Annotated in this window: 50 protein-coding genes (2 of these 50 only partly in view); 23 read left to right on the plus strand and 27 right to left on the minus strand. The window is 62.4% G+C overall.

Going from position 1 to position 57,671, the window contains the following annotated elements; genetic code table 11:
• Both purQ and purS read right to left on the minus strand, forming a co-directional pair.
• On the minus strand, positions 1 to 564 hold the 5' portion of the coding sequence (gene purQ, locus QRN54_RS00805; protein ID WP_003945887.1) for a phosphoribosylformylglycinamidine synthase subunit PurQ. It extends 114 nt beyond the left edge of the window; the window shows 564 of its 678 coding nt (coding positions 1–564); the start codon lies at positions 562 to 564; its stop codon lies off the left edge, out of view.
• On the minus strand, positions 561 to 800 hold the full coding sequence (purS, locus tag QRN54_RS00810; RefSeq protein WP_003945817.1) for a phosphoribosylformylglycinamidine synthase subunit PurS: 240 nt from the start codon (positions 798 to 800) through the stop codon (positions 561 to 563). The genes purQ and purS overlap by 4 nt, the downstream gene beginning before the upstream one ends.
• A gap of 165 nt (positions 801 to 965) precedes the next feature.
• Between purS and QRN54_RS00815 the strand changes: the two genes are divergently transcribed.
• A complete protein-coding gene (locus QRN54_RS00815; protein WP_285181442.1) occupies positions 966 to 1,613 on the plus strand; it encodes an MBL fold metallo-hydrolase in 648 nt (215 codons plus the stop codon).
• Between the two features lie 8 nt (positions 1,614 to 1,621).
• Here QRN54_RS00815 and QRN54_RS00820 read toward each other — a convergent pair whose 3' ends face one another.
• The 4 genes from QRN54_RS00820 to QRN54_RS00835 all read right to left on the minus strand — a co-directional run bounded on the left by QRN54_RS00820 (position 1,622) and on the right by QRN54_RS00835 (position 5,493).
• Positions 1,622 to 2,983, minus strand: coding sequence for an Ig-like domain-containing protein (locus QRN54_RS00820; protein WP_285181443.1), 1,362 nt, complete (start codon positions 2,981 to 2,983; stop codon positions 1,622 to 1,624).
• A 227-nt stretch (positions 2,984 to 3,210) separates the two neighbouring features.
• A complete protein-coding gene (locus tag QRN54_RS00825; protein WP_007734443.1) occupies positions 3,211 to 3,915 on the minus strand; it encodes a DUF2334 domain-containing protein in 705 nt (234 codons plus the stop codon).
• 94 nt (positions 3,916 to 4,009) lie between these two features.
• A complete protein-coding gene (locus QRN54_RS00830) occupies positions 4,010 to 4,507 on the minus strand; it encodes a glutathione peroxidase (protein ID WP_003945816.1) in 498 nt (165 codons plus the stop codon).
• Between the two features lie 47 nt (positions 4,508 to 4,554).
• Positions 4,555 to 5,493 (minus strand): ABC transporter substrate-binding protein, encoded by a 939-nt coding sequence (locus tag QRN54_RS00835; RefSeq protein WP_042452648.1) that lies wholly within the window; start codon positions 5,491 to 5,493, stop codon positions 4,555 to 4,557.
• 277 nt (positions 5,494 to 5,770) lie between these two features.
• Between QRN54_RS00835 and QRN54_RS00840 the strand changes: the two genes are divergently transcribed.
• The 3 genes from QRN54_RS00840 (at position 5,771) to QRN54_RS00850 (ending at position 9,218) form a co-directional block, all read left to right on the plus strand.
• On the plus strand, positions 5,771 to 6,595 hold the full coding sequence (locus QRN54_RS00840) for a sucrase ferredoxin (protein ID WP_285181444.1): 825 nt from the start codon (positions 5,771 to 5,773) through the stop codon (positions 6,593 to 6,595).
• A 125-nt stretch (positions 6,596 to 6,720) separates the two neighbouring features.
• Positions 6,721 to 7,998, plus strand: coding sequence for an acyl-CoA dehydrogenase family protein (locus QRN54_RS00845; protein WP_285181445.1), 1,278 nt, complete (start codon positions 6,721 to 6,723; stop codon positions 7,996 to 7,998).
• A complete protein-coding gene (locus QRN54_RS00850) occupies positions 7,995 to 9,218 on the plus strand; it encodes an acyl-CoA dehydrogenase family protein (RefSeq protein ID WP_054188015.1) in 1,224 nt (407 codons plus the stop codon). Before QRN54_RS00845 ends, QRN54_RS00850 begins: the two co-directional genes overlap by 4 nt.
• A gap of 128 nt (positions 9,219 to 9,346) precedes the next feature.
• Here the strand turns inward: QRN54_RS00850 and QRN54_RS00855 are convergent, their stop codons facing one another.
• A complete protein-coding gene (locus QRN54_RS00855; protein WP_007734438.1) occupies positions 9,347 to 10,759 on the minus strand; it encodes a C4-dicarboxylate transporter DctA in 1,413 nt (470 codons plus the stop codon).
• A gap of 119 nt (positions 10,760 to 10,878) precedes the next feature.
• On the opposite strand from QRN54_RS00855, the gene QRN54_RS00860 reads away from it, so the two are divergent.
• Positions 10,879 to 12,465 carry a sensor histidine kinase gene (locus QRN54_RS00860; protein ID WP_285181446.1) on the plus strand — a complete coding sequence of 529 codons (1,587 nt, stop codon included), beginning with the start codon at positions 10,879 to 10,881 and terminating at the stop codon, positions 12,463 to 12,465.
• The gene (locus tag QRN54_RS00865; protein ID WP_003945570.1) at positions 12,462 to 13,151 is read left to right on the plus strand and encodes a response regulator; all 690 of its coding nucleotides are present in this window, start codon (positions 12,462 to 12,464) and stop codon (positions 13,149 to 13,151) included. The genes QRN54_RS00860 and QRN54_RS00865 overlap by 4 nt, the downstream gene beginning before the upstream one ends.
• Before the next feature lie 28 nt (positions 13,152 to 13,179).
• Here QRN54_RS00865 and QRN54_RS00870 read toward each other — a convergent pair whose 3' ends face one another.
• From QRN54_RS00870 to QRN54_RS00880, 3 genes are all read right to left on the minus strand, one after another.
• The gene (locus QRN54_RS00870; protein ID WP_285181447.1) at positions 13,180 to 15,294 is read right to left on the minus strand and encodes a S9 family peptidase; all 2,115 of its coding nucleotides are present in this window, start codon (positions 15,292 to 15,294) and stop codon (positions 13,180 to 13,182) included.
• Positions 15,291 to 16,184: a phosphoribosylaminoimidazolesuccinocarboxamide synthase gene (locus QRN54_RS00875; RefSeq protein WP_003945463.1), complete on the minus strand. Its 894-nt coding sequence runs from the start codon at positions 16,182 to 16,184 to the stop codon at positions 15,291 to 15,293. Before QRN54_RS00875 ends, QRN54_RS00870 begins: the two co-directional genes overlap by 4 nt.
• A gap of 155 nt (positions 16,185 to 16,339) precedes the next feature.
• A complete protein-coding gene (locus tag QRN54_RS00880; protein ID WP_081377449.1) occupies positions 16,340 to 17,374 on the minus strand; it encodes an ABC transporter substrate-binding protein in 1,035 nt (344 codons plus the stop codon).
• A 250-nt stretch (positions 17,375 to 17,624) separates the two neighbouring features.
• On the opposite strand from QRN54_RS00880, the gene QRN54_RS00885 reads away from it, so the two are divergent.
• Positions 17,625 to 18,557: a tyrosine-protein phosphatase gene (locus tag QRN54_RS00885; RefSeq protein ID WP_054188017.1), complete on the plus strand. Its 933-nt coding sequence runs from the start codon at positions 17,625 to 17,627 to the stop codon at positions 18,555 to 18,557.
• Positions 18,558 to 18,653: 96 nt separating this feature from the next.
• Here the strand turns inward: QRN54_RS00885 and QRN54_RS00890 are convergent, their stop codons facing one another.
• The 3 genes from QRN54_RS00890 to fepB form a co-directional block, all read right to left on the minus strand.
• The gene (locus tag QRN54_RS00890) at positions 18,654 to 19,316 is read right to left on the minus strand and encodes a response regulator transcription factor (RefSeq protein ID WP_003945911.1); all 663 of its coding nucleotides are present in this window, start codon (positions 19,314 to 19,316) and stop codon (positions 18,654 to 18,656) included.
• Positions 19,313 to 20,626 carry a sensor histidine kinase gene (locus tag QRN54_RS00895; protein ID WP_003945842.1) on the minus strand — a complete coding sequence of 438 codons (1,314 nt, stop codon included), beginning with the start codon at positions 20,624 to 20,626 and terminating at the stop codon, positions 19,313 to 19,315. Before QRN54_RS00895 ends, QRN54_RS00890 begins: the two co-directional genes overlap by 4 nt.
• Before the next feature lie 111 nt (positions 20,627 to 20,737).
• Complete coding sequence (gene fepB, locus QRN54_RS00900) at positions 20,738 to 21,733, minus strand: Fe2+-enterobactin ABC transporter substrate-binding protein (protein WP_285181448.1); 996 nt, start codon at positions 21,731 to 21,733, stop codon at positions 20,738 to 20,740.
• A 66-nt stretch (positions 21,734 to 21,799) separates the two neighbouring features.
• On the opposite strand from fepB, the gene fes reads away from it, so the two are divergent.
• A complete protein-coding gene (gene fes / locus QRN54_RS00905) occupies positions 21,800 to 23,035 on the plus strand; it encodes an enterochelin esterase (RefSeq protein ID WP_285181449.1) in 1,236 nt (411 codons plus the stop codon).
• A gap of 15 nt (positions 23,036 to 23,050) precedes the next feature.
• Here fes and QRN54_RS00910 read toward each other — a convergent pair whose 3' ends face one another.
• The 4 genes from QRN54_RS00910 to QRN54_RS00925 all read right to left on the minus strand — a co-directional run bounded on the left by QRN54_RS00910 (position 23,051) and on the right by QRN54_RS00925 (position 26,837).
• Positions 23,051 to 23,464: an HIT family protein gene (locus tag QRN54_RS00910; protein WP_285181450.1), complete on the minus strand. Its 414-nt coding sequence runs from the start codon at positions 23,462 to 23,464 to the stop codon at positions 23,051 to 23,053.
• Positions 23,465 to 23,529: 65 nt separating this feature from the next.
• Entirely contained in the window at positions 23,530 to 24,951 is a 1,422-nt protein-coding gene (gene purB / locus QRN54_RS00915; RefSeq protein WP_285181451.1) for an adenylosuccinate lyase, read from the minus strand.
• Positions 24,952 to 25,006: 55 nt separating this feature from the next.
• Entirely contained in the window at positions 25,007 to 25,612 is a 606-nt protein-coding gene (locus QRN54_RS00920; RefSeq protein ID WP_003945736.1) for a TetR/AcrR family transcriptional regulator, read from the minus strand.
• A gap of 64 nt (positions 25,613 to 25,676) precedes the next feature.
• Entirely contained in the window at positions 25,677 to 26,837 is a 1,161-nt protein-coding gene (locus tag QRN54_RS00925) for a pyridoxal phosphate-dependent aminotransferase (RefSeq protein ID WP_037132442.1), read from the minus strand.
• Between the two features lie 162 nt (positions 26,838 to 26,999).
• Here QRN54_RS00925 and QRN54_RS00930 point away from each other — a divergent pair, with 162 nt between their 5' ends.
• From QRN54_RS00930 to QRN54_RS00940, 3 genes are read left to right on the plus strand one after another with little or no spacing between them, the layout of a single operon-like run.
• Positions 27,000 to 28,610 carry an ABC transporter substrate-binding protein gene (locus QRN54_RS00930; RefSeq protein WP_042452661.1) on the plus strand — a complete coding sequence of 537 codons (1,611 nt, stop codon included), beginning with the start codon at positions 27,000 to 27,002 and terminating at the stop codon, positions 28,608 to 28,610.
• A gap of 54 nt (positions 28,611 to 28,664) precedes the next feature.
• The gene (locus QRN54_RS00935) at positions 28,665 to 32,033 is read left to right on the plus strand and encodes a serine hydrolase (RefSeq protein ID WP_285181452.1); all 3,369 of its coding nucleotides are present in this window, start codon (positions 28,665 to 28,667) and stop codon (positions 32,031 to 32,033) included.
• 20 nt (positions 32,034 to 32,053) lie between these two features.
• Entirely contained in the window at positions 32,054 to 33,451 is a 1,398-nt protein-coding gene (locus QRN54_RS00940; RefSeq protein ID WP_042453531.1) for a serine hydrolase domain-containing protein, read from the plus strand.
• A 51-nt stretch (positions 33,452 to 33,502) separates the two neighbouring features.
• Here QRN54_RS00940 and QRN54_RS00945 read toward each other — a convergent pair whose 3' ends face one another.
• Complete coding sequence (locus QRN54_RS00945) at positions 33,503 to 34,312, minus strand: COG4705 family protein (RefSeq protein ID WP_285181453.1); 810 nt, start codon at positions 34,310 to 34,312, stop codon at positions 33,503 to 33,505.
• 82 nt (positions 34,313 to 34,394) lie between these two features.
• Between QRN54_RS00945 and QRN54_RS00950 the strand changes: the two genes are divergently transcribed.
• Positions 34,395 to 35,783, plus strand: coding sequence for a sensor histidine kinase (locus tag QRN54_RS00950; RefSeq protein WP_285181454.1), 1,389 nt, complete (start codon positions 34,395 to 34,397; stop codon positions 35,781 to 35,783).
• Between the two features lie 3 nt (positions 35,784 to 35,786).
• Here QRN54_RS00950 and QRN54_RS00955 read toward each other — a convergent pair whose 3' ends face one another.
• Positions 35,787 to 36,461, minus strand: a complete 675-nt coding sequence (locus QRN54_RS00955; protein ID WP_064111838.1) for a response regulator transcription factor — start codon at positions 36,459 to 36,461, stop codon at positions 35,787 to 35,789.
• Between the two features lie 117 nt (positions 36,462 to 36,578).
• Here QRN54_RS00955 and QRN54_RS00960 point away from each other — a divergent pair, with 117 nt between their 5' ends.
• A complete protein-coding gene (locus QRN54_RS00960) occupies positions 36,579 to 37,412 on the plus strand; it encodes a phosphatase PAP2 family protein (protein ID WP_285181455.1) in 834 nt (277 codons plus the stop codon).
• Here the strand turns inward: QRN54_RS00960 and QRN54_RS00965 are convergent.
• Positions 37,348 to 38,430, minus strand: a complete 1,083-nt coding sequence (locus QRN54_RS00965; protein ID WP_285181456.1) for an ABC transporter substrate-binding protein — start codon at positions 38,428 to 38,430, stop codon at positions 37,348 to 37,350. The two genes, QRN54_RS00960 and QRN54_RS00965, sit on opposite strands and share 65 nt — an antisense overlap.
• A gap of 42 nt (positions 38,431 to 38,472) precedes the next feature.
• Between QRN54_RS00965 and QRN54_RS00970 the strand changes: the two genes are divergently transcribed.
• Positions 38,473 to 38,985 carry a MarR family winged helix-turn-helix transcriptional regulator gene (locus QRN54_RS00970; RefSeq protein ID WP_231917207.1) on the plus strand — a complete coding sequence of 171 codons (513 nt, stop codon included), beginning with the start codon at positions 38,473 to 38,475 and terminating at the stop codon, positions 38,983 to 38,985.
• A gap of 74 nt (positions 38,986 to 39,059) precedes the next feature.
• Here the strand turns inward: QRN54_RS00970 and QRN54_RS00975 are convergent, their stop codons facing one another.
• Both QRN54_RS00975 and purD read right to left on the minus strand, forming a co-directional pair.
• A complete protein-coding gene (locus QRN54_RS00975) occupies positions 39,060 to 40,718 on the minus strand; it encodes a GMC oxidoreductase (RefSeq protein WP_054188022.1) in 1,659 nt (552 codons plus the stop codon).
• A 152-nt stretch (positions 40,719 to 40,870) separates the two neighbouring features.
• A complete protein-coding gene (purD, locus tag QRN54_RS00980; RefSeq protein ID WP_007734401.1) occupies positions 40,871 to 42,127 on the minus strand; it encodes a phosphoribosylamine--glycine ligase in 1,257 nt (418 codons plus the stop codon).
• Between the two features lie 171 nt (positions 42,128 to 42,298).
• On the opposite strand from purD, the gene QRN54_RS00985 reads away from it, so the two are divergent.
• From QRN54_RS00985 to QRN54_RS01010, 6 genes are all read left to right on the plus strand, one after another.
• Complete coding sequence (locus QRN54_RS00985; RefSeq protein WP_285181457.1) at positions 42,299 to 43,921, plus strand: ABC transporter substrate-binding protein; 1,623 nt, start codon at positions 42,299 to 42,301, stop codon at positions 43,919 to 43,921.
• Positions 43,918 to 44,952 carry an ABC transporter permease gene (locus QRN54_RS00990; protein WP_003945754.1) on the plus strand — a complete coding sequence of 345 codons (1,035 nt, stop codon included), beginning with the start codon at positions 43,918 to 43,920 and terminating at the stop codon, positions 44,950 to 44,952. Before QRN54_RS00985 ends, QRN54_RS00990 begins: the two co-directional genes overlap by 4 nt.
• Entirely contained in the window at positions 44,945 to 45,766 is an 822-nt protein-coding gene (locus QRN54_RS00995; protein WP_070162105.1) for an ABC transporter permease, read from the plus strand. The genes QRN54_RS00990 and QRN54_RS00995 overlap by 8 nt, the downstream gene beginning before the upstream one ends.
• Positions 45,763 to 46,680: an oligopeptide/dipeptide ABC transporter ATP-binding protein gene (locus QRN54_RS01000; protein ID WP_285181458.1), complete on the plus strand. Its 918-nt coding sequence runs from the start codon at positions 45,763 to 45,765 to the stop codon at positions 46,678 to 46,680. The genes QRN54_RS00995 and QRN54_RS01000 overlap by 4 nt, the downstream gene beginning before the upstream one ends.
• A gap of 1 nt (position 46,681) precedes the next feature.
• Entirely contained in the window at positions 46,682 to 47,329 is a 648-nt protein-coding gene (locus QRN54_RS01005) for an ABC transporter ATP-binding protein (protein ID WP_003945821.1), read from the plus strand.
• A 70-nt stretch (positions 47,330 to 47,399) separates the two neighbouring features.
• Positions 47,400 to 48,704: an HNH endonuclease signature motif containing protein gene (locus QRN54_RS01010; RefSeq protein ID WP_285181459.1), complete on the plus strand. Its 1,305-nt coding sequence runs from the start codon at positions 47,400 to 47,402 to the stop codon at positions 48,702 to 48,704.
• An 85-nt stretch (positions 48,705 to 48,789) separates the two neighbouring features.
• On the opposite strand, the gene QRN54_RS01015 is transcribed toward QRN54_RS01010, so the two are convergent.
• A complete protein-coding gene (locus QRN54_RS01015; RefSeq protein WP_285181460.1) occupies positions 48,790 to 50,961 on the minus strand; it encodes an ArnT family glycosyltransferase in 2,172 nt (723 codons plus the stop codon).
• Positions 50,958 to 52,199, minus strand: a complete 1,242-nt coding sequence (locus QRN54_RS01020) for a bifunctional glycosyltransferase family 2/GtrA family protein (RefSeq protein ID WP_007734387.1) — start codon at positions 52,197 to 52,199, stop codon at positions 50,958 to 50,960. Before QRN54_RS01020 ends, QRN54_RS01015 begins: the two co-directional genes overlap by 4 nt.
• A gap of 87 nt (positions 52,200 to 52,286) precedes the next feature.
• On the opposite strand from QRN54_RS01020, the gene QRN54_RS01025 reads away from it, so the two are divergent.
• The 3 genes from QRN54_RS01025 (at position 52,287) to QRN54_RS01035 (ending at position 54,642) form a co-directional block, all read left to right on the plus strand.
• Entirely contained in the window at positions 52,287 to 52,715 is a 429-nt protein-coding gene (locus tag QRN54_RS01025; protein WP_042449536.1) for an HIT family protein, read from the plus strand.
• 238 nt (positions 52,716 to 52,953) lie between these two features.
• On the plus strand, positions 52,954 to 53,589 hold the full coding sequence (locus QRN54_RS01030; protein WP_064074149.1) for a ScbR family autoregulator-binding transcription factor: 636 nt from the start codon (positions 52,954 to 52,956) through the stop codon (positions 53,587 to 53,589).
• Between the two features lie 156 nt (positions 53,590 to 53,745).
• Complete coding sequence (locus QRN54_RS01035; RefSeq protein WP_007734380.1) at positions 53,746 to 54,642, plus strand: serine hydrolase; 897 nt, start codon at positions 53,746 to 53,748, stop codon at positions 54,640 to 54,642.
• 71 nt (positions 54,643 to 54,713) lie between these two features.
• Here QRN54_RS01035 and QRN54_RS01040 read toward each other — a convergent pair whose 3' ends face one another.
• The 3 genes in view from QRN54_RS01040 to QRN54_RS01050 are tightly spaced (at most 47 nt apart) and all read right to left on the minus strand, a layout consistent with a single transcriptional unit that may run on beyond the window.
• Complete coding sequence (locus QRN54_RS01040; RefSeq protein ID WP_003945928.1) at positions 54,714 to 56,333, minus strand: PucR family transcriptional regulator; 1,620 nt, start codon at positions 56,331 to 56,333, stop codon at positions 54,714 to 54,716.
• Positions 56,334 to 56,380: 47 nt separating this feature from the next.
• Complete coding sequence (gene menC / locus QRN54_RS01045) at positions 56,381 to 57,496, minus strand: o-succinylbenzoate synthase (protein ID WP_081557395.1); 1,116 nt, start codon at positions 57,494 to 57,496, stop codon at positions 56,381 to 56,383.
• Positions 57,493 to 57,671, minus strand: the end of a protein-coding gene (locus QRN54_RS01050) for a GNAT family N-acetyltransferase (RefSeq protein ID WP_202426978.1). The gene runs 760 nt beyond the window's last position; only the last 179 of its 939 coding nucleotides appear in the window; its start codon lies beyond the right edge, outside the window; it ends in the stop codon at positions 57,493 to 57,495. The genes menC and QRN54_RS01050 overlap by 4 nt, the downstream gene beginning before the upstream one ends.

The raw sequence follows: 57,671 nt of genomic DNA on the forward strand, positions 1-57,671 counted from the left end.
GCCGTTGGCCGAGGAGATGCCGGCGATACGACGCTGCGAGCCGTTGGGGTTCTCCTCCGAGTAACGGAAGACGACGCGGCCTTCGCCCTCGAGTTCGTCGAGAACCTTCTCGGACGCCTGGAAGCGACCTTCACCCGACTTGAGGGGGATGAGGATCTGCGCGCCGGCCTCGTATCGCGAGGACCACGCCGTGTTGTTGGCTTCGACCGTCAACCACTCGTCGCGGCAGATGAAGTGCAGACCCTGGTTACGGGTCAGTGCACCGGGGAGCAAACCTGCTTCGCAGAGGATCTGGAAACCGTTGCAGATGCCCAGGACCGGCATGCCGCCCTTGGCTGCTTCCACAACCTTGCCCATCGCGGGAGCAAAACGTGCGATCGCGCCGCAACGAAGGTAATCGCCGTACGAGAATCCGCCGGGAACGATGACCGCGTCGACACCCTTGAGGTCTGCATCGCCGTGCCAGAGTTCGACAGCTTCACCGCCGGCCAGGTTCACTGCCCGCGCCGCGTCGATGTCGTCGAGCGTGCCGGGGAAAGTGATTACTCCGATACGTGCGCTCATGCCTCGACTCGCCTGACGGTCCAATCCTCGATCACCGTGTTGGCCAGCAGGCCTTCGGCGATCTTCTCGAGTTCGGCGTCTTCGACACTGCCGTCGATCTCCAACTCGAACCGCTTGCCCTGACGGACATCGGATACTCCTGCAAAGCCCAGGCGAGACAGTGCCCCGACAATTGCCTGTCCCTGGGGGTCGAGAATCTCGGCCTTGGGCATGACTTCGACGACGACACGGGCCACGTGCTGCTCCTCGGTACTAGTGCGCGAACCCGGAGTGAAACGCTCGGGTGATGGCCAGTTTACCGGGCGGACCCGAGATGGTTCGCATCGAGTGATCGGGGCGTGACGGCCACCACCTGTGAAACCCGCCTGCGAGTCCCTTCGGGGCGGCGCATACTCGAAATCATGCGACTGACACATTTTGGCCATTCCTGTGTGCTCGTGGAGTTGAACAGCTCGAAGATCCTCTTCGATCCCGGCAACTTCTCGCACGGATTCGAAGGCATCACCGGCCTCGACGCCATCCTCGTGACACATCAACACCCCGATCACGCCGACCCTGCGCGGCTGCCCGAACTGGCCGAAGCGAATCCCGACGCCGTGCTCTACAGCGATCCGCAGACGGCTGAAAAGCTCGGTGGGCGCTGGACCGGCGTCCGGCCGGGCGACCGGTTCAGCATCGGCGACGTCGAGGTGACCGGAACGGGCGGAGAGCACGCAATCATCCATCCGGACCTACCGATGATCGACAACACCGCGTTCCTCCTCGGTGACGCCACCAACCCGGCACGGTTCATGCATCCCGGCGATTCCCTCTACGTCCCCGAACATAAGGTCGACGTTCTCGCCCTCCCCGCCGCCGCACCGTGGCTCAAGATCTCGGAGGCCATCGACTACCTCCGCGCGGTGGCGCCGCGCGTTGCGGTTCCCATTCATCAAGCGATCATCCGCGACGAGGCCGCAGGCATCTTCTACGGTCGCTACTCGGAAATGGCTGCCGACGGCACCGAGTTCCGAGTTCTCGGCGAGGAGTCGAGCGTCGAAGTCGCCTGATTCGGTTCTCACGCACTCACATCGACGATGATCCAGCCGGTGCTCGTGCCACCGGCTGCGTCGGTGAGTGTGTAGAGAATCCTGTCGGTGCCTGCCTTCGTTCCGGCTTCGAACACCACTTCGCCGTTTTCGAGCTTCACGGTGCCACCGAGAAGTGACGTTGCCCCGACGCCGGTCACTTTGATCGAATCTCCGTTGCTGTCATGATCATTCGCGACGGCGTCGACGGTGACTGTGCCGCCTGAGCGGACCCGCGCGGTGTCGAGTGCGGCGTACGGCGGGATCGGGCTTGCCGTGTACCGACCGACGTCGTCGAGTCGAGCCGAGGCAACCTCCGCCGCATCGACGATGGCAGCGAATTCGGTGCCGTCGAAGCGCGAGAGCTCGTTGCCGTTCATGATGGTCGATCCCTCGGCGCCGCCGCCGTGGTAGTCGTCGGCATAGAAGTTGTGGCCCAACTCGTGGCGGAGAACGCGGCTGAAGTTGCCGTCGGACTCGGCACCGACATGCGCGTAGCTGTGGTCGAGTTCGAACTTCGAGTAGTAGGCATTTCCGCCACCGGATGCGCACACGACGGTCGCCTGATCGACACTCGACCCGACCTGATCGGACCACAGATCTTCCAACTGCTCGAGATTTTCACAACTGCTCGAGTACGGATCATCGGCGGAATCTGCCCGCAGGACAACTCGACCGAGGACCGGCCGAATCCCGACGTCTCTGATCCAGATGGCAGCGGTGCGGGCCATTGATTCCTCGGCCCGATCCAGAGCGACGGCGGCACTGCCTGCGCCGTGCGCGGAGTACCACTCGCCACTGAGGTCCAGTCCGACCACGAACTGCTTGACCGTCTTGCCGACCCTTGCGGCCGAGGCCGGCGCAATGGCCGCGGTGGGCCACTTGGGTTTTGCGTCGATCGGCGCCGTGCTGCGACCGACCACCTCGGATCCGACGAACTCTATCGAAACACCACGATCGAAAATCACCTGCCCTCGCAGTGTTCCGGCGGAGTCGACGATGGCCGAGACGATTGCGTCCGGACGCCCTTCCACGCTGCCGATGTACGAACGGGGCGCCGGGATCACCGCGTCGGTCAGCTCTCCGTCGCTGTCTTGCACAGCCATCGAGAACTCGGATCCCCGCAGGTTCATCTTGTGAAGGCGCAGTGTGAGTTGCTCACCTTCATCGTCGACGGTTGCGGTGCGGACGCCATCGCTCGACCCGCCGTCGACACTGCCCGTCGGCAGCGTGTGAACCGCGCCGGTCGGAGCGGCAGACGCGAGCGCCGGAACGAACGCAGCACAGACGACTGCGCCCACAGCCACGGCGACAAGACCCTCGGCCGACTTGGAGAACACTCTCGTGCGCATGGCGAGATCCAAATCCCATCTACTAGCGGCAGATTAACTGCACGCACTCTAGCAGTGGGAGAGTTGGCTGACCCAGCGCTCTAATTAATCGTCCGTTTTATGCGATTTTGACCCACTCTGCACTACTACCAGCAAGGAAGTGGAGAAACGCGAAGAGTCTGCCCGCTCGGACAACCCGGACAGACGACATAGTCTCGTAGCTATCAAATAGTTGCCAACTGCCGAATTCAGGCAGCGCCGAGCTCCTGAGACGGGGAGTTCCACCGATACACCTGCGAGTCGGCTTCGTGGAAGAGGGCAAGGTCGACGGCGTCGAGGACGGCCTGACGTGGGCCCTCGTTTCCCAACTGCTTGGCCGTGATCGACAATCTGACCAGCCCCCCACGTTTGGCGGCACGCCCGGCTCCGAGAACCAATGCGCGACACCACCACGGCTCGGCCTTGAAGCCTTCGCCGATCCCGAAAACCCTTCCCCGTTGCAAGGTTCCGCGGGTCAGATCATGTACTGCCCCGAGGCCTGCCATCGTGCGAAAGCCCGTCTCCGGCAACACCGACATGGCACCGGGCGATGCCACCCAGCGCGGCGGTGCGAACACCCGGGTCCGAAGGCCTGCATGCTCGAGAACGCGGTCCGCAGCGAGTAGTCGCAGTTTCGCTTCGTGCTTCGACAGAGTGGCGAACTCGGCTCGGCGACGCTTGGTCGCGGCCTGGTCGTAGCCGTGCAGAACGATGGCATCGCCGTGCTCGCGACGCTCACGCAGCCAAGCCGTCGTCACCGCGTCGTCGGCCAGTCGGTATTTGTCCTTCAGTCGCGGCGCCACCAGGAGCGACAAGCGGACACCTCGAGTGTCCATCTCGTCTGCGAATCCGGCAGCGAGATAACATGTCTCGTCTCTGATTCCGGATACCGACACGATCAGTTCTGCGGACATACTCCGATAGTGGCAGCTGTGGGTGAACAGCACACTGCCGCCGGATGATCATCCGGCGGCAGTTTTCAGCGCACCTACTGGTTCTTGGAAACCTCTAGTTCTTGGGAAGCGCAGCTTCGATCGCGGCGACAACCTCGGGTGCGTCAGGCTCGGTCCGCGGACGGAAGCGGTTGACGACGGTGCCGTCCGGTCCGATCAGGAACTTCTCGAAGTTCCACTGAATGTCTCCCGCAGCGCCTTCGGCGTCGGCCGCCTTGGTGAGCTCGGCGTACAGCGGATGCTGGTTTTCGCCGTTCACCTCGATCTTCTCGAGAAGCGGGAACGTGACGCCGTAGGTAGTCGAGCAGAACGTCTCGATCTCTTCGGCGGTACCCGGTTCCTGCCCCATGAACTGGTTGCACGGGATACCGATCACGGTCAGACCGCGATCGGCGTACTCGCTGGCCAGCTTCTCGAGCGCCGAGTACTGCGGGGTCAGTCCACACTTGGACGCGACGTTGACCACGAGGACGGCGCGGCCGTCGTATTCACCCAAAGAGGTGGGCACGCCACCGAGGGTGTTGATCGCGATGTTCTGTACTGGAGTTGTCATAGGCTCCAACTTAGCGACTCTCTCGCGCACTGCTCCTTCGCGCACTGCTAATTCGACGCTCCGAGAATGCGATCGAGGTCGTCCAGAACGGTGAGGCCGCCGAGCGGTCCGACGCCGGTGATCCAGTAGGACATGTCGACCAGATGCGGGTTCGGGAAGAATCCGGCGTTGTCTGCGACGGCCTTCGGCATCGTGCCGGCATCGGCCGGTTTCGCGGAGGTGACCAGGATGAGGTCGGCGTTGGCTCCGGAGACGAATTCCGGGGAGAGGTCGACGGAGATCGAGTTCTCCCAGTCGCGTGCGGGAATCGTGAGTCCAGCACATTCGAGAGTGCTTCCGGCAAACGACGTGGGTCCGTACAGCGTCAGAACGTCGTCGCGTGGGCGGATCAGCTGAGCGGTCTTGCCCTCGGTGCTGTGCTTGCTCGCCACTTCCTCGCAGCGTGCCGTGTAGTCACCGAGCAGTTCACCTGCCTGATCGGTCTTGTTCAACGCCTCTGCGACGAACTGGACGTTGTCCTGCCACGGATCGGTCTGAGTTGCCATGTAGACGGTCGGTGCGATGGCAGCGAGCTGCTCGTACAGATCACCGTGCCGCGATTCCGTTCCGATGATCAGGTCCGGGCTCAGTGCGACGATCTTCTCGAGGTTCGGTGCCGCGACGGTTCCGACCATCTCGATCTCCGCCGCCTTCTCACCGAGGTACGCCGGAACGCCGGTCGTCTCGCTGAGTACCGCGGTGCCCACGGGAATCACGCCCAGCGCTACCGACGTGTCGAGCTGAACCGGCTCGAGCACGACAACTCGCTGCGGATCCGTCGGTACGTCGGTAGTTCCGCGGGCGTGGGTGACCGCGTGCACGGTGTCGGCAGACTGACTGCCGGTATCCGTCTTGTCGTCACTGCCACACGCCGTTGTCGTTGCCACTATGGCGGCGAGGACAAAACCACCCAGCATGTACTTCGTCCGCGAGTTACTGCGTTTCATTCACAAACTCCTGTTACCGACTGCTTCCGACCGTCACAGCCACGTGCATTCACCGCGGCTGAGCAAAGGATTCACCATCCAATAGTCTGGTGAGCCTAACCTACGAGACTGGAGCCTCATCATGTCTTCCCTCCCCTGCCACAGCGACGGTGTCCTGGGGAAAGGATCTATGCAGTGCCTTTCGGAATTTGTCGCCAATCCGCAAACCAGTCGACGCCCTCACGCCTGTACACGGCAGTCGTCGACCGCCGGCGAACCTATGGTCGGTCGCGCCGGAATGACACATCTGTGGGTATTGATCGAGCACCCCGGCCCCTGGCCGGCGTCCGCCCCTGACGACGTTCTCCCCGTCGCGCTCACCGAAAAGATCTACGCAGCGCAGGGCCGTATCCGTGTCGTGGTGATCCGGCGGACCCGCAACCGCCGGGTGCTCACCCCGACGTGTGTACTCGCCTGGACGGACGGCACACGCCAATGGATGCGGGAAGGGGCGGTCGACCGATACGAGGACCTGTCGGTACTGCCGTTCGAATCGATGGCCACCGGAGCGGAACCCGACTTCGGCCGCTCCCGCACGGAACCGCTCTTCGCAGTCTGCACGCATGGAAAGAAGGATGCGTGCTGCGCGGAACTCGGCCGCCCGGTCGTTTCGGCGCTGAACGCGGCACAGATCGCAGATGTGTGGGAATGCAGTCACATCGGCGGAGATCGTTTCGCGGCCAACATGATTGCGTGGCCTGCCGCAGTCTATTTCAGCCGACTGGACGGCAACTCCGCAATCGATGCTGCCGAGAAATACCTAGCCGGAGAATTGGAGCTGCTGCACCTGCGCGGCCGGGCGGCACTGTCACAGGCCGCTCAGGCAGCCGAACATGCTGTCCGACGCGCCACCGACATCGTCGCCACGGACGCACTCGAGAGCATCAGGGAGAGTGTCGACGGAGAACACACGACTGTCGATCTTCGGTTGGAGGGGAGAGACTTTCGCGTCGTCGTTCGCTCCGGTCCTCCAGGGCTGCCGTTCCGACATGATTGTGGTGCCGGAGGGACCGTCGAATGGAGCGGATGGACCGTCGAGCACGTTCGCGAGCAACCCCACTGACCACTCGATTTCGACAAGAGTGCCCGGCAGGCCATCGAACCGAGATTTGCGCTGACTGACAACACTTCGAATCAGGTCGCGATGAAGGATCGACGCCCCTGGTGTTTACAGCTTGCATTCTTCCCATGACCACCGCACTGACGCCGAATGCCGTACCCCGGTCTGCTGATCCGATCAAAAGTGAGGTCGACTACGAAACACTGGCAGAGAAATTCCGTCCGATCTTCGCGGACATCGCACAAGGCGTCGTCGAACGCGAACGCGATCACGTGCTTCCCTTCCAACAGATCGACGCACTCAAGAATGCAGGCTTCGGCGCCGTTCGGGTGCCGACAACACACGGTGGATCGGGTGCGAGCATCCCGCAATTGATCCGCTTACTAGTCGAGCTGTCGAGCGCCGATTCCAATATCACCCAGGCCCTGCGCGGACATTTCGCGTTTGTCGAAGACCGACTGGTCGCCGACCCCGGCCCGGAGCGTGACATCTGGCTCCGACGCTTCGCGGAGGGACAGTTGGTCGGCAACGCATGGACCGAAATCGGCGACGTTGCATTGGGCGAAGCCAATACCAAGGTCTCGCCCGCACCCGATGCCGACCATTTCCTGGCGAACGGGGCAAAGTTCTACAGCACGGGTTCCATCTTCGCCGACTGGATCGACCTGTACTCGCAGCGCACCGACACCGGCGCATTCGTGATCGCGGCGGTCGAGGCGAGACAACCCGGTGTCACACACAGTGACGATTGGAACGGGTTCGGTCAGCAGACGACTGGCTCCGGTTCGTCCGTCTACGAGGACGCAATTGTACAGCCGGAGAACATCTTCGACTTCTCGACGCGATTCAAATACCAGACCGCGTTCTACCAATTGTTCCACCTCGCCACTCTCGCCGGCATCGCCAAGGCTGCGACGATCGAGATCTCTCGTCGAGTTGTCTCTCGTACTCGAACCTTCAGTCACGGCAACGCTTCGAGATACGCGCAGGATTCGCAGATCCAGCAAGTTGTCGGCGAGGTGTCCTCTGCTGCCTTTGCAGCCGAGGCCGTTGCACTGCACGCAGCACAGTCGTCCCAATGGGCTTACGAAGCCGCATTCTCCGGCTCGCCGGAGGAAGAGAAGGCCGCCAACATCGCAGCCGAAATCGATTCGGGGCGAGGGCAAGTCGCCTCGATCGGACTCGTCGTGCCGGCCACGGCCAAGATCTTCGACGCACTCGGTGCTTCCGGAGTCAGCCGCGACCTCGATCTCGATCGATTCTGGCGCAACGCCCGCACCGTCGCCAGCCACAATCCGGTCGTCTTCAAATCCAAAGTTGTCGGCGACTACGAAATCAACGGAACCGACCCGATTTACGTGTGGGCCATCGGGACCGCACCGACCGAAAAGGATGAACAGGCATGACCGTGACCAGTGAAACCGAAGTCTTCGTCGGCGTTCCCGACACATCCGAGGGCTGGATCGACCGGGCTCGCGAGGTGAGCAACATCCTTGCCGCCGACGCACTCGCCCGCGACCGAGCCGGCGAACCACCGTTCCGAGAAGTTCAGCTGCTCAAGGACAGTGGTCTTGTGACGCTCCTGGGCCCGGTCGAGTTCGGCGGCGGCGGGCAGCGATGGGAGACCGCCTACAAGGTGGTTCGGGAGATCGCCCGCGCCGACGGCTCCATCGGACAACTGCTCGGATACCACTATCTGTGGGCATGGGCAGCCAGATTGGTCGGAACCGATCCGCAGATCTCCGCTGTCGAGGAGCTGTACACGAGCAACCGATTCTTCTTCGGCGGCGCGGTCAACCCTCGAGACACCGACCTCACCGTCGCGGACCGCGGAGACACCCTGGTGTTCAACGGTGTGAAGTCGTTTTCCACCGGCGGCCGAGTCACCGACCTCACGGTGCTCGAAGGAATCATCGACGGAACTGCGACGCATGTGTTCGCAATCGTGCCGACTGCTCAGGACGGCATAGTCTTCCGCGGTGATTGGGACAATCTCGGGCAGCGCCTCACCGATTCCGGCAGTGTCGAGATCAACGACGTCGAGGTCGACTGGGCAAGTGCGGCAGGCTTTGTCGACAAGGAATTCCAACCTCTGGTCTACAACACCCTGAACTTCCCGGCGATCGAGATCGTGTTCGCCAACTTCTACCTCGGGATCGCTCGTGGCGCACTGGACACTGCCGCCGAGTACACCCGAACCCGTACGCGTCCATGGCCGTACGGCGGTGACAACCGCGAAATCGCAACCGACGAGTGGTACCTCCGTGAGGGCTACGGCGACTTGCAATCCAAGCTGTGGGCAGCGGAGGCCTTCGTGGATCAGGTCAGCCGTGAGGCCGACGCCGTGCTCCACGACGCTCGCGAAAACCTCACCGAGCAGGCTCGCGGCGACCTCGCCGTACGCATCGCGGCCGCAAAACTTCGCGCCGCCGACGTCTCCTTGGAGATCAGCAACAAGATCTTCGAACTGACCGGTGCCCGAGCCACGTCCAACGACGTCGGCCTGGACATCTACTGGCGCAACATCCGGACGCATACCCTTCACGATCCGCTCGCGTACAAGCGCCGTGAAGTCGGTAGTCGTTTTCTGACCGGCGAGATTCCCGAACCGACCTGGTACACCTAGCCACGAACAGAAAGAGACCGTCGCACGGTTGGTGCGGCGGTCTCTTTCATCGTTACGACCAGGATCACTGATCGTAGATCGGGTTCCGCGCCTGCAGCGCAGTCAAACGTTCAGCAGAGCGGACGTTTCTAGTGATGGCTCACGAACGACTGTTTGGTGCCGGTCGGAGCCGTTTCGAGCTTGTGCTGCTCTTCTTCGTCCTCGTCGTCGAGCATCGTGGCTTCGTTGAACGGAATCTTCCCGTCGAGTACCTCGACGACGCGTTCCTTGTCGATCGTCTTGGTCCAGGCGCCGACCAGGAGAGTCGCAACCGCATTGCCCGAGAAGTTGGTGATCGCTCGCGCTTCCGACATGAAGCGATCGATTCCGACGATGAGTCCGACACCGTCGAGAAGCTCGGGGCGATGGCTCTGCAGTCCGCCTGCCAGCGTGGCCAGACCGGCGCCGCTGACTCCGGCAGCGCCCTTGGAGGCGATGATCATGAACACCAGCAGCGAGAGCTGTTCACCGAAACCGAGTGGCTGTCCCATGGCGTCGGCGATGAAGATCGAGGCCATCGTCAGGTAGATCGCGGTGCCGTCGAGATTGAACGAGTAGCCCGTGGGAACGACGATGCCCACCGTGGTGCGCTCGACGCCTACGTGCTCCATCTTGGCGATCAGACGCGGCAGTGCCGATTCGGAGGACGACGTGGCGAAGATGAGCAGGTACTCACGGGCCAAGTACTTGACCAGCTTGAAGATGTTGAATCCGGTGACCGCGCGCAGCAGCGTTCCGAGAACACCGAAGACGAAGATCAGGCAGGTCAGGTAGAAGCCGATCATCAGCGTGCCGAGCTGGACGACGGCGTTCAAACCGGTCTGGCCGACGACGCTGGCGATGGCACCGAAAGCACCGATCGGGGCGAGCCAGAGGATCATCGTCAGGATCTTGAACACGAGCTTCTGGATGTATCCGACGGCCTTGAGGATCGGTTCACCCGACTTGCCGAGCGACTGGATCGCGAAGCCGACCAGAAGGGCGACGAACAGAGTCTGCAGCACGCTGCCGGCTGTGAGAGAGGACAGCATCGACGTCGGAATGATGGACGCGATGAAGTCCCAGGTACCGCCCGCGCTGTGGGCCTGATCTGCAAGCTTGGCCACGGAGGCCGCATTGGGCGTGATGTTCAGGCCACTGCCCGGGTTGAGCAGGTTGCCGACGCCCAGGCCGATCGCGAGTGCGATGGTGGACATCCCGATGAAGTAGGCGAGTGCGAGGCCGCCGACCTTGCCGACCTTGGCCGCCGCTCGAACCGAGCCGATGCCGAGCACGATGGTGCAGAAGATGACCGGGCTGATCATCATCTTGATCAGGCTGACGAACAACGTGCCGAGTACACCGACGGACTTACCGAACTCGGGTGCGAGCCAACCGACGAGGATGCCTCCGATGACCGCGACGATGACGCTCATGTAGAGCCAATGCGTCTTGTCGCGCTTTGCCTTGGTGCCCTCGGGCTGTGGGGAACCGTCTACTGTCCCTGTTGCCGTGCTGCTCATGGGGTGTCCTTTGGATCGGATATCTGTGAAGTGATCGGGATCACTTCGAGTCGTGGAGAATTCTTGTTGCAAACAGGTGGGCCCGGAAGTTTGTGTTCATTACGTTCAGGAGGCGCTCGATGGTCGAACGAAGGACCGGCCGACGTATGAGCGTCGCCAGGCAGATCCTGCTCCTGCAATTGGCGCTGTTAGCGCTGTTCATCGGCGTGGGGGCCGCGCTCGCAGTTGTCGACGAACGCCGAGACAGCGACGACGCGATCCGCAGGCAGGTGAGCTCGATAGCGCAGACTCTCGCCCTGTCGGATTCGACGGCGGCAGCCCTGACGAGTCCGGACCCGACCGCGATTCTGCAACCACAGACCGAGAAGATCCGACAGGCAACCGGCGTCGATTTCATCGTGGTGATGGCGCCTGATCGCACTCGGTTCACCCACACGAGCCCGGAGCTGATCGGTCAACTCTTCACCGGGAACATCGACCGCGCACTTGCCGGCGTGACCTTCACAGAGACGTACGCCGGGTCGCTGGGGCCGTCGATCCGCGCAGTCACTCCTGTCTACGATTCCGGCGGAACCCTGGTCGGTCTGGTTTCTGCCGGTGTCACCCGCGAGCAGATCAGCAAGCAGTTCGCCCAAAGTGTTCCGGTCATCCTGTTCGTTGCCGGCGGCGGTCTTCTTGCTGCCCTCCTGAGTTCACTTCTGGTGAGTCGGCGTATCCGGCGACAGACCCTGGGGATGGCGCCGGATGAACTGCGCACCATGTACGAACACCACGACGCCGTCCTGCACAGCATCGGTGAGGGTCTGGTGGTGATCGGGCGAGGCCGAAGCAGAGATGCGCGAGTGGATATCGTCAACGACGAAGCGCGTCGCCTCCTCGATCTACCGGACGGGCCCGTGCCACTTTCGTCCATCCCCGAGACCATGCGAGTCGACGACGCCTCTCCTGCGAAGGATCAAGTGCACCTCACCGACAAGCGTGTGCTGGTGGTCAACCAACACCCGGTTGAGTGGGAGGGCAACAGAATTGGCACCGTGCTGACAATTCGCGATCACACCGAATTGCAGAACGTACTCGGGGAATTGGATTCGGTACGCAGTTTTGCCGAGTCGCTTCGATCGCAAGCCCACGAGAGTGCAAATCGTCTGCACACGATCATCACGATGGTCGAGTTGGGCCGGAACGAAGACGCAGTGGCCTTCGCCACCAATGAATTGCGAGTGTCCCAACAGTTGATAGATCGTCTGATGAATGCGGTCCACGAGCCGGCGCTCGCCGCACTGCTGCTCGGGAAAATGAGTGAAGCGGCCGAACGCGGGGTCGACCTGACCATCACCGAAGACACCGCGCTCGGTCCGGTTCCTTCGCTCAATGCACGCGAGTTGGTCACGCTGGTCGGCAATCTCGTGGACAATGCTATTGACGCATCGCGCGCGAGCGAGTCTCCGTGGGTGGAAGTGACGGTAATGGAAGAGGATTCGATGATGGTTGTTGCCGTCGCCGACAGCGGGCCGGGAATGACACCCGAAGCACTCGAAAAGGCCAAGGGCCGTGGCTACTCCACAAAATCCGGCTCTCGCGGACTCGGTCTCGCACTGGTCTCTCAAGTTGTGAAACGGCACGGCGGCACGCTCACCAGCGAGCCGGCGATGGGCTCCATGCTGGTTGTCCGTATCCCGCTGCGCGAGGTGGAGGCACCGCGATGATCCGTGTGCTGATAGTCGACGACGAACCGTTGATCGCCCAGGCGCACCGTTCGTACGTCGAGCGTGTGCCGGAATTCGTGGTCCACGGCGTGGTTCATTCCGGGAACGCCGCCGTGCGTGCAGTTACGGCGGCCAACGCCACCGACCAGCCCATCGACCTGGTCCTGCTCGACATCGGGTTGCCCGACGCCAGCGGTCTCGACGTGGCTTCCGCCCTGGGCGGTTTGCGGCCCAGTCCGGACATCATCGCGGTTACCTCGGCGCGCGATCTGGAGGTGGTCCGAAGCGCCGTGGCTCGCGGGATCGTCCTCTATCTTCTCAAGCCGTTCACTTTCGCAGCATTCCGCGACAAGCTCGAGCGCTACCTCGAATATCGTGCAGCGCTTCCCGCTGGAGAGTCTGCGGTCAGTCAACACGACATCGACCGCGCGATGTCCGCGCTACGAACGTCCGACGATCGAGCAGCGGCACCGAAAGGCTTTGCGTCTCAAACACTCGGACTCGTCGCAGCGTCTGTCCGGGATTCTGAGGGACCCGTGACCGCTGCAGAGGTGGCAGCATCGGTCGGCGTGTCCCGGGTGACAGCCTGGCGCTACCTGGAAAAGCTGGCAGACGACGGCATGCTCACCCGGGAGACCGAGTACGGGCGCGCTGGGCGCCCTCAGGTTCGTTACCGCAGAACCTGACAGTCACCGAACCTGATTGACACAGAAGCTAGTTCGCGCCCACGGTGTCCAACACCCAGGCGAACTCGAACGCGACCTCTTTCCACTTCTCGTACCGACCGCTGACACCGCCGTGTCCGGCGCTCATCTCGGTCTTGAGAAGTAGCGGAGCATCACCGGTCTTGGTGGCGCGCAGTTTTGCGACCCACTTGGCCGGCTCCACGTACAGAACACGGGTGTCGTTGATGCTCGTGATCGCAAGAATGGCGGGATAGTCCTTGGCTTCCACGTTCTCGTACGGGCTGTACGAGCGCATGTAGTCGTAGACGTCCTTGTTGTGCAGCGGATCTCCCCATTCGTCCCACTCGATGACCGTCAACGGCAGCGACGGATCGAGAATCGACGTCAACGGGTCGACAAACGGAACGTTGGCGAGAATGCCGGTAAACAGTTCCGGAGCGATGTTGGCGACAGCGCCCATCAGCAATCCACCTGCACTACCGCCGTCGGCAACCATCCGGTCGGCCGACGTGACACCGGTGTCGATCAAATGCTTTGCGCAAGAGACAAAATCGGTGAAGGTGTTCTTCTTGGTGAGCGTCTTGCCGTTTTCGTACCAGTGACGGCCCATCTCGCCGCCGCCGCGCACGTGTGCGACGACGAAGACGACACCGCGATCGAGCAACGACAAGCGGGCAACCGAGAACGACGGGTCGATGCTCGCCTCGTAGGAACCGTAGCCGTACAACAGCAGCGGCGCGGGACCTTCCGGCGCACCTACGCGCCTCACGATCGAGAGCGGAATGCGGGTTCCGTCGTCGGCTACTGCCCAGTCGCGACGCTGCTCGTAGTTACTCGCATCGAAGTCTCCGAGAACGGGCTGCGACTTACGCAGTGCCAGTTCACCACTGGCGACGTAGTAGTCGTACACCTGCCCGGGAGTGATGAATGAGGTGAATCCGAGCCGGATGGTGGGCTGCGCCCATTCCGGGTTGGACCCCATGCCGATGCTGAAGAGTTCTTCGTCGAAGTCGATCTCGTGGCGTTCGCCGTAGCCGTCATCCGTCAACGGCCACACGGCAACCCGAGTGAGCGCCTCGCGTCGGTAGCTCAGGACGAGGTGTCCGGCAAAGGCTTCGGCTTCTTCCAGACGAACGTCTGCGCTGTGCTCGATCAGCGTCGTCATGTTCATCGGATCCGACACGGGAGCTTCCACCAACACGAAGTTCTCTGCCTTGATGCCGTCGACGACGTCGTTGTGGAGGATCAGGAAGCGGTCCTCTCCCCCGATCACGGCGTGCTCGGCCCCGTACTCGACGCCCTCGCGACGCGGGATGATGACGCGGAAGTCGCCTTCCGGGTTCGCCGATTCCAGCATCCAGCCTTCGCTGGTCACCTTGGAACCGACCCAGATCATCAGGTACTTCTCGCTGCGGGTGGACCCCACCGAAACCCAGTACCGTTCGTCGGGCTCGTGGAACACCGAAACATCTTGACTCTGCGGCGTTCCCAGCTTGTGACGCCACACCGTGTCCGGACGCCAGGAGTCGTCGACCGTCATGTAGAAGACGTGACTGTGGTCGATCGCCCAGGTGGCGCCAGGCGCGGTATCGGGAATCTCGTCGGCGAGCATCTCACCGGTCTCGAGGTTCTTGAACCGCAAGGTGTACCGCTCGTCGCCGACGATGTCCACCGAGTACGCGAGCAACGTGCCGTCCTCGCTGATGGAGAACGCGCCGAGCGAAAAGAACTCGTGCCCTTCGGCTTCGACGTTGCCGTCCATGAGGATCTGCTCGTCGGCCAGCTCGACGCCGGGCGTCAGGTCGGGCGGAGTCCAGTCGTCTTCACCGGCGATGGGGCACCGGCACTGGACGGTGTACGACTTGCCTTCCACGCTGCGCGAGTAGTACCACCACTTACCCATGCGAGTGGGCACCGACATGTCGGTTTCCTGCGTCCGCGACTTGATCTCCTGGAAGATCTTCTCGCGCAACGGCTCGAGCGCGGCCGTCTGCTCGTCGGTGTACGCGTTTTCGGCTTCGAGGTATGCGACTACCTCGGCGTTGTCCTTGTCCCGCAGCCACTCGTAGTCATCGACGAACGTGTGTCCGTGATGGGTACGTTCGGTGGGGACCTTCTTTGCGACCGGCGGGATCAGGCTCATGCGCTGGGACCGACCCAATCGTCGAAGGACAGACCGGAAATGCGCTCGTACGCCTCGATGTAGCGTGCACGGGTCGCGTCGACGATCTCCTGCGGCAACGGCGGCGGTGTCGTGTCCGAGCTACGGTCCCAGCCGGATTCAGGGCTCGTGAGCCAGTCGCGCACGAACTGCTTGTCGAAACTGGGCTGCACCTTGCCCGCTTCGTAGCCTTCGAGAGGCCAGTAGCGCGACGAGTCGGGGGTGAGCACCTCGTCGGCGAGCACGAGGTTTCCAGCGGAGTCGAGACCGAATTCGAGCTTGGTGTCGGCAAGGATGATTCCGCGATCGGCTGCGAAGTTGGAGGCGCGGGCATAGACGTCGAGAGTGTCCTCGCGAAGCTGCACTGCCAGCTTCTGGCCGACCTTCTCCACTACCTGATCGAAGCTGATGTTCTCGTCGTGATCCCCGAGAGCCGCCTTGGACGCCGGGGTGAAGATCGGGTCGGGCAGACGCGAGGCCTCGACGAGGCCCTCGGGCAACGCGACGCCGCACACTGCGCCGGTGTTGTTGTAGTCGACCAAGCCGGAGCCGGTGAGGAAGCCACGAACGACGCATTCGACGGGAACCATGTCGAGGGAGCGCACCACGAGAGCGCGGCCGAGAACCTCTTCCGGGATGCGATCGTCGTCGGGCTCGCCGGCCAGGTGGTTGGTGCCACCGAGGACGTTGAAGAAGAACACGCTCATCGCGGTGAGCACGCGACCCTTGTCCGGGATCGGCGTGCTGAGCACGTGGTCGTAGGCCGAGATCCGATCACTCGCGACAAGCAGCAGATGCTCGTCGTCGATCGTGTAAAGGTCACGGACCTTGCCACCGGCCAGATGAGTGTAGGAATCAAGTGTAGGACGCACCCGGTCACCCTATCGGGCGTTCGCAGTTCGTACAGAACCCCGGTAGCCGGGACAGGTAAGCGTCCTCGCCGATCGGAGAGCTGTCCGCCCTGCTCATCCGGATATGCAGGTGGCCCCTCGCCAGCAGGCGAGAGGCCACCGTCACAGTCGATGAACTACTGGTTTGCGGGCAGCTTCGACAGGCCCTCGTCGATCGAATCCAGCGTCAGAAGAGCCGTCTGATAGGTCGCGGCCAGCGAATGCTGGACCTGGACGACGTTGCCGGCCTTCACTGCGGGCAATTCCTTCCACAGCTCGGAATTGACCAGCTCCTGCAACTGCGGAGACATCGAGCCGTCGGCGTTGAGGCCGTAGACGATCACGTCGACATTTCCGAGATTTTCGCCGATCTTCTCGATGGATACCTGTTCGACGTGGATGTCGGCGGGGTCTGCGGGGGTGCCGGGGAACTGCAGTCCGAGTCCGTCGAAGAGATTGGTCGTGTACGAAGACGCGTACTCGCGTGAGAAGGTGCCGGCCTCCGGCTTGCAGACGTTGCACACGCCGCCGAAGGTCAACGAGCCGAGCTTGTCCTTGTACTTCGCGGCCAGTTCGGCGGTTTTGGCGTCGTAGTCGTCCTTGAACTCGCCGTAGGTGTCGGAGACATTCGCGGCATCGGCGAACTGCTCGCCCAGCACTCGCCAATCAGCAGGAACCGTCGGTCCCAGGAAGACGACGGGAGCGGCCGCCTCGAGCTGCGCCATGTCCAGCTGGCTTTCGACTCGAGCGGGAACGCCCATGATGATCAGATCGGGCTCGGCAGCGACGATTCCCTCGTAGTTGAGCTGGGAGACGTTGCCGTCGGGTGCGACCTTCGGCAGAGCTTCGTAAGCGGCCTTGGTCTTGTCGTCCATGTTGCCGAGTTCACGGGTCCACTCACATACTGCTGCCAGGTTCGCTCCCGCCTGAATCAGCGGCAGAACTGCGTATCCGCAGGCCACGATCCGTTGCGGGTCGCTCGGGATCTCGATGGATCCGTTCTGTGCCTCAAAGACACGGGTCTGCGAGCTCGCGGCTGTCGTCGACGATTCGGACGACGCCTCCTCGGAGTTGCTACAGCCGGCGACGCCGACCGCCAGCGCAGCTGCTGCGCCGATCACCACTGCGCGGCGAAACCGCGACAGACCTTGAACCCGCATGTTGAACTCCATCTGAACGCACCGGACTGCTCCGGAATTGATTTGGTGAGGCTAACCAATATCAGGGCACTGGACCTTTACACAAACACAGCTCCCGAGGAATGAACTGCGCCTCCCGAGCCGCCCACGCTCACAGCAGCACGCCTCCCACTGAGAGGGAGCAAAGCAAGATTCCTCTCGAATCGGACACGCGAACTCGCTACCTTGCCTTCGCGATACCTCATCGACTCGCCACTCTCTCCGCTCGACGAAGGGCTCACACATGTCCCGATCCACCCGTACCTGCTCACTACGGTCTGCCGCGGCCATTGCGTTGACCAGTAGCTTTCTCATCACCGGTTTCGGCGCCTCGATCGCGCAGGCCGAACCTGGCCCCTCGGCTCCGCTGTTCGGCTCGCTGGATTTCGGATCCAGCAACCTCGGCAGTTCCGAGCAGACCCCAGATGCGCCGCGGCTGACCGGGATCGACAATTTCCGCGACGTCGCAGGCACCGGCGCCGGATACTCGGGGACTTTCGGCCTGCCCGTGAACAAGGGAGTCTTCTACCGCGCGAACGCGATCACGCCCAAGGGCGATGACATGAGCAATCTCGAAAAGCTGGGACTGACAAAGGTTTACGATCTGCGCACTGAACCCGAGATCGCCAGTAAGCCCGATGTCTTGCCCGGCGGGGTTGCGTACGAGAACATTCCGATCCTGTCCGGGAACATCGCCGAGATGATCGCGAAGATCAAGTCCCCCGAGGACTCACGATCGATGATGCAGGACATGAACCGCGCCTTCGTCACCGGAGCGACGGAGCGAGCCGGGTTCGCGCAGTTGCTCACGGGTCTCGCGGAAACCGAAGGTGCACAGGTCTTCCACTGCACCGCAGGCAAAGACCGCACCGGCTGGACGTCGTTTCTGCTGCTGAGTATCGCCGGTGTCGACCGCTCGGTGATCATGAACGACTACTTGCTGACCAACGAGTACACAGCCGAAGGCATGAAGGCCACGCGCGCGGGCATCGCGGCGAGCCTGGGCGAACAGATGGCCGTCAACATGGAGCCTCTGTTGGGTGTCGAGGCAAGCTATCTCGATGCCGGTCTCGCCCAGTTGGACCAGACCTACGGGTCGGTCGATCGGTACCTGACCGAGGGCCTGGGTCTGAGCCCGGCGACTGTCATGACGCTCAAAGCCAAACTGCTGGGCTGAGTGGCACGGATGCCCCGGGTTCGACGAGGGATCGGACCCGGGGCACGTGTACTTCTCTGCCCGTGCCGCGGCGGATGCGCCGCAGCGTCCCGTGCATCAGCGCGATACGGCGATCACGTTGTTTCGGTACGCCCAGATGACGATCTGCACACGGGTACGCACCTGCAGCTTCTTGCAGATGTTGCTGATGTGCGACTTCACCGTGCTCTGTTCGAGGCTGAGGGAATCTGCGATGTCGTTGTTTCCCAAGCCTTGTGACAGCAACTGCACCACATCCATCTCACGCGCACTGAGACCGTGATCCGATCCGGAGCGCGCCGTGGACATCGGTGCCGGCTTGCGCCTCGCGAACTCCACGATCAGTCTCGACGTCAATCTCGGCGAGAGCACCGAACCACCTTCGGCCACGGTCAACACTGCCGACGAGAGCTCTTCGGGATCGGCGTCTTTGAGCAAGAACCCTGCGGCACCGCTGTCGAGCGCCTCGAAAACGTACTCGTCGAGATCGAACGTGGTGATCACGATGACGCGGGTCCCGGGAAACTCGGCAAGGACCTCCCGGGTCGCAGTCAACCCGTCGCCGTGCGGCATTCGGATATCCATCAGCACGACGTCCGGACGCAGTGCACGCACCTGCTCGTACGCCTCGACTCCCGTCTTGGCATGCCCGACGACGCGAATCTCGGGGTGACCGGAGAGAAACAGCTCGAACCCCTGCCGTACCACCTGCTGGTCGTCTGCAATAAGGACATCGATCATGCGTTGATCCTCCCGTTCACCGGCACCAGTGCCTGCACAGCCCACTCACCTTCCGAATTCGGTCCGGCGTCCAGTTGACCACCCATGAGCGTCGCGCGTTCGCGCATTCCCACAATTCCGAGGTTTTGCCCGTCGGAGGCCGGGCGAGCATTCCCGAGAGTATTGACCACCCGTACCCTCACCGCACCGGCTTCTCGACTCAGACACACCTTGGACTCGCTACCCGGCGCATGGCGAAGGACGTTCGACAACGCCTCCTGCACGATGCGGTAACACGTCAACTGGACTCCGCTGTCCAGGTCGTCGAAGCGGCCGACCTTCTCCAACGAGATCGACGAGATGGTGCGCTTGCAGTCGTCCACCAACTCGTCGATGTCGGAGACCATGGGCGTCGGGAAATCGGGGTCTTCCTCACCCAGGCGAAGTATCCCCACGATCTGCCGCAAGCTGTTGAGGGCCCGCTGACCCTGCTCGATGACGCCCCCCAGAAGGGCTTGTGCTTGTTCGGGATTGCTCGAGAAGAACTTGTCGGCGGCACGAGCCTGGATGATCATGCCGGTCATGTGGTGGGCAGCGACATCGTGCAGTTCACGTGCCATGTCCTGCCGTTCGGCGACAACGGCATTCGCGATCTTGCGTTCGCGGTCCCGGTGCAGATCCGCTACTGCCTGACTGTTCTCCACTGCTTGTTTTCGCAGGCGCGCGACGATCTTTCCCATGGCTGCGACGACCAGAAAACTCGTGACGGTGTTTGCCGCCGGTTCGAGGAACAAGTGAGGCAACTCCCCCACCTGAACCTCGGCGACCGTCAGCCCGTCCCGTTCGGTGAGATACATCGCCAAGATCACGTCCATCGCCATTCCGAGGACCAGCAGTCCGACCAGGCGCATGCCTGTCACTCGGATGGACACTGCCATGATCGCGAACCAGAAAAGCGGCGTGGCCCCCAGCGATCGACTGCCGAGGAAGAGCATCAATCCGCCGGATCCTGCCAACGTCAGGAGGTAGTACGCGATCGGGTACCGCCGGCGCGCACACGCCACAACGGTCAACACCGTCAGGAAACCCATGATGCCGACGACGGTTCCCGGATCGCTCAGCACTCGATTGCTCGTCTCGGGTTCAGTCTTGAGACTGGCGAGACCGAACACCCACGGCACACTCAGCAGGCCGACGATCACGGCCGCCGTGGCCGGGTTGTTCAGGTTGAAACGTCCCCACCCTCGCGATGCCAGGGCTTGCCCCGGGGCATTCTGACCAGCCGAGTCGAACATCCACTCCCCATTCCGCATCCGATGATTGACGTTCATGGTGGCATGCGCGCACCACTTGGTCCCACATTCGGCGAACGTGAAGGGAATGTTCGATTCCCGGCTCCTACCAAAGCACTAGTTGAAGGTGAAAGGCCTAGTACTTATGGCTCAGCTGAACTGCTCGACCAACCGGTTCACCATGTTGGTTGCGCTGTAGTAGTCGAGACGGAAGGTGTCCAGACCCACGGCATAGACGTGGTGATCACGAATTGCCGGATGCTGGGCCAACAGTGGAAGTGCCTCGACCGCCTTCACCGCACCGTCGTCGGCACTGACCAAGATCAGGGTGTTGCCCGCGATACCGTCGTAGAGGTTCTCCGCCGAGACCTGAATGATGTCCTTGCGCTTACCCATGGATTCACTGCTCTTCGCGGACTCGGGAATGTCGGCGACCGTGAAACCCATCGCCGTGAGCAACTTCGCCTGCCCCGACTCGTGCGTCCAGATATTGGCGCCGCTGCCGTCCTCGTAGTAGACCAGCGCAGTGGTCGGCTGCGGGGGAAGTGTGATCTTGGCCTTCGCGGCCTCTACTGCGCTGTCGAACTTCGCGACCGTGGCCGCCGCGTTGTCTTCGAGACCTGTCGCCTTACCCAGCACAGCGGCGACTTCCTGCCAACTACTTCCGCCGTAGTCCACCACGATTGTCGGCGCGATGGCCGTGAACTGTTCGTACAGATCGACGACGGAGTCACCTCCAGTTGCCGAGACGACGATCAGGTCCGGGTTCTGCGCCAGAACGGATTCCGCGTTCGCACCGCCCATCGGCAACACTGCAAGTCCGCGTTCTTCTGCTATGTCGCCCCACTGTGTGAACAACCCCTGCACATCCGAGACGTCGGTGTTCGGTCCCGTCGATGCGGTAGCCACCACCGGAGCGTCGATCGACAACAGCGTGCCCGTCAGCGTCACACTGGTCGAGACGATCCTCTCCGGCTTCGACGTGATCTCCACCGGCCCCTTCGGCGTTTCCACGGTACGCGGCCAATTACCCTGCGATGCAGCTGAGTCAGCATCGGAATCGGCATCCGCAGAACTACAACCGGCGAGGGCGAACCCTGCTACCAAGACTGCGGAGAGCACCTTCAGGGTGCGTGATTTTTTCATTGTGACGCCCACTGGCGGACCACTCCTCGAATTCAAAAGCCCATCAAATTAGGTTAGGCTGTGCTCATGCTAACTCAGGCGGTGACCGAATTGTCCGCTACCCTCGCGGCCTCGCCCGACATCGAGACGTCCTGGAATCGGATAGTGCAACAAGGAACGCCGATCATCGAAAGCGTTGATACACAGACTGTTCGAGTTACGTTCCTCTGGCGTCAGCCCGAGGAGACCGAGGTCGAGCGCGTTTACCTGGATGCAAATTCGCTGACCGACCATCACGCAGAACAACTCAGCGTGATGCAGCGACTCGGCGACAGTCCGGTGTGGTTCTACACCGCCGAAGTCTCGAACACCTGGCGTAGCAGTTACAGCATCATCCCGGTACCGAAGTCCGTAGTCGACGAGTTCGACTATCCGGGAGCAGGCAAGGAAGACTCGACCCGCCGCACCCGCTGGTTGGGGTTGCTCGAGCACCGAATTGCCGACCCACTCAATCCGCTTTCCGCAGGTGTGGACACAAGGCGTTCCGTCGCCGAGATGCCCTCGGCGCCGGTCCAGTTCGGTTGGGATGCTCCAGTTTTCAGGAAGTCGATACAGCTCACCTGGGCTAGTTCGATGTTGGACGTCGAGCGGCCGGTGTGGATCTACGAGACCGTGGACGACGGATTGACACCGCTCGAAGAACGGCCGCTCGTGATACTTCTCGACGGGCGTCACTGGGCCGAGGTCATGCCGGCAGGCGCCGCCTTCGATCGTGCGGTCCAGACCGGCAAACTGAAATCCTGCGTTCTGCTGGCCATCGATTCCGTTGACAATCAACGCCGTTCGCAGGAATTGCCGTGCAACCGCGACTACTGGAGTGCAGTCGTCGACGAACTGCTTCCGCAGGTGCGCGCCGTCACACCTTTCTCGTCTGATCGAACGCGAACGGTGGTCTCGGGGCAGAGCTTCGGCGGCCTGGCTTCGATGTTCGCAGCACTCGAATTCCCCGAACACTTCGCGCTGGTCGCCAGCGGGTCCGGTTCGTTCTGGTGGCCAACCGGCTTGAAGCGCGGGGAAAACGGCCCGCCGGGTGGAGACATAGCCGCACGCATCGAGCGCGACGGCGTACCGGACGGATTACGCGTTGTCCTCGAAGTAGGTAAGCACGAGTCCGACATGGTCGGGCACAGCGCAGCGGTCGCACAGGCACTGAAGGCCGCAGGAGCGCAAGTATCGTGTCGGATCTTCGACGGCGGCCACGACTGGTTGTGCTGGCGCAGTGTCCTTCTGGACTCCGTTGTCGAACTGATCGGCAGTCCCTGAAACTGGCCGGCACCGCTAGTTCAGTGCACCGCGAATGACGGCAGCCGTGCTGTCGAGAACTGCCCGATTGGGCGTGCGAGGTAGTGCACGCAGGCCGAAGCCGTCGCCGCGATTTCGCGGAATGACGTGCAGATGAACATGGAAGACTTCCTGCCCCGCAACAGCTCCGTCGGAGAGATGCAGATTCACTCCGTCGACGGGGAGAGATCCGGTACGCATCGCCGCGGCGATCTTCTGCGCGACGGCGAAGATCCTGGCACCGTCGTCGGGATCGAGCGTGGACAATCCACTGGCGTGGCGCTTCGGCACGACCAGGAGATGGCCGGATGTGAACGGCCGAATATCCATGAAGGCAAGGACATTCGCGTCGTCGTAGACGACGCTGGCCTCGGCCTCACCGGCGATGATGGAACAGAAGATGCAGTCCATGGTCTCCGACCCTGTGCGCCTTTTCGGTAGTGGTGACCACCGAAAAGGCGCACGGGGCGTAGCCCTTACAGAATCGGCGACGGCGCGTACGCCGCAGCTTCGGGGTTGGCGTCGACAAGTTTCTGCACCTCGGCGACAACGGCATCGACCTGAGCCGAAGCGGCACCGACAAAAGCAGCCTTGTCGGCCAGGGCCTCGTCGAGTGCAACGCGGTCGAGCGGCAAACGGTCGTCGGCGGCAAGGCGATCGAGCAAGTCGGGCTCCTTGCCCTCTTCACGCATCGCCAGCGCAACTGCGACGGCATTCTCCTTGATCGCCTCGTGTGCGGTCTCGCGTCCGACGCCGGCGCGGACGGCGGCCATGAGCACGCGCGTCGTGGCGAGGAACGGCAGATACCTGGTCAGTTCCTTCTCGATGACGGCCGGGTACGCGCCCATCTCGATCAGCACGGTCAGGAAGGTCTCGAACATGCCGTCGATCGCGAAGAACGCGTCCGGAAGCGCGACGCGGCGCACGACGGAGCAGAAGACGTCGCCCTCGTTCCACTGCGCACCCGCAAGCTCGGCTGCCATGGAGCCGTATCCGCGCAGGATCACCTGAAGTCCGTTGACTCGCTCGCACGAGCGGGTGTTCATCTTGTGCGGCATCGCCGAGCTGCCGACCTGGCCGGGCTGGAAGCCTTCGGTGACCAACTCGTGGCCGGCCATCAGGCGGATCGTGTGTGCAAACGACGACGGGCCCGCGCCGACCTGAACGAGCGCGGAGATGACGTCGTGGTCGAGGGAACGCGGGTACACCTGGCCGACGCTGGTCAACACGTGAGCGAATCCGAGGTGCTCCGCAACCTTCGCTTCGAGCTGCTCGAGCTTGGCCGCATCGCCGTCGAGGAGGTCGAGCATGTCCTGAGCGGTACCCATCGGGCCCTTGATCCCACGAAGCGGGTACCGGTCGATCAGCTGGCGCAGACGCGTCAGTGCAACCAGCAGCTCGTCGGCGGCCGAAGCGAAACGCTTGCCCAAGGTGGTGGCCTGAGCTGCGACGTTGTGCGAGCGGCCGGCCATAACGATGGACGAGTACTCGGCAGCGCGCTCACCCAGACGGGCGGCGACGGCGATGCCGTGGTTGTAGACGTGTTCGAGAGAACGCACGATCTGCAGCTGCTCGACGTTCTCGGTGAGGTCGCGGCTGGTCATGCCCTTGTGGACCTGCTCGTGCCCGGCAAGTGCGTTGAATTCCTCGATGCGTGCCTTCACGTCGTGGCGGGTGACCCGCTCGCGGTCCGCGATGGACTCGAGGTCGACGTTGTCGATGACACGCTCGTAGTCGTCGATGGCGTCGGCCGGAATGTCGATGCCCAGCTCTGCCTGCGCACGCAACACCGCCACCCACAATTGACGCTCGAACACGATCTTGTACTCGGGAGACCACAGAGCAACGAGCTCCGGGCTGGCGTAGCGGTTGGCAAGGACATTCGGGATGCGGCTCACGAGGCCTCAGTCTAACGGGGGCCAAGCAGTGCCGTTACCCCCGATAGAGACCGAGCTAGACCGGCGGCGCCATCACGTCGATCGATTCCAAGAGCATTCCCCTGGCCAACCCCCGTGGGTCCGGGTCGTACTCCCCCAGAGCCGTGATCATCGCACCGTCGACCATCGCGACAAGACGGCGCAATTGCCCCTCGGGAGCCGACCGGCCCGAGCGTCGAAGCGCATCGGTCAACAGGTCGTCGAGCTGGGCTCGTAGGCGCAACTGCACGTCACGAAGTGCGGGATGACGGGCACACGCGACGAATCGTTCGTAGCGCGAGATCAAACGCTCGCGGCTCTCCGGCCGCTTCTCTTCGTCTCCGAGCAGCAGCTCGACCAACAGTTCGACGGTTGATTCCGCGCCCCGCCGACGTTGGGTCACCGCAGCCACTCTGGCGCGCATCGCTTCCATGTCGGCGTTGCCGTTGAGCTCGACGGCACACGCGATCAGATCGTCGAGTGAGTCGAAGTAATAGGTCGTCGAAGCCAGTGGAAGGTCAGCTCTGGTTGCCACCGCTCGGTGACGAACGGCGTCGAACCCGCCCTCCAGCAAAAGTTCAGCAGCGGACGCCACCAGAGCTTGGCGACGTCGTTCGCCCTTGGGCGTAGCTGCAGAAGACACCACGACATCGTGCCAGCAGAGGGCACCTCCGCATGGCGAAACAGCTCGAAGACCCTGCTGTTTGTTACCCGAGCCACTTCTCGAGGCGGGCCAGTGCCTCCTGGATGTCTGCTGTCGCACCCGCGAACGAGAGTCTGACCATCCGGTTTCCGTGGACGGTGTCGAAATCGATTCCGGGTGCCAGCGCGACCCCGGTATCTGTCAGCAACCGGGCACACCACGCGGTGGCGCCCTCGTCGCCACACAGATGGCCGATGTCCGCGTAGACGTAGAACGCACCGTCGGCGGGAGCCAACTCGGTGATGCCCAGTTTCGGCAACCCGGTCAACAACAGTTCACGATTGACGGCGTACCGCTGAACGTGCCCGTCCAACTCGACCTTCGCCTCGTCCGAGAATGCCTCGACGGCGGCGTACTGAGAGATCGCGGGCGGACACACGGTCATGTTCGACGCGAGTCTCTGCAGCGGGCGCCGAAGATAGGTCGGCACCAACATCCACCCGAGTCGCCAACCCGTCATCGAGAAGTACTTGGACACCGAGCCGATCACGACGGATTCGCGTGAGGTCTCCCAGGCGCTCGACGTGTGCTGATCGCCGTATCCGATGCCGTGGTAGATCTCGTCCGAGATCAGAAGAGTTCCGTGCTGCTCGCACCACGTCGCCAATGCAGCGAGCTCCTCGGGCGAGATCACCGTGCCCGTGGGATTTGCCGGGCTCGCGACGATCAGACCGGCAGGCGGCGACGGCAAAGCCTCGAGCATTTCCACTGTCGGCTGGTATCGAGTTGCCGGCCCGCAGTCGAGTTCGACGACGTTGCAGCCGAGAGCGGCAAGGGTATTGCGGTACGCGGGATATCCGGGTCGAGCAACCACCACGGTGTCGCCCTCGTCGAACGCGGCCAGGAAGAGCAAGGTGAACGCCCCGGACGAACCGGTCGTCACCACCACGTCTTCGGCGTCGACGGCAATTCCCGATCGCTCGCTGTGGTAGCGCGCAATAGCCTCGCGTAGCTGCAGGATCCCGAAAGTCTCGGTATACCCGAGTAGTTCGGTGCCCAGAATCTCTCGCGTCGCACGTAGCACCGGTGCCGGCGCGGGCGTCGACGGTTGACCTGCCGCCAAGGTCAGGACGTCACCATGTGTCCGCTGACGTTCGGTCGCGGCCTTCCATACATCCATGACATGGAAGGTCTGGATATCTGATCGACGAGATTCTGAGCGCACACTCCGACGGTAGTCGAACCGTGGTGCGGCAAGAAACGACGACCACCCATTGTGACGATCCGACAGATTCAGGCGCTCAGCATGAGTCGATTCAACGAGACCTGGGCCACGTCCCTCGCGCAACATTGATCAACGACTTCCTTCGATCAAAAGGTGCATCAGATGAAAGCTCGCTCAGTGCCCACTGCGGCTCTGGTCACGATCGGCGTTCTCACGGTTGCCTCGTGCGGAAGCACCTCTGATCCTGGCGGCAATTCTTCCGGCGACTACGCGAAGGACGGCAGTTTCACCACGATCGTGAACACCGATCCCGGCAACCTTCATCCCCTGATCACCAATCTGACTGCCACGCAGGCGATCAACAGCTATACGAACGACTCGTTGTTGGCCATCGACCCCAAAACCCGCGCAGCGGGCTCGTATCTGGCCGAAAAATGGAGCGAGAACGGAACTTCGCTGAACTTCACCCTCAAAAAGGGGATCACGTGTGAAGACGGCACGACCTTCACTGCCCAGACAGCGGCAAACAACATCAACTGGGTCGTCGACACGACCAACGGCTCGCCGTGGTTGGGAGCATCCGTACCCGAAACTGCGGTAGCAACCGCTGATGGTGACGAGCTCACGATCAAGACAACGGAACCCGCGCCCTTCCTCCTCGAGCGCATCGGCGCTCTCAAGATGGCGTGCCAGGCAGCCCTCGACGACCCTGCCAGTGTTCGAGGCAGCAGCAACGGAACCGGACTGTTCAAGATCACCGAAGTAGTGGCCAACGATCACGTCACGCTCGAACGCCGCGACGGATACAACTGGGGGCCGAACGGCGAAACCACGTCGGACACGCTCGGAGTGCCCAAGACGGTCACGATCAAGGTCGTGACCGACGCCGCGACGACGGCGAATCTCGTCCTCACCGGAACGGTCAACGCGGCCCCGGTTGCCGGCGCGGATATCGAACGTGTGGAAGCTTCAGGCCTCGAGTCGATGACGTCCAACACCCTGAGCGGACAGTTCATCTTCAACCACAATGCGGCTCTCCCCACCAAGGACGAAGCCGTACGCACCGCACTCGTGCAAGCGATCGATCTCGACGATTACACGGACATCAACACCGGTGGCAAAGGCTCACGAGCTACGGCACTGGCAGTAGTCGATCCGCGGGCGTGTGACTTCGACAGCGTCACCGGTGTAGTTCCGAAGTTCGACATGGCCGCTGCGAAAAAGACTCTTGCGGACGCCGGTTGGAAGCCCGGATCCGACGGTGTCCTGACCAAGGACGGTCAAGCGCTGCAATTGACGGTCATCTTTGCCAACTACCGCGACACCACCTCTGCAGCAGCAGAATACGCGATGAAGCAGTGGCAGGAGCTCGGTGCGAAGGTAGAGCTTCGTGGTGGTGACAACAACTTCATCATTTCCAACACATTCGCAGCGAAAGACCTGACGTCATGGTCGATCTCGATCGGACTGACCGTCCAGAGCGATACCCCCAGCATCTTCGTTCCGTACTTCGCCGGCCCCACCCCACCGTCGGGTGTCAACTTCGCATCGATCGACAATCAAAAGTACGCCGAACTGGCGGCGAAGGCCTCGGTTCTGCCCGGGCAGGAATCCTGCTCGGTGTGGAAGGAAGCGGAACAAGCACTGTTCACCTCGTCCGACGTCATTCCGGTGTCCACGTCGCCGAACTTCATGTTCTTCAACGGTGCAACGGCCCTGTATGCACCAGTTGGCGGCACCCTGGCCGGCCCTGGCATTCGCGTTCTGAAATAAGCCGGAAGACAAAGCTTTACGTCTGCATCTATTTCTCCGATTCGAAGGATCTACATGACTGACCGTCCATTTGTTCTCGACGACCTCCACCGTGTGGTCACACCCACTGAGACCTCAATCTCTCCCGACGGCACCGTGGTCGTCTTCGTTCGCTCGGAAATTGTTGCCGGAAAGGCAACTACATCGCTCTGGGCGGTGTCCCGCGATTCCCAGGCTCGCCGCCTCACCGCAGGGCCCGCCGATTCTGCCCCTCGGTTCTCTCCGGACGGAACCTCGATTGCCTTCCTGCGTAAGGTCGGCGACTCCGCGCAGCTGCACCTGATCCCGCTCGCCGGTGGCGAGGCCGAAACTCTCACCACATCAGCATCACTCCCCCTCGGCGCCGGTGCAGCAGCCTGGAGCCCGGACGGAAATGCCATCGCGTTCGCCGCTGTGGTCTCACGCTCGGACTCCGCCGATCCGAAGGCTCCCATCGTCACCGACCGACTCGGATACAAGGTGGACGGTGCCGGTTGGCTCGGCACCTTCCGTCGCCACCTTCACACCGTCGATCTGGAGACGAAGGCAGTTCGACGGCTCACCGACGGTGATTGGAATGCCGACGTTCCGTCCTGGTCGCCCGACGGCACGGCCCTTGCCTTCACCGCGAATCTCGAACCGGACAGCGATCTGAACCTCACGTTCAGCGCTTACCGCATCCTCGTCGACGATCTGTCGGTTCCCCCGCAGCGACTCGGTCATGCCACCGGAGTGCAGGGCTCCACACTGTGGCATCCGCAGGGAGATTCGGTCGTCGCCATCGGCACTCCCGAGGTCCGTGTCGGAACTGCAGACCTGATCCGGCTGTCCGTCCCCGGCCCAACCGAGACACCGGTCGACGTCACCCTCACAGCTCATCTCGATCGCAACGTGATGCCCGGTGCACCCGGTTACCCCGGCGGCACACCGGCACTGTCGAATACTCGCGACGAAATCGTGTTCTGCCTACGCGATCGTGGATGGACGCATCTGTACGCGGCCGACATCGAAACCGGCACCTCTCGATCCCTCGTCGCCAATCCCAACGAGGTCGTCTCGGCGCTCTCCGTTGCCCGTGACGCCCGCGTCGCCTCCGTCATCGTCACCACGCAGCAGTCCTTCGGCGAGGTCGCACTCGTCGATCTCGACAGCGGCGCGGTCACCACGCTGACGAAATTCACCGCAGAAGCACTCCCCGAGGTGACACTGTTTGCCGCCGAGGAACGCGAGTTCACCATCTCCGACGGCCGCACCGTGCATGGTTGGTTGCTGTCCGCTCCCGAAACCAGTGGTGCCGCACCCCTTCTGCTCGACATTCACGGCGGACCGCACAACGCGTGGACCGGCGTTGCAGATACCTATCACCCCGCCCACCAGGTTCTCGCCGCCCAGGGTTGGCGCATCCTGACCCTCAATCCACGTGGGTCGGACGGGTACGGCGCAGACTTCATGTACGCCGTCAACGGCGCCTGGGGTACCTCCGACCAAGCCGACTTCCTCGAGCCGATCGACGCGCTTGTCGCCGAGGGACTTGTCGACGGGGACCGTCTGGCGATCACCGGGTACAGCTACGGCGGATACAGTACGTGTCACCTGACGTCCGCGACGGATCGTTTTGCCGCTGCGGTTGCCGGCGGGCTGATCTGCGATTTCAACGCCATGGCCGGAGTCTGCGATTTCGGTCCGCACCTCGCGTCACTCGCCACCGGCACGACTGTTCCCGAGAACTCCGCGGGGCTCCTGGCAGCCTCACCGCTCGCCGCCGTGAAGAACGTGGTGACCCCGACGCTGATCCTGCACGGAAAGTCGGACGAGCGGTGCCCGCTGGGTCAAGCCGAGGCCTGGTTCGCCGCACTGCGCCAGCAGCACGTACCCACCCGTCTGGTGGCGTATCCCGGTGCAAGCCACGGGTTCCTCGTCAACGGCTCGATCTCGCACCGAATCGACTACAGCACACGACTCATCGAATGGGTCAAGCGATACACCTCCGCGAAGCTGCCCAAGACCGGCCTGGCCAACGCGTCTGCCGGAGCCGACGCGTGGAAGCGTTCGCTGGACGTACTGTGTGAGCGTTACGGCGTCACCGGTGCTCAATTCGGTATTCTCACACTCGATTCCAACGGCAAGGAAATCACCCGTACGACGGTGGCTTCCGGCGTGATCAATGCAGACACCGGGGTCGAGGTATCCACCGACTCCCTGTTCCAGATCGGATCCATCACCAAGGTATGGACCGCGATGCTGGTCATGCAGCTTGTCGACGAAGGCTTGCTCGACCTGGACGCGACCGTCCGGTCGATCCTGCCCGATTTCGCACTGCAGGACGAGGAAACAGCTGCCCGCATCACGGTTCGCGCACTTCTGAACCATCGCAACGGAATCGACGGTGACCTGTTCATCGACAAGGGTCGCGGCGACGACGTCGTCGAACGCTACGTCGAGGGCCTGCGTGACTTCCGTCAGGTTCATCCACTCGAGGACGGCTTCGCGTACTCGAACTCCGCGTACGTCCTTGCAGCTCGTATCGTCGAGGTTCTTCGCGGCGGCATCTGGGACGACATCCTCAAGGAGCGGATCATCGATCCGCTCGGCCTCGCGCACACACTCACGTTGACCGGAGATACACCGAGATACTCTGTGGCAGCGGGTCATACGGGGAACTCCGTCGTGATGCCCGTCTGGCCGATCACCCGCTCGATGGGGCCCGCCGGCTGCATCACTGCCAGCATCGGAGATCTACTCACGTTCGCGGAACTCGGTCTTCTCGAAGGACAGAGCGTCGACGGCGTACGGATCGTGTCGGAAAAATCGGCCGCCGCGATGCGCACACCCGAAATCGACATCAGCGAACTGTTCCCGGACAAGTCGGGTTGGGGCTTGGGCTGGTTCCACGAAACCTGGTCGGGCGAAGAGATTTTCGGGCACGACGGCAGCACCATCGGGCAGCACGCATATCTGCGTATCTTCCCCCGCCACAATGTCGCGATCGCACTGCTGACCAGCGGCGGCAAGGCCGACGGCCTCTACCGTGATCTCTTCACCGAAGCCGCGGCCGCGTTGGTCGGACTCGAACCTCCGCAAGCCCTCGCCCCGAACCCCGCGAGTGTGGAGTCGATTCCGGATTCGGTTCTGGGAAAGTACAGCTCGGGCGGGATAGCAATCGAGTTCCGTCGTGGAGAGTCCGCTGACGAGGCCGTGATCACCGTCATCGGCGACGTAATCCCGAATCCCGAGGAAGACGAAACAGCTCCGAAGAAGCCTGCAACGGTAGCCACTCTCGTACCGTCGCAGATCCCGGGGACCTGGACCACCCGTCAACCCGGGGCCGCCGGTTGGACGACGGTACGGCCGCACCGAGACGGAGTGTACGTCGGATTCCGCTTCCTACCACGGGTTAACGCGTGACGATGACCGATACACATACGATGACGGAAACACAGAACGCCGAAACACAGAACGCCAGCGAACTCGAGGAATCAAAGATGCAAGAACAGCTTCAAGAACTCGTCGATCAGTGGAGGGTCGAGGCAAACATCCCCGGCGTCTCGGTCGGCATCGTGCACGGCGACAAGGACATCGTCGTCACCAGTGGCATCGAGAGCGTCGAAACCCAACTCCCGGTCACCGACAAGACGATGTTCATGATCGGCTCCACCACAAAGGTGTTCGCCGCAACAGCCGCAATGGCACTCGTCGAGGACGGCCTACTCGATCTCGACACCCCGTTGGTCGAGTACGTCCCCGAACTGACCTTCGCCGACGAAACAGCCACGCGCACAGTCACGATGCGTCATCTCCTCACCCACACCGGCGGATTCACCGGCGACGCGGGCCTCTCGGCAGGCTGGGGCGAAGACGCCCTGGGACGCTCGGTTTCACGGCTGAACGAACTGCGACAAGAATTTCCCGTCGGAGAAGTCTTCTCTTACAGCAACTCCGGATTCGTTCTCGCCGGACATGTCGTGGCCAAGATCAGCGGACTGACCTTCGAAGAGCTGGTCAAGCAGCGCGTGCTCGACCCCCTCGACATGAAGAACTCGGCCTTCCTGCCCTGGGACGTGATGACCCACCGGTTCGCACTCGGTCACTACATCCGCGACGGTGTGCCGTTCGTGTCCAACGAAACCGGACTGGACCGCGGCATGATCCCTTGCGGCGGAATGTGGTCCTCGGTGCGAGACCAACTCGTCTGGGCACGTTACGCACTGTCTGGCGAACACCCCGGCGAAGGACAGCCGCTCGACGAGTCCACCCGGTTGTTGATGCAGAAGCCGCAGCGTCCCGCCGCGATGATGTTCGAAGAAGTCGGCCTGGGATGGCTGTTGACTCGATACGGAACCACACAGGTAGTGCGGCACGGCGGAAACGTGAGCAACCTCCAGGTCTCCGAGTTCATGACAGTGCCCGAGAAGAACTTCGCCGTCACCGTGCTGACCAACGCCCTCGGCGGCGGAATCGGCAAGAAGATCGTCGACTGGTGCATGGCCAACCTCACTGAACTACCCACGCCGGCATCCCTCGACGTGGTCGAGCCCGAACCCGCTGCCGTCGACGCAGTCCTGGGCAAGTATCAGGCCGGCTCACTGACGATGACCGTCGCCCCCGGTGACGAGGGAATCGGCATCCGGATGGGCAGCGCGCAGGATCTCGGTGAATACGAGGACATCGTCTGGCCGCCGGCAATCCCGATCGCCTTCCTCAACGACCGTGACTTCGCTGCGCGCGCCGACACCACCCGGGCGTTGGGACGCTTCGTCACCGACGACACCGGTCGCGCCGTGATGCTCGAATTCGGCGGCCGCACCGCCAAGCGAGTGGCCTGATCCTCTAGACGGGTGACGCGGTCCGAACAAGTGCGATCGAACTCGCCGATCTCACCGGACCGCGTCACCCGTTTGTGCGTCTGCGGGCTGCCGTTCATTGCTCGGTTCTGGCAGAACATCGACTTTGGTGCCAGTGAGAAAGGCGACCAGCGCGACGATCACGATCGTGAAGACAATGCTCACCACCGTCGGCCCGAATCCCAAGCCGCCCTCATCTCGGTCTTGGGTCAACAGGTCACCGATGGACGCTCCCAATGGACGAGTGACAACATAAGCGATCCAAAATGCAAGTACAGCATTGAGTTTCAGGCCGAAGTGCGCGGCGGCCACTACGGCGATCACGACGCCGAACAACACAGCAGACTTCGCATACCCCAGGTCCACCTGTTCGGCAATCAAGTCTCCTGCCGCCGTTCCCAGTGAAAATGTGAACAGGATGGCGAACCAGTAGAACGCTTCGCGCTTCGGCGTGCGAATACTGTGGATGGACAACGTCCGTTCACTGGCAAACCAGATCCCGAACGTAGCGGCCAGGGCAACCGCAAAGACTCCCGTACTCACTTCGAGCGGTACACCGAGATCGTCGGTCAGAATGTCGGTGATGAGCGTTCCGACTACGCTGATCAGAACTACCACCAGCCAATAAACCCACGGTACATACTGTTTCCGCGTGAACTGGATGATCAGCGCGACGACCAAGAACACCGAAGTCAACGCAGCGGTGCCGATCAGTCCGATACCTAGATCCGCGTCGAGTGAATCCGCGGCAGTCTCCCCCACCGTCGTGCCCAGAATCTTGATCAGCCAGAAGTACAGTGTGACCTCTGGGACCTTGCTCGCCATTTCACGCGTGAACGCCATGTCGGCCAGCGTGGCACCTGGTTGTTGAAGGGAAGCTGAGAACGTTCGCCGCGATTGCGCCGGAGAGTACAGACTGGACGTCATGGAGCATCTTGCCTCGTCGATTCTGCACCCGTCCCGGTGGAGCGTGCGCGCGCGGTCGACCGTGGCTTCGACACTCGTGATCGCCTTCTGCCTGGTGATCGCCGGGCTTGCACTGATTTTCGTGCTGGCAAACTCCCTGCATCTGTCCGCACTGAACAGCTCCGACGCTCGCGCCACGCAATTGGTCCAGCAGCTCAACGGAAAGAACCCGGCCGATCTCGACCCTTCGCTTCTGTCCACAGACAGTCAGATCGGAATCGTGCAGATCGTCGACGCCGATCACCGAATAGTCGCCCAATCACCGGGAACCGACAGCGACCTCCTGTCCGAACGTTTTCTCGGCCCTGACGAGTCGGACGCTCTCGGAAGGGTCAAGAAGTCCGACGACGAGGACTACTGGCTGATCGGGCGAGGCGCTCAGACGCCGACCGGACCAGTCACCGTCTTCGTCGGCGCCGACCGCGAACCGGTTGAAACCGTGGTGACGACCGTTGCCGTTCTGCTAGCCATAGTCGGACCCCTGGTCCTGGGGCTGGCTGCGTTTGCCACCTACCGCCTTGTCGGCTCGGCCCTCGCTCCGGTCGAACGCATCCGCGCTCGGGTAGCGTCGATTTCGAGTGGGCGTCAAGGTGAACGAGTGCCTGTCCCGTCAGGGAACGACGAGATAGCCCGACTGGCAACAACAATGAACGACATGCTGGCGCGCCTCGACGAAGGTGCGCTGGCCCAGCAACGATTTGTCAGCGATGCCTCACACGAGTTACGCAGTCCGCTTTCCACGATCACGACGGCCCTCGAACTGGCACACCGACGCCCGGATCTCCTCGACGACGCGTTGATCGAAGACGCACTACTTCCCGAGGCGCGCCGAATGCGGCAGTTGATCGAAGACCTGTTGATTCTCGCGCGCTCTGACGAAAGCGAACTCGAAAAGTTCGGCATCGTCGTCGACGTCGACCTCGATGACATCTTGTTCGCCGAGCAGAAAAGGATCGACGGTATCTCCGCAGTTACGGTCGCCGCTGCCGTGGCTCCGGTTCGGGTCTCCGGAGACCCGAGAGCATTGACGCGGATGGTGCGAAACCTCGTGGACAATGCAGTGCGGCATGCGGAGACCCTCGTGTATCTCGAGTGCTCCGAAGCCGGAAACGAAGCCCACATCGTGATCGAGGACGACGGGCCCGGAATCCCTGCAGCAGAACGCGAACGAATCTTCGGACGCTTCGTCCGCCTGGACCAGCCGCGGTCGAGGCAGGGAGGCGGGTCCGGACTCGGACTCGCCATCGCGTCGGAAATAGTTGCGGCGCACCACGGAACCATTTCCGTCAGCGAGAGGGCGGGCGGTGGAAGTCGATTCGAGGTGACGATTCCGGTACCGAACGACTGAAGATCAGGCAGTGCCGACAAAGCGGTACCCGACGCCTCGGACCGTTTCGATGCTCTGAGTTCCGAACGGGAGGTCGAGCTTCTTACGAAGGTAACCGATATACACCTCGACGATGTTCTCGTCACCTTCGTAGTTGGTGTCCCAGACAGAGCGAACGATCTCGGTCTTCGTGACCACCACACCATTGTTGCGCATCAAGAATTCGAGAACGCTGTACTCCCTTGGCGTCAGGGTCAATTCGATTCCCGCTCTGCTCACCTGATGTTTGGCCGGGTCGAGGGACAGGTCTCCAACGGAGAGTATCGCCGGACGTTGTGGAGCGCCGCGACGCACCAGTGCGCGCAGCCGAGCGAGAAACACGACAAACGAGAATGGCTTGACCAGGTAGTCGTCGGCGCCGAGATCGAATGCATCAGCCAGGTCGTATTCGCCGTCCTTTGCCGAGAGCATGAGGATCGGCGTCCAGATCTCCCGGGCGCGTAGATCCCGCACGATGTCGTACCCGTGTTTGCCCGGCAACATGATGTCGAGAACGATCACGTCGAATTCGTCACTGCACGCAGTCGCGAATCCGTCGTCACCGTTGAGTTCGACCGCGGTCACGAATCCCTCGGCCACCAATCCCCGCCGGATCGTCTCGGCCAAGCGCACTTCGTCTTCGACCACCAGTACTCGCACCACCGGCCCCGTTTCGTCGCCACGCAGTTGTTCGGATGCACCCAGTAGAGCAGACGGTAGACCCAGAGCCGAGTTCCGTTCAGCGTTTCTTCAGCTTCGGCTCGTCACACTGCATTCATGCCTGCAACTGTGTCGACCGTGCGAAACGTGGTCACCGAAGTCCTGACCGAGAGCACCACCGCAGAGATCGCGGTTGCCGCAATCGTGGTGGCCGCAGCTCTGTTCGCGTTCGGTTCGATCTACCGAGCTTCCAGCGTTCGGTCTACAGCCCTTCGCACGTGCGGACTCGTGCTTGCACTGGTGACGCTGTCGATCCAGGTGTATGGAAGCGGGTGGTTGACGAGCTTCGACGGGCCGGTGACCGACTGGATGGTCGATCATCGGAGCGGCGCCCTGAACCAGATCGCGGTCGCCGTCACAGATCTCGGTAGCCCGGTCGCCACCGCGCTACTCGGGATCACCAGCGGAGTGCTCATCTCATGGCGAGCGCGTTCGGTCGTTCCGGGCTTGATCGTGATCGGAACCGTTGGCGGGGCGGCGGTCGCCAGCACGGTAATCAAAGCGCTCGTCGGTCGCGAACGTCCGCCGACCAACATCCAGGTTCTTCTCGAGACCGGCCACTCGTTCCCCTCCGGTCACGTGACGGGCACAGCAGCGCTGTTCGGCATTGCCGTTCTCGTTGCGAGCGTCGACCGAACACCGGCCGTCAAACGCCTTCTGATGCTCCTCGCCGTGACGGTCACCGTCGTCGTCGCGCTGACTCGCCTCTACTTGGGTGCGCACTGGCTCACCGACGTCATCGCCGGAGCCATTCTCGCGACGCTTGCCGTCACGGCGGGTGGAGCCCTCTTCCGATTCGTCGGCACTCACAACCAAGCTGAATCGACTACTGCTGCAATGCGCTCTGCAGAACCTTCAGCACTTCACGAGCCGCAGTCGGCCCGGTATTGAGGTAGAAGACGTCATCGTCAACAGCGACGGCATGGTTGGCGACCACACCACGTAACTGCGCCCACAACGGCGCGTTCGTCAATGTCGCCGGGTCCCCGCCCTGCACGCCGTAGAAGATCCAGTCGGCGTCCGCCACGTTCAACTCTTCTTCACTGATGTCTCGGGAAGTGTCGTCGAACTGCTGCGACTGCGGACGGGTCAAGCCGGCATCCTCGGCGATACTGCCGGTGAACGAAGGAATACCGAAGATGCGCAGACGATTTCCGTTCTGGCGCGTGAACGACACCGTCGGCGGCGACGAGAGGGAAGCACCGAGGGCCGCGGCATCGGTATTGAAGGTATCCAGCAGTACCGTCGCCTGCTGCGTCTTACCTACCCCGTCGGCAACCAGCAGGAAGTCCTGCTTCCAGTAGACGCCGGTTCCCTGTGTTGCCACCGTGGGTGCGATGGCAGAAAGCTGGTCGTACAGCGAATCAGCGTCCTTTCCTGCAACATTCATCAAGATCAGGTCAGGATCGAGCGTGACGATCGCTTCGAAATTCGGTGTGAAGCGTCCACCTGCGTCAACGACATCACTTAGCTGAGTACGGAATTCGGGGTATGCAGACAACAAGTACGGAGGCACCAGGTCCGCACCGTCACCACGCGTCGAACCTGCGGGCACGACACCGAGCGACAGGAGAGCATCTGCTTGCCCGGTCGAGATGACGACAACCTTTTCGGGCTGCGATTCGATCGTGGTGTCCCCTTTGAAGTGTGAGACGGTACGAGGGAACTCGCCGTCCGACTTTCCGCTCCCCATTCCAACCGGGACTTCTCGCGGAGCGACAAACGCAGAGTCCGCCGGAGCCGACGCACTGATCTCGGCATCTGTGGGCGACGCGTCCTCGCTCGAGCAGCCACTGAGAGCTGCCACCAATGTCAGTGCGCCGATCAGCATTACACTGCGTGACTTCTTTCGAAAATTCATGATCGTGTCCCGTACGTCGTGCGGCATGACAGCTTCATCTTCCGTCATGGTTAGGTGACCCTACCCTCTGAAGAACTGTAAACTATATCTGTGTCAGATACAGTTCCAGGGCGTGGATCACACGAGGTCGATCGCTACTCCGATCGCGTGCCCACCGCGGAAGAAGCATCGAGATCACTCATCGCTGCGGCGTTCGAATTGCGTCGAGCGCTGCGGGAATACATGGATACGTCGGGTACCGACGCGACTCTGCCAGAGGCACAATCCGAAGTACTTCACGATGTCGCACACCATCCGGGCACTCGCATCGGGGCCGTGGCCGATCGCCTCTCCAGACGCCCGAACACCGTCAGCACGCTGGTGCGCATCCTCTCCGACAAAGACCTGATCGAGCGGCGACCCGATCCCACGGACGGCCGAGTGAGCACACTTTTCGTGAAGGACGAGCGAAGCGCGCGACGAGACCGTCGATCCGAACTACGCATCGGCGTTCTCGCCGAAGAATTGGCGGCCCTCGACGAGGGCGACCTCGACACATTGACCACTGCCGTCGGTATCCTCGACCGAGTCAATCGATCATTGCGAGATCACGCACCGCGGTGACACTCCGGGACACACAGAAGCGGTGCGGTGCAGCACCTGCCGCACCGCACCGCACCTGCTGACGAGTTACCGCCCTAGTTCATGTCGTTCGCAATGATGTTCTCGATATTCCGTTCGGCCAGAGCGGTGATGGTGACGAACGGATTGACTCCCACATTGCCCGGTACGAGGGATCCGTCCATGACGTACAGACCCGGGTACTCCGGGAGTCGACCGTAGCCGTCGGTCGCCTTGCCGAGCACACAACCGCCGAGGGGGTGGTACGTCAACTGATCGCCCCACGTCTGCGTCGGGCCGAAGAGGTCGGTCCGGTAGATCGTGCCTTCCTTCTTGTTGATCTTGTCGAAGAGCTTCTTCGCCATGTCGATCGACGGCTGGTTCTGCGAGCGCTGCCAGTTCAATCCGACTTTGCCTGTTGCCGAGTTGAATTGGAACTGAGCACGTTGCGGATTCTTGGCAATCGCCAAGTACAGGCTGACCCACAGTTCGGTACCGGCCGGGAAGGGTGCGATTTCCGCAAAGACGGGAGCGGATGTGTCGGCCCAGTTGTCGATACCCATCACGGGGATCGCGGACTGCTTCGCACCGGTGGCGTCCCACATGTGATTGGCGCGGCCCACCATCACGTTGCCGTTGTGACCCCATTCCTGTCCAACTGCACCCGGCAAATTCGCCAGCTGCCCTTGCGCTTTCATCGCGACCAGGAGCTTGCTGGTCCCGATACTGCCGGCCGCGAAGAAGACCTTGTCCGCCGTCACTGTCTTGGTGCCGACGGTATTGCCCTGCTCGTTGATCTGGTTCATCACCACTTGATAGCCACCGCCGGTCGCGGCCGGGGAAACCGAGGTCACGACGTGCAGAGCTGAAATGGTGAGCTTGCCGGTGGCGGATGCCGCAGCGAGGTACGTCTTGTCCAGAGATTTCTTTCCGGCATTGTTGCCGTAGATGACCTCACTGACCAGAGCGGACTTGGTGACCTGGCCGGCAGCTTCTTGCTTCATGTAGTTGAAGTCGTAGACATTCGGCACGAACGTTGTTGTGTAACCGGATCTCTCAGCGGTCTTTCGCCCCGTCCGCGCGAACTTGTAGTACTCGGTCGATTCGAACCAGGCCGGGTCGATGTTGTTGACTCCGAGCGCAGCGTTCGCGCGCGGGAAATACGTCGAGTACATCTCGTTGGAATCGACACCGGGCAGGATCTCTTCGAAATAGTTACGCTTGGGTGTGACGGCCATACCGCCGTTGACCAGCGACCCACCGCCGACCCCTCGGCCCTGGTAGACCTTGATCCCGCCGAAGTCCTCGGCGTCGAGAACACCGACGTAGCGGCTGATGTTCTTGTCCACCGAGCCGCCGGAGAAGTGTGAAACCGGTTGAACTGTACGGTCTCTGAGCCAGAAGGACCGACCGTCGGGCGAGAGCATCGGGCAGAAGATCTTGCCGTCGGACCCTGGTGTGGTCCACGACTTCCCCATCTCGACCATGTGCGTGTCGATACCGGCCTGTGTCAGGCGAAGTGCCGCAACGGCACCGCCGTATCCACTGCCGATCACGAGCGCGGGGACACGGTCTCCGTCGTTCAATGCTCGTCTGGGCGCAGCGGCCGCCGTGGTCCACGAGGACGAGAGTGCGGCGGCCCCCACAGCTAATCCTGTTGCTGCCAAGAAGTTTCTACGCGAGAGCGTGGAATTGGTACGTGCGTGCCGTTCGTTGGATCCAGCGCGAATGCTCAAGTGTGCCCTTCTCTTTCCGTGACCCCCGCGCTGAGATATACCGGGAGAAACCGAACGAGAAGTCCATACTCGTGGGTAACTTCGAGGAACCGTTGATTTTCCATGAAAAGGGCCGATGAACAGAAAGTTCACCGGCCCTCCGAAAGAACGAGTCAGGGAATTGAGATGCGACCTTCGACGGCGCCGAGTCCGATGTCCTTGCGGAAATGACCGCCGGGAAGCTTGACGTCGGCGATCTTTGCGTAGGCGTCGTCGCGAGCTTCGGTCAGATCCTTGCCCACTCCGACAACACTCAGCACACGCCCGCCGGCCGAGACGACGGCACCGTCTTCACGCTTCTTGGTACCGGCGTGCAGGACTCCGTCGGCGTCGGCTCCGGTGATCACGTCGCCGGTGCGTGGGGTTGACGGGTAGTTCTCCGCGGCAATCACGACCGTGACAGCGGAACCGTCGCGCCACTGCAACGGACCGACCGAATCGAGTGTTCCGGTCGAGGCCGCATTGAGTAGACCGCCCAGCGGCGTTTCGAGGAGAGCAAGCACGGCCTGAGTTTCGGGGTCACCGAACCGGCAGTTGAATTCGACGACGGCCGGGCCGTCGACACCGATCGCCAGACCGGCGTAGAGAAGGCCGGAGAAACTGCTACCGCGCGCGACCAACTCGGCAGCGACAGGCTTGACGACGTCGTCGACGATCTGCGTGACCATCTCGTCGGGCAGCCACGGCAATGGGGTGTACGCGCCCATGCCGCCGGTGTTGGGTCCGGAGTCTCCGTCGCCTACTCGCTTGTGGTCCTGAGCCGGGAGCAGCGGGATCACAGTTTCGCCGTCGACGAGGCAGAAGAGCGAAACTTCCGGACCGTCGAGGAAGGACTCGAGGAGAACCGGGTGTCCGGTCTCGAGCAGTTCTGCGGCATGATCGCGCGCGGCGAGACGATCCGTCGTGACGACTACGCCCTTACCCGCGGCCAGTCCGTCGTCCTTGACCACCCAGTTGGGACCGAAGCGGTCGAGTGCTTCGTCGAGCTTGGCCGGATTGTCGACGATCTCGCTGTGAGCGGTCTTGACGCCGGCGACAGCCATCACGTCCTTGGCGAAAGCCTTCGATCCCTCGATGCGGGCGGCGTCGGCCGAAGGCCCGAAGCAGGCGATACCTGCTGCGCGCACCGCGTCTGCGACACCGAGGACCAGCGGAACCTCGGGTCCGATGACGACGAGGTCGGCTTCGACCTTCTGGGCCAGCGCGGTAACCGCGTCACCCGAAGCGACGTCGATGGGGTGCTGCTCGGCGATTTTTGCGATCCCGGCATTGCCAGGCGCGCAGATCAGGGCCGTGACACCTGGATCGCGAGCAAGAGAGAGAAGGAGGGCATGTTCACGGGCTCCGGAGCCGATTACTAGTACGCGCACGGTGAACAGACTACGGCCTGCGATAACAGGGCTCTCGGAGTGCCACTGGCGGGGCCAAGGTCCCAGCGTTCGGCCTTTGTGCGAAATATCCGTTTCGAGATGAGATCATATGAATACCTGAATAGGTGAACAGATGTTTTCGTACACCTGTCCACCAAGGAAAGGACACCCGTGAAACTCCACAAACCAGGCGTTCTGACGCTCACCGCAACCGCCGCAATCGGCGCACTTCTGATCACGTCGTGCAGTAGCCCGACTGGCACCGAATCCTCGGGCAACAACGACGGCCTGGTCTTGGCCGACGGCTACGAGCTGGGCGGCTACAACCCGGTCGCAGGCTTCGGCGCTGCCGGTGAGGCCAAGATGTACGACGGCCTCGTCCGGCTCACCGGAGGGACCGGCATGCCGGGATTCGAGCCGTCTCTGGCCGCGGAGATGCCCACTGCCAATGCCGACGCGACAGTCTGGACGGTCAAGCTACGTGACGGCGTCACCTTCTCCGACGGGTCGACCTTCGACGCCGCCGACGTGGTTGCCACGTACAAGGCGATCCTCGATCCCGCTTCCGCCTCCGAAGCGCGTTCGTCGTACGACATGATCAGCGACGTCGTGGCCGTCGACGACAGCACAGTCGAGTTTCGTCTCGCCTACTCGTATGCGCCCCTGCTGACGAAGATGCTGATCGGCATGGTCCCGTCGGAATCCCTCGCGACACCCGGACTGGCCGCCGAATCGCCGTTGAACACCGCGCCTGTCGGTACGGGTCCGTACACACTCGTCGATCTCTCACCGGATCGAGCGGTCTTCGAGGCGAACGAGAACTACTGGGACGGTGCACCGGAGATCAAGAAGCTCACTCTCCTCTACGTTCCGGACGACAACACCCGCGCCCAACGTATGGTATCCGGCGAGATCGACGGAACCAATCTCCCTCCACTGCTTGCCAATACGTTCTCGGGCAAAGACAACATGTCGGTGACTGCCCATCAGTCAGCGGACTGGCGCGGTCTCTCACTTCCGACGAACAATCCCGTGGCAGGCGACAAAGCCGTACGGATGGCGCTCAACCTCGCCGCCGATCGCCAGTCGATGATCGACAACGTCCTGGGCGGACACGGCCGCGTCGCCGCCACTCCGATCCCCGAGGTCTACGGCGATTCGTACAACCCGAACGCAACCTTCGCCTACGACCCGGCCGATGCCGAGCGAATTCTCACCGAAGCGGGCTGGATCGAAGGTGCCGACGGAATCCGTTCGAAAGACGGTCAGCGGGCGCAGTTCACGATCATGTACAACTCCGTCGACACCGTTCGACGTGATCTCGCTCAGGCATTTGCCTCCGATGCTCTCGCTGTCGGCATCGAGGTGGATCTCGAAGCGCTCTCCTGGGACCGCATAGACCCTCGAATCAACCAGGATTCGACGCTTCTCGGTGGTGGAGACGAACCTTTCGATCCAGACACGCAGGCGTACGACGCGCTGAACTCGAAGTACATAGCGCCCGGGGTCGGCAGCATCTACGACAACGCCAGCGACTACTCCAATCCAGCAGTCGACGCAGGCCTGGAAGTAGGACGCCGCAGCCTGGATCAGGCAACGCGTGACGCCGCGTATCGCGACGTGCAGCAGGCGTACGTCGAGGATCCCGGATTTGTCATCCTCGTATTCCTCGACCATACGTACGTTTCGAAGGATTCCGACTGGCAGATGTCCGGACCTGTACTCGAGCCACACTCACACGGTGTGACCTGGGGCCCGTGGTGGTCACTGCAGACGTGGGCCAGAGGGCAATGACAGCGGTCGACGTTCGGGTAGACGCGCGGCAATCGCTCGGCCACCGTGGCAACTCCCGCCGAAAGGCCATCCTCACGATGGTCGGTCGGCGGGTGTTGTTCATCGTGCCGGTGATCGCCGTGGTGTCCGCGGGACTCTTTGCCGCCGCCGCGATCTCACCGTTCGATCCACTTGTCGGCTACCTGGGCACGCGATACATGACGACCAGCGACGCGGACAAAGCGTTGATCGCCGATCAGATGGGTTTCGACAACCCCTGGTACAGCACGTACTGGAATTGGCTCCAGGGCGTGTTCACCGGTGATCTCGGGATCTCCAGATCGTTCAATCAGCCTGTTTCCCAAGTTATCTCCGAGCGTCTGCCATGGACCCTGCTGCTGGTCGGTATCTCACTCCTCATCGCGATTCTCGCCTCGCTGACACTCGGTGTTCTCGCCGGAATCCGCAGTGGAGGATTCTTGGACAAGACCGTGTCCGGGCTGAGCGTCGTGGTCCAAGGACTTCCGCCGTTTGTCTTGTCGCTGGGTGCCATCGCGCTCTTCGCGTTGACTCTCGGCTGGCTCCCGGTCGCCGGGTTGACCGACGGGGGTGCCGATCCCACACCGGGACAGGTGATCCGGCACTTGGTCCTACCGGTGACGGTCCTCTCCATCTCGCAGATGCCGTGGCTCCTACTCGCGGTCCGAGAATCCGTCGTGGGTTCGAAAAGTGAGGGATTTGTCGCGGGCGCCGTAGCACGCGGAATCCCGACGCCGACCATCACGAAACGCCACATACTGCCGACCTCACTGGCGCCTTTCGTGAACATCGTCGGCGTGCGACTGCCCGAGCTGATAGTCGGGGCAGTGCTGGTGGAAGAGGTCTTCAGTTGGCCAGGGATCGCCGGCGCCATCGTCTCGTCAGCCCGTGACCTCGACATGGCACTGCTCGCGTTCCTCACCGTCGGTACGACATTGACGGTCATGCTCGGCTCACTGATTGCCGACGTCCTCGTTGCAGTACTCGACCCGAGAGTGAGTACCGATGGCTGAACGACGCTTCAAGATCGCCGTCGGCGTGCTGATCCTCGTGGCGCTGTACGCGGCGTTGGTCCCATGGTTGGCCGACGTCGACGACCGAGTCACAGACTTCTCGGCGGCTCGCCTGGCTCCGTCGTTCGATCACCCGTTCGGAACTGACTCGGCGGGCCGAGATCTGTTCGTGCGCATAGCTGCAGGCATCAGAACCTCACTCCTGATCGCACTCGCCTGCGCGCTGCTCGCCACGGTGATCGGCGTCGCCGTCGGCACTACGGCCGGACTGGTCGGCGGCTGGGTGGACAGGTTCGTCATGCGCGGCACCGATGCCGTCAACGCACTCCCCCACCTGTTGCTCGGCATCGTCATCGTCGCGATGTTCCGTGGAAGCATTGCCGCCATCGTGCTTTCGATCGCACTGACCCACTGGACCCAAGTGGCCCGGATCATCCGCTCCGAGATCTTGAGTCTGCGCGAGCGTCCCTACATCGACGCCGCCATTCTCGCGGGAGCCAGTCGACGTCACGTGATCATGCGCCACCTCGTGCCGGCGACGGCGCCGCAGGCTTTGATCGCAGTCGTTCTCCTGCTGCCCCACGCCGTCTGGCACGAATCGACGTTGTCCTTCCTGGGATTCGGCCTTCCCCCGCACAAGCCCAGTCTCGGGACGCTTCTCGAAGAGGCACGCAGTTCTCTGCTCCTCGGCGGTTGGTGGACGCTGGTATTCCCCGCCGCAGTTCTCGTGATCGCCACCGTCGCAGTTGCCGTCGCCGGTTCGGCCCTGCGGTCGATGCTCACGCCCCCTCGACCTTCGGAGTTGCGACTGTGAACCACGGCCTGCGCATCGAATCTCTCACCGTCAGGATCCCTCTACTCGGAGGATCGGTAGTTCACGCTGCGAGCGACATCGACCTCGACGTTCCAGCCGGCACGGTGACCGCACTTGTCGGGGAATCGGGGTGTGGCAAGTCGATCATCGCCACCTCGGTCATGAACATGTTGCCGCCGAATGCTTCTCGAACCGGAACGGTCACCGTCGGAACACCGGACCTCGAGATCGACGTCTTCTCCGGCACCGCGTTCCGTGGGCGGCACGTGGCTCTCGTTCCACAATCCGCCGCAACACATCTCACCCCCGTCCGCACTGCGCGATCGCAGCTACAGGAGACGATCGACGCACTCGGCAGCTATCACACTTGCGATGCCTTGGCACTTCGCGTCGGACTCGAACCGTCGGCCCTGGACTGCTACCCGCACGAACTGTCGGGCGGCATGGCGCAACGCGTGGCCATTGCCGGTGCGCTGGCCGGGAATCCGTCGGTGATCGTCGCAGACGAACCCACCGCCAACCTCGACCGCGAACTCACCGACCACGTCATGGGATTACTTCGAGAGTGCGCGGACGCCGGAGCGGCGGTCCTGCTCATCACCCATGACCTGGCATCCCTTACCCGCAACGGTGTCGCGGATCGACTTGCCGTCATGTACGCATCACGCATCATGGAGACCGGTCCGGCCGCGCTGGTGTTCCAAGATCCGCTTCACGATTACACCCGAGACCTTCTCGGCGCCTTACCTTCCAGAGGTTTGACTCCCATGCCGGGATCGCCACCGCAACTCACCGATCTCCCCGAGGAGTGCGTCTATCACCTACGACGCCCGGAGTCGAAACAATCCGGTGGCCCGACCGAACTCGTCACATTGGGTGACCGCACGTACCGAACGCTGCGGAAGGTGGGCTGACATGAGTCTGCAAGCTCTGGGAATCACCAGCGGTTACCGTCGCAACCGGCCAGTTCTCGAGAACGTCTCGCTCGAGATTCCGTCGGGAAAGCTGATCGGCCTGACCGGGCCTTCGGGCACCGGAAAATCAACACTTGCAAGGATTCTCGCTTCGCTGGATGCACCGTGGTCAGGCGAAGTGCGGATCGACGGATCACCCGTTGTGGGTACCAAATTCTCGGTACCCGCGGCACTACGCGGCACGGTGTCCATGCTGTTTCAGTCACCTCGCGCATCAACCGACCCTCGGCAGACGCTCGCCTCGATCATCGGCCAACCCGGTGACATTGCCAGTAGGTCAATCGATGTGGCCGCGCTGGCAGCAGAAGTGGGCCTCACTCCCGATCTCTTGTCGCGCAGACCACACCAGGTGAGCGACGGCCAACTACAGCGCGCCTGCCTGGCGAGATCGCTGGCGCAACAACCGAAATACCTCATCTGTGACGAGGCTACGGCGATGCTCGACGCCGCCACGACGGCCGCGCTCATTCGGTTGATCGAGAGTCGCGCCGCCGAAACCGGCGTCGGTGTATTACTCATCAGCCATGATCGCGAATTACTCGGCGCCTGCTGCGACGTGGTCCACGACCTCGACAGTATCAGCGCTTAGCCCCTGCGAAATCGACCCTTGACCCGAACGTATGTTCGAGTATGATTTGGGCAGGGGATCGGGGGATTCAATGAGTGTCTTGTTGTCGGACGTGGTGTCTGGTTCTGCGGTGGGGTTACGCGGACGCCTGTGGCGGTTGACTGCTGCCGAGTTGCGTGCTGCTGCGGTGTCGGCGAGTGCGGAGATTCTGCGCCTGGAAGCGGTGCGGGTGGCGGTGGTGGACGAACTGTCGTTGCGCCCGGATGATCAGGTGATTGCCAGCCGTCGAGTCGGGTCATGGTTGGCGGCGAACACGATGCTGCAGGTTCGGGACGGGAAGAAGATCGCCGCCCTGGGTGCAGCGTTGCGGCCATTTCCGGCGGTGGCGGCAGGCTTCGATGATGGGGATTGCTCGTTCGAGCACGCGGTGTTGATCGTGGCGTTCTGCGAGTCACCACCTAAAGGCATGCCGGAGGAGGCATTACCGAAGTGCATCGATTTGTTGTTGGCTGCTGCGTCGGGTGTGGAAGCGACGACCACGAAGGTGCGGAATGTAATCGCGACGTTGGAGCGGTTGTTCGAGTCCGATGAGATTCCGCCCGCCGAAGACGTCGACCGGAACGAGCTCCGGATCGCGTCGACGTTGAATGGCCGGGTGGTGGTGCGCGGCGATTTCGACGCCCTCACCGGCGAAATGCTGCTCTCCGCGTTATCGAACCTGACGATGCCCACCCCGGCACCCGATGGAACCCCGGATTCTAGGTCGGCGGCGAAACGCACGGCGGACGGGTTCACGGAACTGATCCGCCGGTATTTGGACTGCGCGAAAACCGGTACCGATGGTGGCCAACGCCCGCACGTGAACGTGCACATCAACGCGCGTGATCTCGCTGAGCACCGTGACTGCGCCGCAACACCCTCCACTGCTGATGGTGAAGAGTCTCAGTCGGATCTCGATGTCGGGCACATGCCCTGGCTCGGACCACTGTCCGTGTCGCAGACCAGACTCCTCGGCTGTGATTGTTTCCTGTCCACCGTCCTGCTCGACAGTCACGGCGCGCCGTTGGATGCGCAACCAGGAAAACGATTGGTCACCGCCGAACAGCGAGTGGCGTTGATCGCCCGGGACAGAGGCTGCGCGTTCCCCGGCTGCACATGTGTACCGGCCTGGACTGATGCGCACCATATCCGGCACTGGGCGAACGGCGGCCCGACGGTGATGAACAACCTGGTCCTGCTGTGCCGTTCACATCACCGGCTGATGCACCGCAAATCCGGGTTCGTCGGGAAATGGAAAATCCGCATCGGCGCCGACAACAAACCCTGGTTCATCCCACCACCCTCGATCGACCCCGGCCAGCAACCGCGGCCGGCGAACACCACCTTCAAAACCTGAGGACGAACCTCAGGCATACAACTTCACGCCAGGTCCGCATCGGAGGAAGCACCTCCGATGCGGACCTGGCGTGCGTTCATTATGGTCAGCCTGCAACCGTCAAGTCGTAGAGGGTTACTCCGTCCACCGTTGTGGCGGTGAAGTTTTCGGTCACCCACGTCGAGATAGCGGTAGCGGTGCCTTCGGCGTTCATACCGCCACCCATCCCACCGCCGGCGATGAAGAAGTGAATCTTGCCCTCTGCCACGTACTGCTGGAACTGCGCGAGCGTCGGCGACGGATCGCTCCCGTTGAACCCTCCGATAGCCATGACCGGTGACTGCGTCGCAAGCTGATAACCCGATGCGCTGTTGGACCCGATTGCCGCGGCTACCCACGTGAACTGATCGGAGTTCTCTTCGAGAGTGGACACAACAGCGGCTCCCGGCGTGCTGCCCTGCAGTAGACCACCGGCACCGCCTCCCATTGCGCCTCGCGTCCCGTCGGTGGTCGGCGTGGTACCGCCCGGAACTGTTGCACCACCGGGCATCTGACCCATTCCTACAGGGGGCGTGCCCGGCATTCCGGTCCCAGCCCCGTCAGTCCGACGGTTACCGCCATCAGCCGTGCCACCGAATCCACCGAAGCCTCCGCGGCCACCGCCGGGCCCACCCATTCCACCTTCGACGCTCGGTCCGGCCGAAACTATGGAACCGGTATGCGGAGTGTTGATCGTGTCGATCGCGTATGCAGTCGGACCTGCCAGACCGGTGAAGATCGCTGCGAGAATCACTGCCACAGCCGATCGACCTCGCGTCACTGCCGGAATCAGCACTGCCACGGCACTGACGATGCCGACCACCAGAATGGTCCAGCGAAGCCACGGTACGAACGAAGGCGAGCGTCCGAGCAGTACCCACGCCATCGCGACGGTTGCGGCCAAGGACACCGCCAGAATGATGCGAACCCAGAGGACGTCACGATGACGCCACGCCACTACCGATCCTGAACCGATCAGCGCGGCGATCGCCGGCGCCAGCGCAACGGTGTAGTAGGCGTGGAAGATTCCCGCCATGAAACTGAAGGTCAGTCCGGTCACCAACAGCCACAGTCCCCAGACGATGAATGACGCGCGCTGTGTATCAGCGCGGGGTGCCCTGCCTCGCAGCACGATTCCAGCCGCCAGAAGTATCAGTGCAGCAGGAATCAACCAGGCGATCTGTCCGCCCTGGGCCGATTCGAACAGTCGGGTAATGCCGGTACTCCCCCACATACCACCGCCGGCCCCACCACCTGGTGCCATACCTCCCCCTGCCATACCACCTGCGGCCTCGCCCATGCCGGGGAAACCGCCCGCAGCAGCGCCGGGGAAACCGCCCGCAGCAGCGCCGGCCGCGGCATCACCAGCACCGCGCATTCCGCCGCCGCCGACGCTTCCGGTCTCGTTGCCGCTCAAGCGCCCGAGCCCGTTGTAGCCGAGCGTCAGTTCGAGAATCGAATTGTTCTGTGAACCACCGATCCACGGACGCGAGTCGGCCGGCCACAGTTCGACGATTGCCAACCACCATCCGGCGGAAACGATCAGTCCGCCCAGTGCCGCGAACAGTTGGAGTACGCGCTTACCCAGTTTCGGCGGTCCGGCGATCAGATAGGTGAGCGCCAGCGGTGGAACTACCAACATGACCTGTAATTGCTTTGTCAGGAAACCGAATCCGCAGAAGATACCGACCAACACGAGCCAGCGGGTGCGGCCGTCCTGCACGGCGCGCATCATCGCCCACACTGCTGCGATCATCAGGAGCACCAGCAGAGCATCCGGGTTGTTGAACCGGAACATCAGCGCCGCTACGGGTGTGAGCGCAAGTACCAGGCCCGCGAGGAGGCCGGCGGCCGCACCGAAATACCGTCGAACCGTTCCCCACAACAGTGCAACCGATCCGACCCCGAGGAGTGCCTGCGGCACCAACATCGCCCAGGAATTGAGTCCGAAGATGCGAACCGACAGCGACATCAACCACAGGGACATGGGCGGCTTGTCGACGGTGATCGAGTTTGCAGCGTCCGAGGAGCCGAAGAAGAAAGCCTTCCACGACACCGAACCTGCCTGTACCGCAGCGGCATAGAACGAGTTGGCCCATCCGGACGCGCCCAGGCCCCAGATGTAGGCAACTCCGGTGCCCACTAACAACACTCCCAGCGCCCACGGTTCCCAGCGCACCTGACGTTGCGGTTCCGGCGCCGGCAGCGGCGCGGCGAGTGTCTCTGCAGTGGCGGTCATCGATTGGCTCCTACGGATTGTGCGGTGCGAAACACCCAGCGCAGTGCGATGAATCGACTGACTGTGGCAACAAGATTGGCGATGACGAGTACGGCAAGCTCCACGTGCTTGGAAGCATCGGGCGCCATGACGTCGAGCACGAACAACGATCCGCTGGTGAGCAGTAGACCGAACCCGAACACGAGCAGGCCCTGCATCTGGTGACGAGCGGATCCTTCCGACCCTCGGATCCCGAAGGTGAAGGCCCGGTTGGCGGCGGTGTTGAATACCGCGGTCACCAGCAATGCGACGGCGTTGGCCCACTGCGCACCCATGATCGAGTGCAGAGCGAGGTAGAGCAGCGCGTACGCGAGCGTCGAAATGACTCCCACCACGGCAAAGCGCGAGAGCTGCCCGACCATTCCTCGTGGAACTCCGGGAACCAACGGTTCACGTCCGAAACTTGCCCTGAGCTCGGCCAATGGAAGGGAACCGGTAGACAGTGCTCGCCCGACACGGACCACACCTTTGAGGTCGGCAACTGCCGTGGCAATGATGTCCACCCGACTGTCCGGGTCGTCCACCCAGTCGACAGGGACCTCGTGAATCCGCATGCCCGCTCGCTCGGCCAGCACCAGCAATTCGGTATCGAAGAACCACCCGGTGTCCTCCACCAGCGGAAGTAGTTGCCGTGCAACATCGACGCGCATGGCTTTGAATCCGCACTGGGCGTCGGAGAAGCGAGCATGCAGTGCGCTTCGGAGGATGAGGTTGTAGCTACGTGAGATGAACTCACGCTTGGGGCCGCGCACCACGCGGGACGATCGTGCCAGCCGGGAACCGATGGCGATGTCCGAGTGTCCGGAGAGCAACGGAGCAATCAACGGCATCAGGGCGTTGAGGTCGGTCGAGAGGTCGACGTCCATGTACGCGACCACGTCGGCATCGGAGTCGCTCCATACCTGCCGCAGTGCTCGACCACGACCCTTCGCATCCAGGTGGACGACCCGGACGTCGTCGAATTCTTCGGCGAGGGAACGTGCCAGTGCCAACGTGCCGTCGACACTGGCGTTGTCCGCGATGGTAATTCGTGCAGAGAATGGCACCTGCGTGCGTAAATGCCGGCGCAGGCGCCGCACGCACGTCTCGAGGCCTGCCTCTTCGTTGTATACCGGGACGACCACGTCCAGCACTACAGTCGTCGCGGAGACCTCCTCTGCGTCCGTGCTGCCCGCGGTCTGCATGGCTTCTGTCGTCATGCGTCCTAGATTTGTCGGGCCGGCTCCGACGAACCTGCGTCCAGCCTGGGAGTTTCCTGGCAACCGGACGCGGGCTAATCTCGGGGTATGCCTTCAGTCTTCAGTGCCATCATCAACGGGGATCTACCAGGACGTTTCGTGTGGGAGGACGAGGACGTCGTCGCGTTCTTGACCATCGCGCCGGTAACGCAGGGCCACGTGCTTGTGGTTCCGCGAGCCGAGGTCGATCAGTGGCAGGACGTGGATCCTGAACTCTTTGCCAAGGTCACCGCTGTTGCCCGCAACCTCGGCCAAGCCGTGCGGAAGGCGTTCGACGCGCCTCGGTCGGGTCTCCTCATCGCAGGTCTGGAAGTTCCGCATCTTCACGTTCATGTTTTCCCCGCATACGACATGGGGAACTTCGACATCAGTGGCGCCGACACCTCGCCGTCACCCGAATCTCTCGACGAGGCACAGACCAAACTCAAGTCGGCGCTACGCGACCTCGGCTTCGAGGCAACTGTCTCGACTCGTTGATCGCATACCTTCGACCGAATTTCGCTGGCCGATAACTGGACTCCCCGCCGCAGCCTCCAACGGAGGTTGCGGCGGTCGCATTTGTCGCTCCTACCGACCGTGACCTGCGATTGCACACCGAACAGTCCGTTTCGCGCTGTCGCGCGAGCACGAGATTCGCTGCTACCGTGGGTCGCTGGTCCGGGACCTAGGGCCCTAAAACTGGTTCACGTGTTAACAGTCGGAGGACAAGGGAGCAATGCAGGAACGTGCCAAGATCAGTCGCCGACAGATTCTTCAAGGTGCTGCTGATCGGTTCGAAGTCACGGGGTACGGCAGCACGAGCATGAATGACATCGTGTCCGCGGCGCAGATGACCAAGGGCGCGGTCTATTTTCACTTCTCGTCCAAAGACGAACTGGCTCAGGCGGTGATCGAAGAACAGCACCAGATCTCGATCAGTGCCTTCACCGCAGTTGCAGCCACAGGCGCACCGGCACTGGAACAGCTCGTCATGGTGTGCCACGAGATGGGCCGCCAACTCGTCGCAGAGCCTATTGTTCGTGCGGGAATCCGACTTACCCTCGAGTTGGCCTCTGCCGACGGTTCGCAAGGCCCGTACGTCGCGTGGATCCGCGAGCTTCGAAAACTGGCCGAGGCCGCGAAGCTCGAAGGCGACATCCGCGACGATGTGGAGCCGGAATCGGTGGGTCGCGTAGTGATCTCGGCATTCACCGGCGTTCAACTGGTTTCGAACGTGCTCACCAGACGAAGCGATTTGAACGACCGTATCGACGAATTGTTCACCCTCCTGTTGGCAGGCGTGGTCTCCGACAAGCGACGCAGCGACGTCGCCGAACTGGTCGGATGTCGCCTCGAAACTTATGCGTCCTGATCCGGAGAACACCCCGACGCCCGGATGATTCGGCGTATCAGCACCGAACCGTGCGCCAACCTTCGTCGATTCGTACAAGACCCCCCGTCGTCGACTCACTATCGTCAGATCCACGAATAACCCAGATACATGGATACCGACGAAAGGGCTTCTCGAATGACCGAAACCGCCACGTACGTTGAGAGCGCACAGCAGGAGATCGCTGCTGTACTCGCCGAAGCGAAGACCGATGCCTACGTCCACGCACGCGACATCGATTCCGGCGAAGAGTTCGGCTACGGCGCGGACGAAGGTGTCATCCTCGCCTCCGTTTTCAAGATTCCTGTTGTGCTTCAGTACGCCCGTGAAGTAGCGGCAGGCACCCTTGATCCGACCGAGCACGCCACGGTGACCGCCGAGTTCCGCTCCGGCGGCATCGGTATCGGCGGCTGCGCCGACGACGTGACTGCAAGCTGGCGAGACCTCGCTCTGCTCATGATGAGCTTCAGCGACAACGCCGCCACGGATTTCTTGTACGAGCGTCTCGGACTCGACAACATCGTCGCAACGCTGCGCGGGCTCGGTTTGGAGAAGACCAACTTGGTCCGTGACTGCCGAGGCCTCTTCAAGACGGTCTACGACGACCTCGGCGTCGACAAGGGCACCTTGCTGGAAATGCCCCCCATCGAAATTCTTCGGACAATTTCCGTCATGGATCCCGCCCGCTCCAATTCCAGTACTCCTCGTGAGATCACAATGTTGCTGGCTGCAATCTGGAGGGATGAAGCCGGCCCCGCATCGGCTTGTGAAGAGGTCCGAACCATCATGAGCAAGCAGGTCTGGCCGCACCGCCTTTCGTCCGGTTTCCCCGACGAGGTCACTGTCGCCGCCAAGACCGGAACGCTGGGACTGGTACGAAACGAGGCCGGCGTCGTGGCGTACCCGGACGGCAAGCGTTACGCCGTCGGTGTCTTCACCAAGTCCCACGAGCTCACCCACCGCGCCCCGAAGATCGACGCCTCCATCGGAACCGTCGGCCGCATCGCTGTCGAAGCACTTCGCAACAACAGCTGATCCGAACCCACTGACAAAGAATGCGGGTCGCGCTGAGAAATCAGTGCGACCCGCATTTTTCGGCTTTCGAGCTAGCGTGGACCGCGCAGACGAAGATGCACCATCAACCGGAAGCGGACGTTGGGGTCGTCGAGATCCAACGCGGCCATACCCTTCAACTTGCTGAGGCGATATCGAAAGGTGTTGGGGTGCACGTGCAATGACGCCGCGGCGTCACCGACATCACCGAACGCGTTGAGCCACGCATCGAGAGTGTCCACGAACGAGGTCGCATGAGCGGCGTCGTGGCTGGCGATCGCCTCGATCGGTCCGAGGTCCGAGAACCCTTCGGCTGCAGCTTCCGACGCGATCTCCAACAGGATGGCATCGACGTGGACGCTACTGAAGGTGGCGACGCTGCCCGACGCTCGTCCCGCCAACAACACTTCGAGGGCATGTTCGGCGTCGCGCTTCGATCGGCTCAGCTGCGCCGGTCTGGTCACGACCCGGCCGATCCCGATGATCGTGTCGCCGGACGCTCCGGTGCGGTCCAGGAAGTCCGAGGCCACACGGAACGCCTGCAACTCGGCTTCGGCCGGGGAATGCCCTCGTACAGACAGCACCGCGTAGCCGGTTCCGTTGACCAAGGCTGCCGCCGACTGCGAGTGGACGGCGCCGAGGTGCATGGCCAGAGCGTCGGTCAGTCGCACCACGTGGGCGGCATCGTCCGGCTTCGACGATCCTTCGAAAGACCTACGACCCAAAGCCATCACGAGTGCGGGGCCGGTCCCGAGGCCGAGGCGATTCATCGCGTCGACCGCACCTGACCCACCGTCGAGAAGGGTTGCGATCAGGTCTGCGCGCAGTCGGCGCTCGGCGTCGGCGCCGCCGCGCAACCGCAACATCTGCAGCGCGATCAACCCGGCTGAATCGCGCAGAGCACGCATCCGGTCGTCGGACATCGGCTCACCGGTTGCCACCCACATGGAGCCGAGGAACTCGTCGCCGGCTCTGATGGACACGGCGATACGACCCATTTTGGTACCGAGGGTCTCGGCCGAGACCCACACCGGATCGTCGCTGCGATAGAGCCGGTCGAAGACCCCGGCCTCTTCGAGCACTCGAATGTACTGGTCAGGAACTTGCCGCTCCAGAACGGTCGCGATACGTGGACCGTCTCCTTCTTCCTGGCGGCCGGAGAAGGCGATGACCCGTGAGCTGCGGTCCTCGATCGTGATCGGCGCATCGAGAAGTGCGCTGACAGCGTTGGCGAAGGCGAACAGATCGCCGGCCGGGCCGCCTCCGCGTGAGTGGATGTGCCCGACTTCGTTTCGGGCCGAGAGCACCGAATGAAGCAGGCTTGTCAGCTGAACCCACGAGACGCCACGCGCCAAGGCCAACAGCACGACGCCCGAGGCGATGACGGATTCGCGGTCCGCATCGCTGACCTCGGTGGTCACTCGCGCGACCACCACGCGTACTCCGCGCTCGGCCAGGCCGGCCACGGACTCCGCGATACGTTCGCCTCCGGTGACGCCGACGAGCAGCACCATGGAGTCCGGTGTCGAGGGTGAGTCGTCGTCGGGGTCGTGAATGACCACCGAGGCGATCTCCTGGACCGCCTCCGGGTCGCCGACAACCGGATTCAGCACCGTAGTTCCCACGTCTTCGAGAAGCCGCACCAAACTGATGCGAGGTCGTACGGTGCCCACGTCTATCACTCCTTCGTCCGGTGAACGAAGTGTGTCATAGTGATTCGTCAAAGCCGATCCATGCCGATCCATTCGACCGACGTGGTAATTGCTTCGAGCAGGTCGGGGATCGGTTCGACGCCGATACCCGGTCCTTCCGGAACCTTCACGTAACCGTTGTCGAGTACGAACGGCTCGGTGATGTCTTCGGCGAAGTACCGGTCGGAAGCCGATGTATCGCCTGGTAGGGCAAATCCGGGGAGCGCGGCAAGCGCGACGTTGGCGGCCCTGCCGATTCCGGTCTCGAGCATTCCGCCGCACCACACGGCAATTCCGTTGGCCTTGCAGACGTCGTGGATACGACGCGATTCCAGATAACCGCCCACACGTCCCGGTTTGATGTTCACCACGCTGCACGCACCGATTGCCAGCGCGTCGGCGGTGACCTTCGCGGAGGTGATCGACTCGTCGAGGCAGACCGGCGTCCGCATCATCTCGGCCAGCCTGGCGTGGCCACGCAGTTCCTCTTCGGGAAGCGGCTGCTCGATCAGCAGGAGGTCGAAGTCGTCGAGCCGCTGGAGATGGCGGGCTTCAGCCAGGGTGTACGCGGTGTTCGCGTCGACCTGGAGGAGTACGTCGTCGCCGAACCTCTCGCGGACTGCGCGAACCGGCTCGATGTCCCAGCCCGGTTCGATCTTCAGTTTGATGCGCAGGTATCCGGCATCGAGGAACCCGCCTACCTCCTCTAGCAGCTCATCGATCGAATTCTTGATACCCACCGAGACACCCGCGGGTACGCGATCGACTACTGCACCCAGGTACGAAGACATGCTCGTCCCGGCAGCCCGTAACTCGGCGTCGAGAAATGCGGTTTCCAATGCCGCTTTGGCCATGGGGTGCCCGGCGAACTGTTCCATCGTCGCGCTCAGTGCGTGCACGTCGGGATCGGTGAGTTCACCCAGAGACGGAATCAGGAACTTACGAAGGACTTCGGCGGCGCCGTCCGTGTATTCGGAGCAGTAGCGAGGCTCGGACATCGCCACGCACTCGCCCCAGCCCTCCGACTCCGAGGTGACGACCTTGACGAACAACACGTCCTTGGTGGTCTCGGTGCCGAACGAGGTACGGAACGGCGCTTTCAACGGCATTGCCGCCCGGCGTAATTCAACTCCTTCGATCTTCACGATGTAACCTCCGCTGTTGTCCTGCCTGCCTGTGTTCCCGGCGCACGGTCCAGCACGTACTTTCCGGTTCTGGTAACTGCGAGAACCACTCCGTTCTCGGCGAGCACACCACCGAGAGTCTCGCGGACTGCCAGGCGCCAGTCGTTCGCTGCCGTCGGGTCCGACTTACGCAGTG

It is taken from the genome of Rhodococcus sp. MEB032, from assembly GCF_030208925.1.
GTDB lineage: Bacteria > Actinomycetota > Actinomycetes > Mycobacteriales > Mycobacteriaceae > Rhodococcus_F > Rhodococcus_F qingshengii.

What these genes read in the sequence shown, in the direction of transcription:
- QRN54_RS01035 (WP_007734380.1), top strand. Translation starts at nt 53,746, where the DNA reads ATGACCGAAACCGCCACGTACGTTGAGAGCGCACAGCAGGAGATCGCT.
- fes (WP_285181449.1), top strand. Translation starts at nt 21,800, where the DNA reads ATGCTAACTCAGGCGGTGACCGAATTGTCCGCTACCCTCGCGGCCTCG.
- QRN54_RS00950 (WP_285181454.1), top strand. Translation starts at nt 34,395, where the DNA reads ATGGAGCATCTTGCCTCGTCGATTCTGCACCCGTCCCGGTGGAGCGTG.
- QRN54_RS00935 (WP_285181452.1), top strand. Translation starts at nt 28,665, where the DNA reads ATGACTGACCGTCCATTTGTTCTCGACGACCTCCACCGTGTGGTCACA.
- QRN54_RS01010 (WP_285181459.1), top strand. Translation starts at nt 47,400, where the DNA reads ATGAGTGTCTTGTTGTCGGACGTGGTGTCTGGTTCTGCGGTGGGGTTA.
- QRN54_RS00850 (WP_054188015.1), top strand. Translation starts at nt 7,995, where the DNA reads ATGACCGTGACCAGTGAAACCGAAGTCTTCGTCGGCGTTCCCGACACA.
- QRN54_RS00890 (WP_003945911.1), bottom strand. Translation starts at nt 19,316, where the DNA reads ATGATCGATGTCCTTATTGCAGACGACCAGCAGGTGGTACGGCAGGGG.
- QRN54_RS00885 (WP_054188017.1), top strand. Translation starts at nt 17,625, where the DNA reads ATGTCCCGATCCACCCGTACCTGCTCACTACGGTCTGCCGCGGCCATT.
- QRN54_RS00990 (WP_003945754.1), top strand. Translation starts at nt 43,918, where the DNA reads ATGACAGCGGTCGACGTTCGGGTAGACGCGCGGCAATCGCTCGGCCAC.
- QRN54_RS00830 (WP_003945816.1), bottom strand. Translation starts at nt 4,507, where the DNA reads ATGACAACTCCAGTACAGAACATCGCGATCAACACCCTCGGTGGCGTG.
- QRN54_RS00995 (WP_070162105.1), top strand. Translation starts at nt 44,945, where the DNA reads ATGGCTGAACGACGCTTCAAGATCGCCGTCGGCGTGCTGATCCTCGTG.
- QRN54_RS00960 (WP_285181455.1), top strand. Translation starts at nt 36,579, where the DNA reads ATGCCTGCAACTGTGTCGACCGTGCGAAACGTGGTCACCGAAGTCCTG.
- QRN54_RS00860 (WP_285181446.1), top strand. Translation starts at nt 10,879, where the DNA reads ATGGTCGAACGAAGGACCGGCCGACGTATGAGCGTCGCCAGGCAGATC.
- QRN54_RS01025 (WP_042449536.1), top strand. Translation starts at nt 52,287, where the DNA reads ATGCCTTCAGTCTTCAGTGCCATCATCAACGGGGATCTACCAGGACGT.
- QRN54_RS00825 (WP_007734443.1), bottom strand. Translation starts at nt 3,915, where the DNA reads ATGTCCGCAGAACTGATCGTGTCGGTATCCGGAATCAGAGACGAGACA.
- QRN54_RS00865 (WP_003945570.1), top strand. Translation starts at nt 12,462, where the DNA reads ATGATCCGTGTGCTGATAGTCGACGACGAACCGTTGATCGCCCAGGCG.
- QRN54_RS01015 (WP_285181460.1), bottom strand. Translation starts at nt 50,961, where the DNA reads ATGACCGCCACTGCAGAGACACTCGCCGCGCCGCTGCCGGCGCCGGAA.
- QRN54_RS00840 (WP_285181444.1), top strand. Translation starts at nt 5,771, where the DNA reads ATGACACATCTGTGGGTATTGATCGAGCACCCCGGCCCCTGGCCGGCG.
- fepB (WP_285181448.1), bottom strand. Translation starts at nt 21,733, where the DNA reads ATGAAAAAATCACGCACCCTGAAGGTGCTCTCCGCAGTCTTGGTAGCA.
- QRN54_RS00835 (WP_042452648.1), bottom strand. Translation starts at nt 5,493, where the DNA reads ATGAAACGCAGTAACTCGCGGACGAAGTACATGCTGGGTGGTTTTGTC.
- QRN54_RS00910 (WP_285181450.1), bottom strand. Translation starts at nt 23,464, where the DNA reads ATGGACTGCATCTTCTGTTCCATCATCGCCGGTGAGGCCGAGGCCAGC.
- QRN54_RS00855 (WP_007734438.1), bottom strand. Translation starts at nt 10,759, where the DNA reads ATGAGCAGCACGGCAACAGGGACAGTAGACGGTTCCCCACAGCCCGAG.
- QRN54_RS01005 (WP_003945821.1), top strand. Translation starts at nt 46,682, where the DNA reads ATGAGTCTGCAAGCTCTGGGAATCACCAGCGGTTACCGTCGCAACCGG.
- QRN54_RS01020 (WP_007734387.1), bottom strand. Translation starts at nt 52,199, where the DNA reads ATGACGACAGAAGCCATGCAGACCGCGGGCAGCACGGACGCAGAGGAG.
- QRN54_RS00820 (WP_285181443.1), bottom strand. Translation starts at nt 2,983, where the DNA reads ATGCGCACGAGAGTGTTCTCCAAGTCGGCCGAGGGTCTTGTCGCCGTG.
- QRN54_RS00895 (WP_003945842.1), bottom strand. Translation starts at nt 20,626, where the DNA reads ATGAACGTCAATCATCGGATGCGGAATGGGGAGTGGATGTTCGACTCG.
- QRN54_RS00965 (WP_285181456.1), bottom strand. Translation starts at nt 38,430, where the DNA reads ATGACGGAAGATGAAGCTGTCATGCCGCACGACGTACGGGACACGATC.
- QRN54_RS00870 (WP_285181447.1), bottom strand. Translation starts at nt 15,294, where the DNA reads ATGAGCCTGATCCCGCCGGTCGCAAAGAAGGTCCCCACCGAACGTACC.
- QRN54_RS00945 (WP_285181453.1), bottom strand. Translation starts at nt 34,312, where the DNA reads ATGGCGTTCACGCGTGAAATGGCGAGCAAGGTCCCAGAGGTCACACTG.
- QRN54_RS00880 (WP_081377449.1), bottom strand. Translation starts at nt 17,374, where the DNA reads ATGGAGTTCAACATGCGGGTTCAAGGTCTGTCGCGGTTTCGCCGCGCA.
- QRN54_RS00940 (WP_042453531.1), top strand. Translation starts at nt 32,054, where the DNA reads ATGACGGAAACACAGAACGCCGAAACACAGAACGCCAGCGAACTCGAG.
- QRN54_RS00930 (WP_042452661.1), top strand. Translation starts at nt 27,000, where the DNA reads ATGAAAGCTCGCTCAGTGCCCACTGCGGCTCTGGTCACGATCGGCGTT.
- QRN54_RS00845 (WP_285181445.1), top strand. Translation starts at nt 6,721, where the DNA reads ATGACCACCGCACTGACGCCGAATGCCGTACCCCGGTCTGCTGATCCG.
- QRN54_RS00815 (WP_285181442.1), top strand. Translation starts at nt 966, where the DNA reads ATGCGACTGACACATTTTGGCCATTCCTGTGTGCTCGTGGAGTTGAAC.
- QRN54_RS01030 (WP_064074149.1), top strand. Translation starts at nt 52,954, where the DNA reads ATGCAGGAACGTGCCAAGATCAGTCGCCGACAGATTCTTCAAGGTGCT.